The organism is Enterobacter sp. ECC_219_Taxon_10 (genome assembly GCF_058354905.1).
This window is the reverse complement of sequence record NZ_CM178005.1, coordinates 2107482-2164015: the sequence shown is the minus strand read 5'-3', so window position 1 is coordinate 2164015 and position 56534 is coordinate 2107482. Positions and strand designations below refer to the sequence as shown.

The following is a 56534-nucleotide window of genomic DNA, read 5'->3' as shown; positions in this document are numbered from 1 at the left end:
TCCATAATTAACATTCCTACATTCTTTTCTTAAAGCCTCACCGGGCCGGCTATAAACCCACACCTTTTCAGCACATTTCTCCCATAAAATCTTGAAATGAGGATTTAAGCCCATGAACTATGTATAGCTACCACGAAGTCGAAGCCATCAAAACCAATCTTGAATGGATTGTTAATCAGGCTGCGCTTAGCCATTCCTCCCTCTCACGCGCCGATCAAAAAGCGCTCATTGATCTCCTTGAACTCATCCAGTTTTACGAAATTCTTCTGGATTTAATTAACGAATTTGGGACCGCCGTGATTGAACCGCACATTGCGGAAGGCCTGGCCGTAACGGAAACACTCATCGCCAGGTTAAAAAACAGCGCGAAAGCCATGTAACACGCTTCACAGACATGAAAATATCGACGGGTTTTCATGTATATTCTGCACAAAGCGTTTTTTCGGTGAGATCCAATGAAAAAGCTGTTTGTGCAGTTTTATCTTTTGCTGTTTGTCTGCTTCCTGGTGATGACCATGCTGGTCGGGCTGGTCTATAAGTTCACCGCCGAACGTGCGGGCAGGCAGTCGCTGGACGATCTGATGAAAAGCTCGCTGTATCTGATGCGCAGCGAGCTGAGAGAGATCCCGCCGCACGACTGGGCAAAAACCCTCAAAGAGCTCGATCTGAACCTGTCATTTGATTTACGCATCGAGCCGTTAAAAGATTTCGATTTGGATACACCCGCGATGCAGCGCCTGCGCGACGGGGATATCGTCGCGCTGGATGAGAAATACACCTTTATCCAGCGCATCCCGCGCAGCCATTACGTGCTGGCCGTCGGGCCGGTGCCCTATCTCTATTATCTGCACCAGATGCGTCTGCTGGATATGGCGCTGATGGCCTTTATCGCCATTTCACTCGCGTTTCCGGTCTTTATCTGGATGCGCCCCCACTGGCAGGACATGCTGAAGCTGGAGTCCGCCGCGCAGCGTTTTGGCGAGGGGCATTTTACCGAGCGCATTCACTTCGACAGCGGTTCCAGCTTTGAGCGTCTTGGCGTGGCCTTTAACCAGATGGCTGATAACATCAATGCCCTGATCGCCAGTAAAAAGCAGCTGATCGACGGAATTGCGCACGAGCTGCGCACGCCGCTGGTTCGCCTGCGCTACCGTCTGGAGATGAGCGAAAATCTGACGGAAGCGGAGTCTCAGGCCCTGAACCGCGACATTGGCCAGCTTGAAGCGCTGATTGAGGAGCTTCTGACCTACGCGCGTCTCGATCGTCCGCAGAACGAGCTAAACCTCAGCACGCCGGACCTGCCCGCCTGGCTGCAAACCCACATTGATGATGTTCAGAGCGTAAACCCGCAGCGCACGCTGTTGACGCGCGTCACGCCGGGTGATTACGGCGCGCTCGATATGCGCCTGATGGAGCGCGTGCTGGACAACCTGATGAACAACGCCATGCGCTACAGCGAGAGTACGCTCCAGATTGGCCTGGATTTGCAGGGCAACCGGGCCAGCCTGACGGTGGAGGACGACGGACCGGGAATTGCCCCGGAAGCGCGAGAAACCGTGTTTGAACCGTTTGTCCGCCTCGACCCCAGCCGCGATCGCGCCACCGGTGGATGCGGCCTGGGGCTGGCAATTGTTTACTCAATCGCGCAGGCGATGGGGGGCACGGTGCATTGCGAGGAGAGCGAGCTCGGCGGCGCGCGCTTCTGTTTTAGCTGGCCGGTGTACCATAACATCGCCCTTCCCGTTCCTGCCTGACCTCACCAGCACGCTGGCCTGACCCGGCGTGCTGTGCTATATGATAAGTATGTTGTAACTAATGAGGGTATTTATGGCAACTTACGATCTCATCGAACGGCTGAACAGCACGTTTCGGGAAATAGAACATGAGCTACTGACCCTGACCGAGCGCTTGCAGGCCTGCCGTCTGCTGGCCGCGCGCGTCTTTACCCTGCCCGATGTGGCTAAAGGGGCCGAGCACGATCCGCTGGATGCCATCGAGGTCGAACAGCACATCTGCAATGCCGCTCTTGAACGGGCACTGAAGCACTATCGTCGCCTGTTTATCCAGCAGCAGTCAGAAAACCGCAGCAGTAAGGCCGCCGTGCGCCTGCCGGGCGTCATCTGTCTGCAAACCGATGCGATAACGCGTGAAGCGCTGGAAAGCCAGATTACGCATATCAACACCCTAAAAGCGGCCTTTGAAAAGATCATCACCGAAGAGTCCGGCCTCGCGCCTGCCGCGCGGTTTGAGTGGGTGCACCGCCAGCTTCCGGGGCTGATTACTCTGAATGCCTACCGAACCCTGACGGTACTGCGTCACCCCGCCACGCTGCGCTTCGGCTGGGCGAATAAACACATCATTAAAAACTTCACCCGGGATGAGATTCTGGCGCAGCTGGAAAAAAGCCTGAAGACGCCGCGCACCGTCGCGCCGTGGTCGCGTGAACAGTGGATTGAGCGCCTGGAGCAGGAGTACCACAGCATCGCCTCGCTTCCGGCGGATACGCGCCTCAAGATAAAGCGGCCGGTGAAGGTGCAGCCTATCGCCCGAGTCTGGTATTCCGGTCAGCAAAAGCAGGTGCAGTATGCCTGCCCGACGCCGCTGATTGCGCTTTACGATGCCGACCAGGGCGCGGTGGTGCCCGATATTGGGGAACTGCTGAATTACGATGCTGAAAATGTTCAGCACCGTTACAGACCTCAGGCGCAGCCGCTACAGCTGATTATTCCGCGGCTGCACCTGTACGTGGCGGGATGATTATTTCAGGCTGCCGACCATCGCTTCCGGACGAACCCAGGCGTCAAACTCCGCCTCCGTGAGATAGCCCAGCGCCAGGGCGGAGGCTTTCAGCGTCAGCCCCTCTTTATGCGCTTTTTTAGCGATCTCCGCGGCTTTGTCATAGCCGATATGGGTATTGAGTGCAGTCACCAGCATCAGGGATTCATTGAGCAACTGGCTGATACGTTCGCGGTTAGGCTCAATCCCTACCGCACAGTGTTCGTTAAAGCTCTCCATCCCGTCCGCCAGCAGACGAACAGATTGCAGCACGTTGTGGATCACCATCGGGCGATAGACGTTCAGCTCAAAGTTGCCGGACGCTCCGCCCATGTTGACGGCCACGTCGTTGCCCATCACCTGACAACAGAGCATGGTCATGGCTTCGCACTGGGTCGGGTTCACTTTACCCGGCATGATAGAGCTGCCCGGCTCGTTTTCCGGAATGCTGATTTCGCCGATGCCGCAGCGCGGACCGGAAGCCAGCCAGCGCACGTCGTTGGCAATTTTCATCAGCGAGGCCGCCAGCCCCTTCAGCGCGCCGTGGGTATGGACCAGCGCATCGCAGGTCGCCAGCGCTTCGAACTTGTTGGGCGCCGTGACGAACGGCTGTCCGGTAATGCTTGCCAGCTCTTCCGCCACGCGTACCGCGTATTCGGGGTGGGTATTTAACCCGGTGCCGACCGCCGTCCCGCCGAGCGCCAGCTCCGCCAGGTGCGGCAGGCTGTTCTCGATATGCTTCAGATTGTGCTCCAGCATCGCCACCCAGCCGGAAATCTCCTGGCCGAGGGTCAGCGGCGTGGCGTCCTGCAGGTGCGTACGGCCAATTTTGACGATGTCGCGGAAGGCCTGCGCTTTCTCGTTAAGCGTGGATTTCAGCACGTTGAGCTGCGGGATCAGCTGCTCGCGAATGGCGATTACCGCCGCCACGTGCATCGCCGTCGGGAAGACGTCGTTAGAGCTCTGGCTTTTGTTGACGTCATCGTTCGGGTGGACCTTACGCTCCATGCCGCGCACGCCCCCCAGCAGTTCGCTGGCCCGGTTCGCCAGCACTTCGTTCATGTTCATGTTGCTCTGGGTGCCGGAACCGGTCTGCCAGATAGCGAGGGGGAATTCGTCGGGATGCTTGCCCGCCAGCACTTCGTCGGCGGCGTTGATGATAGCGGTGGCTTTATCGGCGTCCAGCAGGCCCAAATCCTGGTTCACTCTCGCGGCGGCGCGTTTGGTGAGCGCCAGCGCCTGAATCAGCGAGACGGGCATTTTTTCGGTCGAAATACGGAAGTGCTCCAGCGAACGCTGGGTTTGCGCGCCCCACAGCTTGTCGGCCGGAACCGCGATTGCGCCCATAGAATCTTTCTCATGGCGTACCGTTGTCATTACTTTCTCCTTGATAACAAAAGAGGGATTGCTCACATGCTTAAGGGATAAGTATTGATGACTTCTGGGAAACGATATGGCGCTTTGTGCGCTCTTTTTGGTGTCGGGTGGCGCTGGCGCCACCCGACAATTTACAGAATTACTTCACGCACGCCGAACACTGGGAGGACTGGATCTGCTTGAAGAAGTCGTTACCTTTGTCATCCACGAGGATAAACGCCGGGAAGTCTTCTACTTCGATTTTCCAGATCGCTTCCATACCCAGCTCAGGGTACTCCACACACTCCAGGCTCTTGATGCTGCCCTGGGCCAGTACCGCCGCCGGGCCGCCGATGCTGCCGAGGTAGAAGCCGCCGTGCTTGTGGCAGGCGTCCGTCACCTGCTGGCTGCGGTTGCCTTTCGCCAGCATGATCATGCTGCCGCCGTTGGCCTGCAGCTGGTCAACGTACGAGTCCATACGCCCTGCCGTGGTCGGGCCTAACGAGCCAGAGGCGTAGCCTTCAGGCGTTTTCGCCGGGCCCGCGTAGTAGATCGGGTGATCTTTAATGTACTGCGGCAGCCCTTCACCGTTGTCCAGACGCTCTTTGAGCTTCGCGTGCGCGATGTCGCGGCCCACGATAATCGTGCCGTTCAGGGAGAGGCGGGTCGAGACCGGGTACTGCGAAAGCTGCGCCAGAATCTCTTTCATCGGACGGTTCAGGTCAACGCGAACCGCTTCACCCTCACCCGCTTTACGCAGCTCTTCCGGGATGTATTTGCCCGGGTTGTTTTCCAGTTTTTCGATCCACACGCCTTCGCGGTTGATCTTGGCCTTGATGTTGCGATCTGCAGAACAGGAGACGCCCATCCCGACCGGACAGGATGCGCCGTGACGCGGCAAACGGATCACGCGTACGTCGTGGGCAAAGTATTTGCCGCCAAACTGCGCGCCGAGGCCCAGATTACGCGCCTCTTCCAGCAGCTCCTGCTCAAGCTGCACGTCGCGGAATGCCTGGCCGTGCTCGTTACCTTCGGTAGGCAGGCCGTCATAGTATTTGGTTGAGGCCAGCTTGACGGTTTTCAGCGTGCTTTCCGCCGAGGTACCGCCGATCACGAAGGCAATATGGTACGGCGGGCACGCCGCGGTGCCGAGGGTGCGCATCTTCTCAACCAGGTAGTTCTTCAGCTTGCCCGGGGTGAGCAGCGCTTTGGTTTCCTGGTAGAGATAGGTTTTGTTGGCTGAGCCGCCGCCTTTGGCGATACAGAGAAATTTGTACTCGTCACCGTCGACGCTGTAGAGATCGATCTGCGCGGGCAGGTTGGTGCCGGTGTTGACCTCTTTGTACATATCCAGCGCCGCGTTTTGCGAATAGCGCAGGTTGTCTTCGGTGTAGGTGTTGTAGACGCCATGCGCCAGCGCCGCTTCATCACCGCCGCCGGTCCAGACGCGCTGGCCTTTTTTACCGACGATGATCGCCGTGCCGGTGTCCTGGCAGGTTGGCAGAATGCCTTTCGCCGCGATGTCTGAGTTACGAAGGAACTGCAGGGCAACGTATTTATCGTTCTCGCTGGCCTGCGGGTCGCTCAGGATATCGGCAACCTGCTGCTGGTGCGCAGGACGGAGCATAAACGAGGCGTCGTGGAAAGCATGCTGCGCCAGCAGCGTCAGCGCCTGCGGATCCACCTTGAGGATCTCTTGTCCTTCAAACTCAGAGACGGAGACGTGATCGCGGGTTAACAGGTAATACTCGGTCTGATCCTTGCTGAGGGGGAAAGGATCCTGATAATGGAAGGGTTTATTCGACATTGTTCTCTCACTTACTGCTTCGGTCTGTTTATTCAGGGCAGATGTTCCGCTGCCCGGCTTAAAAGCGAGTCAGCTTATCCTACACAATTTTTTAACAAAAACTGAGACTAGTACGACTTTTTACATCCACAGGTTACTTCCACGTGGTTTATTGCTTTAATACCCGGAGTTAATTCCACATTTGAATCAGGGCTTGATAATGCAAAAACTCATTAACTCAGTGCAAAACTACGCCTGGGGAAGTAAAACTGCGTTAACGGATCTCTACGGTATCGCGAACCCGAACAACCTGCCGATGGCGGAACTGTGGATGGGGGCGCACCCGAAGAGCAGCTCAAAAATTGAAGACGCCAGCGGCCAGGTTCGCAGCCTGCGTGACGTGATTGATGCCGATAAAGCCGCGCTGCTGGGCGACAAGGTGGCTCAACGCTTCGGCGAATTGCCGTTCCTGTTTAAGGTGCTGTGCGCCGACCAGCCGCTCTCGATCCAGGTTCACCCGAACAAGAAAGCCTCTGAAATTGGCTTCGCGAAAGAGAACGCGGCGGGTATCCCGTTAGACGCCGCAGAGCGTAACTACAAAGATCCTAACCACAAGCCGGAGCTGGTGTTTGCGCTGACCCCGTTCCTGGCGATGAACGCGTTCCGCGAGTTTTCAGAGATTATCTCCCTGCTGCAGCCGGTCGCGGGTGCCAACAAGGCTATCGCCCACTTCCTCGAAAACCCGAACGCAGACGCGCTGAGCCAGCTGTTCGCCAGCCTGCTGAATATGCAGGGTGAAGAGAAATCTCACGCGCTGGCGGTGCTGAAAGCGGCCCTGGACAGCCAGCAGGGTGAGCCGTGGGAGACCATCCGCTTGATTTCCGAATTCTACCCGGACGACAGCGGCCTGTTCTCCCCTCTGCTGCTGAACGTGGTGAAGCTGAACCCGGGCGAAGCGATGTTCCTGTTCGCCGAAACCCCGCACGCCTATCTGCAGGGCGTGGCACTGGAGGTGATGGCCAACTCCGACAACGTGCTGCGCGCGGGTCTGACGCCGAAATACATCGACATCCCTGAGCTGGTTGCCAACGTGAAGTTTGTGGCGAAGCCTGCCGCGGAGCTGCTGACTCAGCCGGTGAAAAACGGCGCAGAGCTGGACTTCCCGATTCCGGTTGAGGATTTTGCGTTTTCTCTGCACGACCTGAGCCAGGCCGAAACCGCCATTGCGCAGGAGAGCGCGGCGATCCTGTTCTGCGTGGAGGGCGAAGCGACGCTGCATAAAGGCGAACAGCGTCTGGTGCTTAAGCCCGGTGAGTCAGCATTCGTTGCAGCCAATGAGTCTCCGGTTAGCGTAAGCGGCGCCGGTCGCCTGGCGCGCGTTTTTAATAAGCTTTAAGCACTTACTGAATTTTTTAACAACTCTTGCTAAGCTAGTTGCAGGCTTAATATCTCCGGGCGGTTTTTACCGCCTGGTTTCATTTTAGGGATAGTCGCAATGAAAAAATCGGTCGTAGCGGTTGGAGTGATTGTAGCGTTAGGCGTGGTCTGGACGGGTGCCTCCTGGTTTACCGGGAAACAGCTGGAAAGCCGTCTGGCTGAGATGGTGGCGCAGGCTAACGGAGAAATTAAGCGCAGCGCGCCGGAGGCGGGTCTGGAGCTGAGCTATCAGAACTATCAGCGCGGCGTGTTTACCAGCCGTATGCAGCTGATGGTGAAGCCGGTGGCCGGTGCGGCAAACGGCTGGCTGAAGCCGGGCCAGAGCGTGGTGCTGGATGAAGTGGTAAGCCACGGTCCGCTGCCGCTGGCGCAGCTGAAGTCGTTTAACCTGATCCCGTCCATGGCGTCCGTTCATACCGTGCTGGTGAATAACGACGTCACTAAACCGCTGTTTGACCTGGCAAAGAATGAGTCACCTTTCGACATTAATACCCGTATTAGCTACTCCGGTGATACCAGCTCTGATATCGCGCTGAAAGCGCTGAACTACGAGAAAGAGAACGAGAAAGTCGCCTTCAGCGGCGGTCATTTCAAACTTGATGCAGATCGGGATGGCAACGTCTTCTCCATGACGGGTGAAGCGGAAAGTGGCCTGGTCAACGCCGTGAACGAATATAATCAGAAGGTTCAGCTCACCTTCAACAACCTGAAAGCCGACGGCAACAGCCGTATGACCGACTTTAAAGAGCGTATCGGCGACCAGAAGCTCTCCGTTGATAAGATTGCTATCGCAATTGAAGGGAAAGAGATGGCCGTGCTGGAAGGCATGGACGTTAACGGTAAATCCGACGTATCTAAAGACGGTAAGAGCATCAACACCCAGCTGGATTACACCCTGAAGAGCCTGAAAGTGCAGAATCAGGATCTGGGCACCGGCAAGCTGTCGCTGAAGATCGGCAATATCGACGGTCAGGCGTGGCACGAGTTTAGCCAGAAATACAGCAAAGAGAGCCAGGCGCTGCTGACCGACGCCGCGCTGCAGCAGAACCCTGAGGTGTACCAGCAGCAGGCGATGGCGGTGCTGTTCAATAACCTGCCGATCCTGCTGAAAGGCGAGCCGGTGGTCACCGTTGCGCCGCTGAGCTGGAAAAACAGCAAAGGCGAAACCAGCTTTAACCTGTCGCTGTTCCTGAAAGATCCTGCAGCCGCAACGGGTGAACCGCAGACGCTGGCGCAGGAAGTGGATCGTAGCGTGAAGTCGCTCGACAGCAAGCTAACCATCCCGATGGATATGGCGACCGAGTTTATGACCCAGATTGCGAAGCTGGAAGGCTACGGCGATGAAGATGCCGGCAAGCTGGCGAACCAGCAGGTGAAAGGTCTGGCGGCTATGGGCCAGATGTTCCGCATCACGAAGGTGGATAACAACACGATTTCTACCAGCCTGCAGTACGCCAACGGCCAGGTCACGCTCAATGGCGACAAAATGCCACTGGAAGAGTTTGTCGGCATGTTTGGTATGCCGACGCTGGGGATGCCGGAACCGGCTGAACCGGCTGAACCGGCTGAACCGGCAGCGCCAGCCGACCCGGCGGCACCGCAGCAGTAAACAACAAAACCCCTCGCATGAGGGGTTTTTTTATTACCGTTATCCCTTCCATCCCTGCAGGAAATCCAACAGCAGTGCGTTAACTTTCTCAGGCTGTTCCTCCTGAGGCAGATGGCCGCACTCGTCGATACCGTACGCCCGGAGGTTATCCGCCATTTCAGCCCAGACGCTTTGCATATCGAAGAGCTTGCCGACCGCATGAAAATCATTGCCCCACAGCGACATTACCGGACACGCGATTTTCACGTCAGCGTCGGCAAGATCCTGCGCCACATCTTCTGCGTTGGCGCGATAGTCAGCCATCGCGCCTCGCACAGCTCCGGGCGCCTGATACGCCCGAACATAGGTGTCAAACGCCTCGCCGCTGATGGTTGACGGATCGTAGGTCCAGTCCGAGAAAAAGTGGCGCAGCCAGATATTTTCTCGACCCGCAATCAGCGCTTCCGGGAGATCGGGCACGAGATGGAACAGGAAGAACCAGTATGCGCGGGCGATGGACGCATTCAAATCGCGCGCCACAATGCGCGTTGGCACGTTATCCATCACCACCAGACGATCCACCAGCTCAGGGTAATCTTTTGCGAACCGCGTCGCGACGCGCGCGCCGCGATCGTGCCCCACCAGCACCACCTTCTGTAAATCCAGCGCACGCATCAGCTCCCGGATGTCCCGCGCCATGTTCCGTTTATCATAGCCAGAAGCCGGTTTATCCGTTTCGCCATATCCTCGTAAATCCGGCGCGATTACGCGGTAGTGCCGGGACAATACCGGTATTTGGAAGCGCCAGGCATAGTTTGTTTCAGGAAAACCGTGCAGGAGAATAACCGGCGCGCCTTCACCCTCTTCAACCACAAACTGGCGGATGCCGTTTGCCGTTACGGTGTAACTTTTCATGGTCGTAACCTCACTTTATTTCAGCAGAGGCACGTTGGCCGCACGTTGATAAGGACCGTAATTTACAGGGTTCCAGCTATATCCCTGCTGCCAGGCGGTGATATGCCCAATACCGGGGAAAGGCAGATGCGCTGCAGCCATCCACTCACCGTCTTTCGCCAGCGCGTTAAACTCCTGCGCCCGGGACGAGATGGCTTTTTTCGAATCGACATCAAAGCGAATAGATACTTCAGGATGCGGGAACTGGACGGCAGGCGCATGGATCAGATCCCCAATGAAGTTAATAGCCGTTCCCTGGGACGCAAAGCGATAAACGGTACTGCCAGGCGTATGACCAACGGCATAGGCCGTCTGGACTTCCGGGATAGGCGAAGCTGGCGGAACGAAGGTTTTAAGGTGTCCTGACGCTTTATACTCAGATAACGCTTTTCGGGCGATAGCGAAATACTCCTTCGCATTAGCCGGAGCGCTCGCTTCTTTTGCCGGATCGAGCCAGTAATCGGCCTCCCCCTGCGGTACGTAGACGGTCGCATTGGGGAACAACGCTTTACCGTCCGCGTCGCTCAGGCCACAAACATGATCAAGATGAAGATGCGTCAGGAAAATGGTATCAACCTGCTCAGGGCGATAGCCTGATGCTTTCATATTGTTGACCAGCTGGCCGGCCGTTTGCGGCACGCAGTGTCCCGCTCCGCTGTCAATCATGACCAGATGTTTCCCGGTATTAACCAGGAAAGCGTTAAACGCGGTCGGCATGCGTTCAGCATCAATTTTATTCTGATCCAGCAGCTTACGAACCTTGTCGCCTGAAAGCCCGTGTAGTAATGACGGCGAAAGGTCATTATAGCCGTCGAACAGCGCCGTGACCTCGTATTCCCCTACCGCCAGACGATAATAGCCGGGGACCTGCTGTTTCACCTGCGCAGGTGCATCAGCCCAGGCGGCACTTACCAGGAACAGGCTGCTGAATGCCAGAACCGTTTTCAACTTTTTCATCTTCACTCCAGATTCATGTTTTCAGGATGTGAAGAGACTATGGCAGCACAACGATAAATACTGTAGATATGTACTTTGATAAGGCAGCGTAACGAAAAACGATATAATGAAGCTTGAAGACGTTGAAGTGTTTGTAGAAGCCATTAAGGCAGGTAGCCTGGCGGGCGCCGCGCGTCGGCTCTCAATGAGCGCCATGGCGGCGTCACGGTCTCTTAATAATCTTGAGGCTGAGCTGGGCGTCAGGCTGGTGCATCGCACCACGCGCTCCCTCTCACCCACGAGCGATGGGGAGGTTTTTTTGCCTCATGCACAGGCGTTGCTGGAAGATAAAAATAACGCGCTTGCCGATCTGTTTCCCGATGGTACGCACCTGTCCGGACGCCTTCGCATTACCGCCTCAGCGGCGTTTGGGCGCAAGATCGTCGCGCCAATGCTGCCGCTGTTTATGCAGCAACATCCGGCCCTGCAGGTCGACCTGCTGGCAACCGATGATCAGATTGATATTGTCGGGAAAGGCATAGACGTCGCGTTACGCATTGCCCCGCTGCGCGATAACCGGTTGGTTGCACACCGCATCTGTGATAATCCCCGCGAGCTTTGCGCCAGCGCGGAGTATCTGGCTGCGTACGGTTCACCGAAATTACTTAACGATCTGGCTGGACATAGCTGCCTGACCACCTCAGATACGACACACTGGTCATTTGAAAAGGGTGAACAGCGCTACAAGCAAAAGGTGTCAGGCCGATTCTCGGCTAACTCGATTGAGGCAATTTTCGAGGCTTGCCAGGGGGGACTCGGCATCGCAAATTTATCTCGCTGGTACGTAGAGCCTGCAATTACAGAGGGTAAACTCGTGCGGATCGTCCTTGAAGATGCTCAGCCGGAATCGCTGGCCATTTGGGCTGTTTACCCGACTTCTCGCCTGATCCCAGCAAAAGTGCGAAAATTTATAGAGGCACTGGAGACACAGCTGACGCTCAACCCGCTTACGCGGCAGAGCTGATTTACTTCACCGTCACCAGCCGTGCCGCCACAATCTGGTGCCCGGCCTGGACATCCGTATTGTCGATGCGCTGCATGATCCTGTCCGCCAGGGTATAGCCCATCTCCCGCGCTGGGGTCGTGGCCCAGACGATCGGCAGATCGTCCAGCGCGTTCTCACCAACATCGGCGAACGCCCCCAGCGCCACCTGGTGGCCGAAGAAGGTTTCAACGCCCCCTTCACCGCTCTGACGCCCGGCGCGGATCAGGCCAAACCACGCCCCCATGGCAATCACATCGTTGTAGCAAATTACGGCGCTGATCGTCGGGCTGCTTCGCAGCAGTGCCCCAATCGCTTCCGCCGCTTTCTTCTGGCTGGATTCGCACTCCACGACCCATTCACTGTGGAACGGCAGGCCGTATTTAATCAGCGTCGCGCAGTAGCCGCCGACCCGTTCGGCGCGCGTCAGGGACGAGCTTTTGCCGCCCAGCCAGGCAATGCGCTGATGGCCGCGACGAATAAGATGCTCGGTCAGCATTTGCGCAGCCTGCATGTTATCCGGGCGCAGCGTATCGGCTTCATCAAGGTAGCTGGCGCGTGAAGCAAACACCAGCGGCACGCCTTTTTCAGCGGCACGCTCGCACAGCTCGCTGCCCACGCCCGACGCCCCGGCGACGATCACCCCGTCCACTCCCTGATTCAGCAGCATATCGAGCCGGGAGAGAAGCTGCCCGGCCTCGCGCCCGCCGTGCAGCAGAAAGACCATCCGCCCCTGCGCTTCAAGGGCCTCGGTTAAGCCGGCGGTCAGCTCCGCATAGAACGGTGACGTCAGGTCACGGACAATCAGGCCAATCACCCCGCTTTGCCCGCCGCGCAGCGCCGACGCCTGGCGGTTTCGCACAAAGCCCAACTGCTCAACCGCCTCGTTCACCCGCTGACCGGTCGCGGGAGAGATGCGCCCTTTTCCGCTCAGTACCAGAGAAACGGTGCTGACGGAAACCCCCGCCGCCAGCGCGACATCGTTGATGGTGACTTTTTTCGCTACAGCCATGTGTCGGCGTGACTCCCTGAAATGAGATCGGTAAAACGTTTTATCAATACGTTATCTTTATACTACCAGTCAAAGCCTGAGAATGTGATTCAGCGCGCACTAAACTTTGATAAAACGTTTTATCTTCTCGCAGCATTGAAGCAGATAAACTGATTTTAACAATAAAGGAGTCGTTTTATGACGGCGAAAGCGGCACAAAAAATATCGCTGTGGGAGTTTTTCCAGCAACTGGGTAAAACCTTTATGCTCCCCGTGGCACTCCTCTCATTCTGCGGGATCATGCTCGGGATCGGCAGTTCGCTAAGCAGTAAAGACGTCATCACGCTGATCCCGTTCCTCGGTACCCCTGTGCTGCAGGCGATCTTTATCTGGATGAGTAAGGTCGGCTCCTTCGCGTTTAGCTTCCTGCCCGTGATGTTCTGCATCGCCATCCCGCTGGGCCTGGCCCGCGAGAACAAAGGCGTCGCGGCGTTTGCCGGGTTTGTGGGTTACGCCGTGATGAACCTGGCGGTTAACTTCTGGCTGACCGCGAAAGGCATTCTGCCGACCACCGACGCTGCCGTGCTGAAGGCTAACAACATCCAGAGCGTGATTGGTATCCAGTCTATTGATACCGGGATCCTCGGGGCGGTGATCGCGGGGGTCATTATCTGGATGCTGCACGAGCGCTTCCACAATATCCGCCTGCCGGATGCCCTGGCCTTCTTCGGCGGTACCCGCTTCGTGCCGATTGTCACTCTGGTGGTCATGGGTCTGTTCGGCCTGATCATTCCGCTGATCTGGCCGGTCTTTGCGATGGGCATCAACGGCATTGGCCGCATCATCAACGGCGCGGGCGATTTTGGTCCGATGATCTTTGGCACCGGCGAACGTCTGCTGCTGCCGTTTGGCCTGCAGCATATCCTGGTGGCCCTGATTCGCTTCACCGAAGCGGGCGGCACCATGGAAGTGTGCGGTCACGACGTGAGCGGTGCGCTGACCATCTTCCAGGCGCAGCTGAGCTGCCCGACCACCCACGGCTTCTCCGAAAGCGCCACCCGCTTCCTGTCTCAGGGCAAAATGCCGGCCTTCCTCGGCGGCCTGCCGGGTGCCGCGCTGGCGATGTACCACTGTGCGCGCCCGGAAAACCGTCATAAAATTAAAGGGCTGCTGATTTCCGGCGTGATTGCCTGCGTCGTCGGCGGCACCACCGAGCCTATCGAATTCCTGTTCCTGTTTGTTGCGCCGGTGCTGTATCTCATTCACGCGCTGCTGACCGGTCTGGGCTTCACCGTGATGGCGGTGCTGGGCGTCACCATCGGCAACACCGACGGTAACGTGATTGACTTCGTGGTGTTCGGGATCCTGCACGGTCTGTCCACCAAGTGGTATCTGGTGCCGGTCGTGGCGGCTATCTGGTTCGCGGTATACTACGGTATCTTCCGCTTCGCCATCACCCGCTTTAACCTGAAAACGCCGGGCCGCGATACCGATACGGCCACCAGCGTTGAGCAGGCGGTTACCGGTACCGTGGGCAAATCCGGGTATAACACCCCAGCCATTCTGGCGGCGCTGGGCGGTGCGGATAACATCACCTCACTGGACAACTGCATTACCCGCCTGCGCCTGTCGGTGGCGGATATGGCAAAAGTGGATACCAACGCCCTGAAGGCCAACCGGGCCATCGGCGTGGTACAATTAAACCAGCACAATTTGCAGGTAGTTATCGGCCCGCAGGTTCAGTCAGTGAAGGATGAGCTGGCCACCCTGATGCGAACAGTAGAAGCCTGATGCCTCAACCCCCTCTCATGAGGGGGTTTTACTTTAAGGATTTACGTCATGTTTGATTTTTCTACCGTCGTGGATCGACACGGCACCTGGTGTACGCAGTGGGACTACGTCGCCGACCGCTTTGGCGCGGCAGATCTGCTGCCCTTCACCATCTCAGATATGGATTTCGCCACCGCCCCCTGCATAACCGACGCGCTGCATCAGCGCATTAACCACGGCGTGCTGGGCTACAGCCGCTGGAAGAACGACGAGTTTCTCGCCTCCGTCGCGCACTGGTTCCGACAGCGCTTCAACAGCCCGATTGATACGGAAACCGTCGTTTATGGACCTTCCGTCATCTACATGGTGTCAGAGCTGATTCGCCTCTGGTCAAAGCCCGGTGACGGCGTGGTGGTTCACACCCCGGCGTACGATGCGTTTTTTAAGGCCATTGAGGGCAATGCGCGCCTTGTGGTGCCCGTTGAGATGGAGAAACAGGCGGCAGGCTGGCAGGGCAATATGGCGGCGCTTGAAGCGGCGCTGGCGAAATCGGAAAACAAAATTTTGCTACTGTGCAGCCCGCAAAACCCAACCGGAAAAGTATGGACGCGGGAAGAATTGACCCATATGGCGGAGCTTTGCGCACGCTATGACGTGGCGGTTATCAGCGATGAAATTCATATGGACATGGTGTGGGGCGCGCATCGCCACACCCCGTGGAACGCGGTGGCGCGCGGCAAATGGGCGCTTCTCACCTCCGGCTCGAAAAGCTTTAATATTCCGGCGCTGACGGGCGCATATGGCCTGATTGGCGATGAAGAGAGCCGCGACGGCTATCTCAGCGCGCTAAAAGGCCGGGATGGACTCTCTTCTCCTTCCGTACTGGCGCTGACGGCCCATATTGCCGCCTACCAGCAGGGAGAGCCGTGGCTGGATGCCTTACGGCGTTATCTGGAGGAGAATCTTCTGTACGTCGCGCATGAAGTAAACAGTGCTTTTCCGAAACTGAACTGGCAGCCGCCGGAAGCAACCTATCTGGCCTGGATCGACCTGCGCCCGCTGAACATTGACGACAGAGCGCTGCAAAAAGTGCTGATCGAGCAGCAAAAGGTCGCCATCATGCCGGGATACACGTACGGAAACGAAGGTAACGGCTTCGTACGGCTAAACGCCGGCTGTCCGCGCAGCAAGCTGGAACAAGGGGTTCAGCGCCTCATCGCCGGGATCAACACGCTGCTGTAATTTGTTTGCGCAACGGAATTTTCCCTTGCGCAAATAGCTTTTTACCCCGTTTTGTTTTTATAATATGGCGCACTTTAACCAGAAAAGAGTGCGACCATGATTGATACACGCCTGCCTTTAACTGATATTCATCGTCACCTTGACGGTAACATTCGTGCCCAAACCATCCTCGATCTTGGCCGCCAGTTCAATTTAACGCTTCCTGCGCAGACGCTTGAGTCGCTGATCCCTCACGTACAGGTGACCTCCAATGAACCGGATCTGGTCAGCTTCCTGAGCAAGCTCGACTGGGGCGTGAAGATGCTGGCCTCGCTGGATGCCTGTCGCCGCGTGGCGTTTGAGAACATTGAAGATGCGGCACGTAACGGCCTGCATTACGTCGAGCTGCGCTTCTCGCCGGGCTACATGGCGATGACCCACAGCCTGCCCGTTGCAGGCGTGGTGGAAGCCGTCATTGAAGGCGTCCGCGAAGGGTGTAAAACCTTCGACGTTCAGGCCCGTCTTATCGGTATTATGAGCCGTACGTTCGGTGAAGCCGCCTGCCTGCAGGAGCTGGAAGCGCTGCTGGCCCATCGCGATGCCATCACCGCCGTCGACCTCGCCGGTGACGAGCTGGGCTTCCCCGGCAGCCTGTTCCTCTCCCACTTCAACCGCGCGCGCGATGCCGGCTGGCACATTACCGTGCATGCGGGGGAAGCAGCGGGCCCGGAAAGCATCTGGCAGGCCATCCGCGAGCTGGGCGCCGAGCGTATCGGCCACGGCGTGAAGGCGGTAGAAGATCGCGCCCTGATGGATTTCCTGGCGGAGCAGCGTATCGGGATTGAGTCATGCCTGACGTCCAACATTCAGACCAGCACCGTGGCAACGCTGGCGCAGCATCCGCTGAAAACGTTCCTTGAGCACGGCGTGCTGGCCTCGCTAAACACGGACGATCCGGCGGTCCAGGGCGTGGATATCATCCACGAGTACAACATTGCGGCACCGCAGGCAGGTCTGACCCGCGAGCAGATCCGTCAGGCGCAGGTTAATGGGCTGGAAATAGCCTTCCTGACGCCTGCAGAGAAGCAGGCGCTGCGAGATAAAGTGGCGCGCGGTTAACGCGCTGCCGGGTAGCGCTGGCGCTTACCCGGCTTACAAAAATTATGCCAGACAAAGCGTTGCGCGATGTTTGGCAGATTCAATCCCCAGCTCAATCAGTTCCATAATCTGAATCGCCTGGCTGGCCGGAACCGGGTTTTCCCCCGTTCCGTTCAGCGCATCGCGGATGGCTGCATAATAAGCCGGATAGTTACCCGGTATCGTCAGCAGCGTTTCTTCGACCCGTTCCTCACCTTCTGCCCGCGTCACGACGCCGTCGCGCATATCATAACCCCAGTCTTCCTGCGGCAGACGTTCACCGTTTTTAAGCCGGTCTTCCTGCGGATCGAGGCCGAACTTCACGTAGCTCCCGCGCGTGCCGTGAATGATATAGCGGGCAGATTCCGCAGCCGCGACCATCGTGCCGTGCAGCACAACCCGGCGCTGCGGGTAACTGAGCACCGCGTGGAAGTAATCGGTTGTCTGTGCCCCTGGCCTGAGCTGGGCCAGATCGACCGTCATGCTCACCGGCAGACCAAACAGATTAACGGCCTGGTCCAGCAGATGCGGGGCTAAATCGTACCAGATGCCGCTGCCCGGACCGGCCTGCTCGCGCCAGCGGTTTCTTACCTGCGGGCGAAAGCGGTCAAAGTGCGATTCAAAAAAAACGATCTCCCCTAACGTACCCTCACCGAGAAGCGTTTTTACCGTCAGAAAATCGCTGTCCCAGCGGCGGTTATGGAAAACGGACAGCACCCTTCCCAGGCTTTTTGCCAGCGCCTCCAGTTCACGCGCCTGTGACAACGTCACGGTGAAGGGTTTATCAACAATGACGTGCTTTCCCGCTTCCAGCGCGGCTTTCGCCAGCGGGAAGTGCGTGTCGTTAGGCGTGGGGATAACAATTAAATCGATATTCGGATCGTTGAAGAGATGTTTTGGCTCAGAGACAACCGGCACAGAGGGCCAGTCAGCGTGGACTTTAGCAGCGTCGCTGCTGGATACCGCAGCCAGCGCCATCCCCGGCGTCCCGGCTATCAGAGGCGCATGAAACGTTTTGCTCGCGTACCCGTAGCCTATAAGCCCGACGCGGATGTTATCACTCATCGTGTTGTCCTCTTTTTGCGTTTCTTATTTCATACTGGCCTGTCTGGCATTGCCCTCATTAATAATGAGCCATGGCGCTTAAAATAGCAGGCTGTAGCGGTTATTTTTGTTACATAGTATTAACCTTCTGATTTTGTTTAAGGGAATCGTTCCCAAAGCGCTTGCCGTCAGAGAAACAGCGCTGTAACATTTGCGCCCTGTATTTATGGATAAATTACAACAGCAAATCATGGCATCAATTATTAATCGAATCATTGAATTAGCGGGATGGATTGTTCTTGGGGTTTCGGTCATTTTGCTCGGCGTAGCCAGCCATATTGATAACTACCAGCCGCCGGAGCCTGCTGCCGTCACCCATCCTAAGTAACCGGTTGCTGCGATAAAGAGTGACATAATATGTCAGTTTCATATTGCCAGCCCTGGTGAACGCGGTTAACCTTCTCTTCCAGGCATCGCCTTCGGTGCCTGAATTTCAGCAAAGAAAACTCCTAATTTCGTCGCGTTACCTGAGTGGGCTGTTTACGTCTTTATTAATCCGTTTATTATTCGACCGAATTACCTTAACTGGTATTACTCACTTTTATATGGAAACTTATTAATATGACAGTTCAGGACTATTTATTAAAATTTCGCAAGATCAATTCGCTTGAGAGCCTGGAAAAACTGTTTGACCATCTGAACTACACCCTGTCGGATAATCAGGACATTATCAATATGTATCGCGCCGCTGACCACCGCCGTGCGGAGCTGGTCTCCGGCGGACGCTTGTTCAACGTCGGCGAGGTGCCGAAGTCCGTATGGCGCTACGTTTTATAAGAAAGTAGCCATCCGCGCGAAATGTTATATACTCTCCGCCCTGCAAACTGGCTGTACAACATTTCGCGCAGATAATGGGAGAGTTCATGACCGCAACGCCTGGAGAACGCATCGGAGGCTGGTTAATCGCCCCACTGGCATGGCTGCTGGTTGCCTTATTAAGCGCATCGCTTGCGCTGCTGCTTTATACCACCGCATTGATTACCCCTCACGCCATCCAGACCCTGATGTCGCAAAGCGTGCTGAATATAGCTATGTGGTTTGTGTCGTTCGTTTTCGCGATTGGGATGTGGTACTACACCCTGTGGCTGACCATCGCCTTCTTTAAGCGCCGCAAGAGCGTGCCTAAGCACTATATTATCTGGCTGCTCATTTCGGTTCTGCTGGCGGTTAAAGCGTTTGCTTTCTCGCCCGTGTCTGACGCGCTTGCTGTCCGCCAGCTGCTTTTCCCGTTACTGGCTGCGGCGCTGCTGGTGCCCTATTTCAAGCGTTCAACGCGTGTGAAAAACACCTTCGTGAACCCGTAATAACCTTACAGATAACCTGTTGTCGCCTGACCCGGTTTGTCCGATAATAGGCGGCTTTTTTATTTCAGGCTAAATAATGACCGATTACTTACTGCTCTTTGTCGGCACCGTGCTGGTTAACAACTTCGTTCTGGTGAAGTTCCTTGGCCTGTGTCCGTTTATGGGCGTGTCCAAGAAGCTGGAAACGGCGATGGGCATGGGGCTGGCGACGACCTTTGTCATGACGATGGCGTCTATCTGCGCGTGGTTGATTGACACCTGGATCCTTATCCCGCTGGGGTTAATCTATCTCCGTACGCTGGCATTTATTCTGGTCATTGCGGTTGTGGTGCAATTTACTGAAATGGTGGTGCGTAAAACCAGCCCGGCGCTCTATCGCCTGCTGGGTATCTTCCTGCCGTTGATCACCACCAACTGCGCGGTACTCGGCGTGGCGCTGCTGAACATCAACCTTGGGCATAACTTTATGCAGTCGGCGCTGTACGGTTTTTCCGCCGCCGTCGGTTTCTCCTTTGTTATGGTTCTGTTCGCGTCGATTCGCGAACGTCTGGCGGCAGCGGACATCCCTGCGCCATTTCGCGGTAATGCCATTGCGCTGGTCACCGCGGGTTTAATGTCTCTGGCCTTTATGGGCTTTAGTGGTCTGGTGAAGTTGTAATGAATGCTATCTGGATTGCCATCGCCTCTATCAGCGTCCTGGGGTTGGTGTTTGGCCTTATCCTGGGCTACGCCTCCCGCCGTTTCGCGGTAGAGGACGATCCTGTTGTTGAAAAAATTGATGAGCTTTTGCCGCAAAGTCAGTGCGGGCAGTGCGGCTACCCGGGCTGCCGCCCTTACGCTGAAGCGGTAGGGATTCAGGGTGAAAAAATTAACCGCTGTGCGCCCGGCGGCGAAGCGGTAATGCTGAAAATTGCCGCCCTGCTTAACGTAGATCCGCAGCCCGTAGATGGCGATGCGGAGGTGCAGGAGCCGGTTCGCGCCCTCGCCGTGATCGACGAAGCAAACTGCATCGGCTGCACCAAATGTATTCAGGCCTGCCCGGTTGACGCCATTGTCGGCGCGACCCGCGCCATGCACACCGTTGTGGCGGATCTGTGCACCGGCTGTAACCTCTGCGTGGCCCCCTGCCCGACGCAATGTATTGAGCTGCGCCCGGTTGAAACGACTACCGAAAGCTGGAAGTGGGATCTTCAAACCATTCCGGTTCGCAATATTCCTGTGGAACAACATGCTTAAGTTATTTTCTGCTTTCAGAAAAGAGAAGATTTGGGACTTTGACGGCGGGATCCATCCGCCGGAGATGAAAACCCAGTCCAACGGCACGCCGCTGCGTCAAATTCCGCTGGCTACCCGTTTCGTCATGCCGCTCAAGCAGCATATTGGCGCTGAGGGCGAGCTGTGCGTGAAAGAAGGCGATACGGTCCTGCGCGGTCAGCCGCTGACCTTTGGCCGTGGACGTATGCTGCCGATTCACGCCCCAACATCCGGTAAAGTGGTGGCGATTGCCCCTCATACGGTGGCGCATCCGTCCGCGCTGTCGGAACTGAGCGTGATTATTGAAGCCGACGGCGAAGATCGCTGGATTGACCGTGACGGCTGGAGCGACTACCGCAGCCAGAGTCGCGAAGCGCTTATCGAGCGTATTCATCAGTACGGCGTCGCGGGGCTCGGCGGCGCGGGCTTCCCGACCGGCGTCAAGCTGCGCGGCGGCGGCGATAACATTCAGACATTGATTATCAATGCCGCCGAGTGCGAGCCGTATATCACCGCTGACGATCGTCTGATGCAGGATTGCGCCGCCCAGGTGGTGGAAGGCATCCGCATCCTCGCGCACATCTTACAGCCGCGAGAAGTGTTGATTGGTATTGAAGACAATAAACCGCAGGCTATCTCAATGCTGCGCGCCGTGCTGGCCGGTAGCCATGATATCGCCCTGCGCGTCATTCCGACCAAGTACCCTTCTGGCGGCGCAAAACAGCTGACGCAAATCCTCACCGGAAAGCAGGTGCCGCATGGCGGACGCTCGTCGGATATCGGCGTACTGATGCAAAACGTCGGAACCGCTTACGCCGTGAAGCGCGCGGTGATTGACGGCGAGCCGTTGACCGAACGCGTGGTGACGCTGACCGGAGAGTCGGTCTCTCGTCCGGGCAACGTCTGGGCACGTCTTGGTACGCCGGTGCGCCACCTGCTGGAACAGGCTGAATTTTGCCCGGCCAGCGACCAGATGGTGATCATGGGCGGCCCGCTGATGGGCTTTACCCTGCCGTGGCTCGATGTCCCGGTAGTGAAAATCACCAACTGTCTGCTTGCCCCTTCCCCGACTGAGATGGGCGAGGAGCAGGAAGAGAAAGGCTGCATCCGCTGCAGCGCCTGTGCCGATGCCTGCCCGGCGGATCTGCTCCCGCAGCAGCTGTACTGGTACAGCAAAGGCCAGCTGCACGATAAAGCCAAAGCCCATAACCTGGCCGACTGCATCGAATGCGGCGCCTGCGCCTGGGTCTGTCCAAGCAACATTCCGCTGGTGCAGTACTTCCGCCAGGAGAAGGCCGAGATTTATGCCATCTCCATGGAAGAAAAACGCGCCGCGGAAGCCAGGGCTCGCTTCGAAGCGCGCCAGGCGCGTCTCGAACGTGAGAAGATGGCTCGTCAGGAGCGACATAAGCAGGCCGCCGTTCAGCCTGCCGAAAAAGATCAGGATGCGATTAACGCCGCCCTGGCACGCGTTCGCGAGAAAAAAGCCAATGCCGCCCAGACGCTGGTGATCCAGGCCGGTGAAAAACCGGATAACAGCGAAGCGATTGCCGCCCGCGAAGCACGTAAGGCTGCGGCCCGCGCCCGCCAGGCGGAAAAAGCGCAAACGGCGCAGCCGGAAACTGAAGTCGATCCACGCAAAGCTGCCGTTGAAGCGGCCATTGCCCGCGCCAAAGCCCGCAAGGCCGGGGAGCAGCAGGTAGTGGTTGAACAGGAAGCGGTCGATCCGCGTAAAGCCGCCGTTGAAGCCGCAATTGCCCGCGCCAAAGCGCGCAAAGCGGCGCAGCAGGCGCCTGCCGCAGAACCCGAAGCTCTGGTCGACCCGCGTAAAGCCGCCGTTGAAGCCGCGATTGCTCGCGCCAAAGCGCGTAAAGCGGCACAGCAGGAAGAGCAGCCGCAGGCCGCAAACGACGACCCGCGCAAGGCCGCCGTCGCGGCCGCGATCGCGCGCGTTCAGGCGAAGAAAGCCGCACAGCAAGCCGTAAACGAGGATTAAATGGTTTTCAGAATCGCAAGTTCCCCTTACACCCACAACCAGCGTCAGACCTCGCGCATCATGATGCTGGTCTGCCTGGCCGCGCTGCCGGGCATTGCCGTTCAGTGCTGGTTTTTCGGCTGGGGAACCCTGTTCCAGATAGCCCTGGGCTGTTCCAGCGCCATAGCAGCAGAGGCTCTCGTGCTGAAGCTGCGCAAGATGGCCGTTTCACGCATCCTGGCCGACAACTCCGCGCTGCTGACTGGCCTGCTGCTGGCCATCAGTATTCCGCCGTTTGCCCCGTGGTGGATGGTGGTACTTGGTACCGTGTTTGCCGTAATTATTGCTAAACAGCTGTATGGCGGGCTGGGCCATAACCCGTTTAATCCGGCGATGATTGGCTACGTGGTGCTGCTGATCTCTTTCCCGGTGCAGATGACCAGCTGGCTCCCTCCGCACGAGATTGCGGCCACGGTTCCGGGCTTTATGGATGCCCTGCACGTGATCTTTACCGGCCATACGGCGCTGGGGGCTGATATGAATGCGCTGCGTATGGGCGTGGACGGCATCAGCCAGGCGACGCCTCTCGATACCTTCAAAACGTCCCTGCATGCCGGGCACAGCATTGAGCAGACCATGAAATCCGCTATCTACAGCGGCATGCTGGCGGGCGCGGGCTGGCAGTGGGTCAACCTGGCGTATCTGCTGGGCGGCCTGTTCCTGCTGCAGCAGAAAGCCATTCGCTGGCATATTCCGGTGAGCTTCCTCGTGACGCTGGCGGTCTGCGCCACGCTGGGCTGGCTCTTCTCTCCTGAATTACTGGCCAGCCCGCAGATGCATTTGCTTTCCGGTGCGACCATGCTGGGTGCCTTCTTTATCCTGACGGATCCGGTTACGGCATCTACGACTAACCGCGGCCGTCTGATCTTCGGCGCGCTGGCCGGGCTGCTGGTGTGGCTTATTCGCAGCTTTGGCGGATACCCGGACGGCGTGGCGTTTGCCGTGCTGCTTGCCAACATTACCGTTCCGCTCATCGACTATTACACGCGCCCCCGCGTGTACGGCCATCGCTAAGGGTTTCGCCATGCTAAAAACGATGCAAAAACACGGCGTTACGCTGGCAGTCTTCGCCGCGGTCCTGACCGGGCTGACGGCACTGGTCAATGCGCTGACCAAAACGACCATTGAAGAACAGGCGCTGAAGCAGCAAAAGGCGCTGTTCGATCAGGTGATCCCATCCGATTTCTACGATAATGACCTGCAAAAAAGCTGCTTTGTGGTAGACGCGACGCAGCTTGGAAAAGGCACGCACCGTGTCTTTATCGCCCGCAAAGGAGATAAACCCGTAGGCGCAGTGATGGAAGCGACGGCGCCCGATGGCTATTCTGGCTCCATTCAACTGCTTGTCGGCAGCGATTTCACCGGAACCATACTGGGCACCCGCGTGACGGAACACCATGAAACGCCGGGCCTGGGCGATAAAATTGAAACCCGGCTGAGCGACTGGATTTTGCACTTTGCCGGTAAAGTAATCCATGGCGAAGGTGACACCGCGTTTGCGGTGAAGAAAGACGGCGGTGAGTTTGACCAGTTCACCGGCGCAACCATCACGCCGCGCGCCGTGGTGAACGCCGTAAAACGAGCCGGGCTATATGCTGAAACGCTGCCCGCGCAAATCAACAATCTTCCGGCCTGTGGGGAGTCATCATGAGCCAGGTTAAAGAGGTTATTGTCCAGGGGCTGTGGAAGAACAACTCCGCGCTGGTACAGCTTCTGGGACTCTGTCCGCTGCTGGCGGTGACATCTACCGCTACCAACGCGCTCGGGCTGGGCCTGGCGACCACGCTGGTGCTGACCCTGACCAACTTCTCTATTTCTGTTTTGCGCCGCTGGACGCCGTCGGAGATCCGTATTCCGATTTACGTGATGATCATTGCGTCGGTGGTGAGCGTCGTGCAGATGCTTATCAACGCTTACGCGTTTGGCCTGTACCAGTCGCTCGGGATTTTTATTCCGCTTATCGTGACCAACTGCATCGTCGTTGGCCGCGCTGAGGCTTTCGCGGTAAAAAACAACCCGGCCATTTCCGCTCTGGATGGGTTTTCCATCGGCATGGGCGCGACTGCCGCCATGTTCGTCCTCGGGTCCATGCGTGAAATTCTCGGCAACGGGACGCTCTTCGACGGTGCCGATGCCCTGCTGGGCGGCTGGGCCAAGGTGCTGCGCATAGAAGTGTTCCACACCGACACGCCATTCCTGCTGGCGATGCTGCCGCCTGGCGCGTTCATTGGCCTTGGCATGATGCTGGCGGTAAAATACCTGATTGATGAAAAACGTAAGCGCCGCGCGGCAGAGCGCAGCGTTCTGGAAGGGACACCCGAGAAGGCTTCATGAATAAAGAAAAGCGCATTGCGATCCTGACTCGTCTGCGGGACGAGAACCCGCACCCGACGACGGAGCTGAATTTTACCTCCCCGTTTGAGCTGCTGATCGCGGTGCTGCTCTCTGCGCAGGCGACCGATGTGAGCGTCAACAAAGCCACTGCCCTGCTCTATCCGGTCGCCAATACGCCAAAAGCGATGCTGGAGCTGGGCGTGGAGGGCGTTAAGTCTTATATCAAAACCATCGGCCTGTTTAACAGCAAGGCGGAGAACGTCATTAAGACCTGCCGGATCCTGCTGGAACAGCACGGAGGCGAGGTGCCGGAAGACCGCGCGGCTTTGGAGGCCTTACCGGGGGTGGGACGTAAAACCGCGAACGTTGTACTCAATACCGCGTTTGGCTGGCCGACGATAGCCGTTGATACCCATATATTCCGCGTCTCAAACCGGACCAACTTCGCCCCAGGGAAAAATGTCGAGCAGGTAGAAGAGAAGCTATTAAAAGTGGTCCCTGCCGAATTCAAGGTTGACTGCCATCACTGGCTGATTTTGCACGGTCGTTATACCTGCATAGCCCGAAAGCCGCGCTGCGGCTCCTGTATTATTGAAGATCTCTGCGAATATAAAGAAAAAGTGTATCCCTGACTTTTATCCGCAATCACAATCCCACACCAGGAGAGGGCCTTCCAGAAACCCTTCTCCTGACCCTAAATCATCCGCCTTCTTTATCCTCCAGCCTGTCACTTCTTCCGCGCTATAACGCTCAAACAGGTTAATAGTTTTTTCATAGCCAAAAATTTCTATACATCTGTGATCGCGATCACTCTGATAACGTCATGTTGATTTTTTGTAGTCAAAGTCATCGCAAACCCTTTGCCGGGCAAGATATAACTGTGCTTACCCGGAAGATAAGACCAGCTATTTTTCAGAATATGGGCTATATCACTGCAACAGACGGCAAATAGCAGAACATATCGCCAAAAGCCCATCACACAGGGTGTATACCAGTCGAAAAAACTACCTTTAGTTATCGTATAAAATTTAACGCTGAATAACATTTGCAGAAACCGACGATTATACCGCTCCAGATATATGTAACAGAGTATTACAAACGTATTGCCAGACGGGTCAGGATAGTGAACATTACCCGCCGTTTCTCCTCCCAATATAACTATAAGGCGGATGGGCTACGGCCATCACGCTATGAACACCCCCGTTAATATGGGATGTAAAAAAAGAGGTATATGTGTCGACTGCAAACAATAAACCAACAGATGAAAGCGTGAGTCTGAACGCTTTTAAACAACCGAAAGCGTTTTATCTCATCTTCTCTATCGAGTTATGGGAGCGTTTTGGTTACTACGGCCTGCAAGGGATCATGGCGGTTTACCTGGTTAAACAGCTGGGTATGTCCGAAGCCGATTCCATCACGCTGTTCTCCTCCTTCAGTGCCCTCGTCTACGGTCTGGTTGCCATTGGCGGCTGGCTGGGTGATAAAGTTCTTGGTACTAAGCGCGTCATTATGCTGGGCGCTATTGTTCTGGCTATTGGCTATGGTCTGGTTGCATGGTCTGGACATGATGCGGCTGTGGTCTATATGGGCATGGCAACCATCGCCGTGGGTAACGGTCTGTTCAAAGCGAACCCGTCTTCCCTGCTCTCAACCTGCTACAGCAAAGATGACCCACGTCTGGACGGTGCATTTACCATGTACTACATGTCCATCAACATTGGTTCCTTCTTCTCCATGCTGGCAACCCCATGGCTGGCCGCGAAATTTGGCTGGAGCGTGGCGTTTGCGCTGAGCTTCGTGGGTATGCTGATCACTGTGGTGAACTTCCTGTTCTGCCGCAGCTGGGTAAAAGACTACGGTTCAAAACCTGACTTCGAGCCAGTACACATGGGTAAACTGCTGGCGACTATCGTGGGCGTTGTCGTCCTGGCGGCGATCGCCACCTGGCTGCTGCACAACCAGGGTATCGCTCGTGCCGTTCTGGGCGTGGTTGCGCTGGGTATCGTGGTCATCTTCGCGAAAGAAGCGTTCGCTATGCAGGGTGCTGCGCGCCGTAAGATGATTGTGGCGTTCATTCTGATGCTGGAAGCGATTATCTTCTTCGTGCTGTACAGCCAGATGCCAACCTCTCTGAACTTCTTCGCGATTCGTAACGTTGAGCACTCTATCCTGGGCATCGCGTTCGAGCCGGAGCAGTATCAGGCGCTGAACCCATTCTGGATCATGATTGGTAGCCCGATTCTGGCCGCTATCTATAACAAGATGGGCGACCGCCTGCCGATGCCGCACAAGTTCGCCATCGGAATGGTGCTGTGCTCCGGTGCGTTCCTGGTGCTGCCGCTGGGTACCAGGTTTGCGACTGACGCAGGTATCGTGTCCGTGAACTGGCTGATCCTGAGCTACGCGCTGCAGTCTATCGGCGAACTGATGATCTCCGGTCTGGGTCTGGCGATGGTTGCACAGCTGGTGCCACAGCGTCTGATGGGCTTCATTATGGGTAGCTGGTTCCTGACCACTGCCGGTGCAGCAATCATCGCCGGTAAGATCGCGAACCTGATGGCGGTGCCGGAAAACGTGACCGATCCACTGGTCTCCCTGAACGTCTACGGTACCGTGTTCATGCAGATTGGTATCGCTACGGCGGTTATCGCGGCGCTGATGCTGCTGACCGCGCCGAAACTGAATCGAATGACTCAGGACGACGACAAGACGGCTGAAGCGACCAAAACCGCTACCGCGTAATATCTGAGAGAAACGACTGAACAGAAGCCGCTAAGAGATTAGCGGCTTTTTTTTTGTCCCTTCGCGCACTAACATAGCTGAAACCTCAGCAAAAAGGAGTTACCGATGAAACTGTTCTACAAACCGGGCGCGTGCTCTCTTGCTTCCCATATCACCCTGCGCGAGAGCGGCAAAGATTTCACGCTGGATGGCGTTGATCTGATGAAAAAGCGCCTGGAAAACGGGGATGACTTTTTTGCGATTAACCCAAAAGGGCAGGTTCCGGCCCTGCTGCTGGATGACGGTACTCTGCTGACCGAAGGCGTGGCGATTATGCAATTCCTGGCGGACAACGTACCGGATCGCCAGCTCCTTGCCCCTACCGGCAGCGTCGCACGTTATAAGACGCTGGAGTGGTTAAACTATATCGCCACCGAGCTGCACAAAGGCTTTACCCCCCTGTTCCGCCCGGATACGCCGGAAGAGTACAAACCAACCGTGCGAGCTCTGCTGGAGAAAAAGCTGCAGTTTGTGAATGAAGCGCTGAAAGACGATCAGTGGATTTGTGGTTCACGTTTCACCATTGCCGACGCGTACCTGTTTACCGTCCTGCGCTGGGCGCGTGCGGTTAAGCTGAACCTGGAGGGGTTGGACCACATCGCATCGTATATGGCGCGCGTGGCGGAGCGTCCAGCGGTGGCTGCGGCGCTAAAAGCGGAAGGTCTTAACTAATATCGCCCGGCGGCGCTGCGCTTGCACGGGCCTACGGATTAAGTAGGCCAGGTAAGCGCAGCGCCACCCGGCATCGTTTAAAGCTGCGTTGCGCTGAAATAATGCTCCGGCTTAGCGATTCGATCCTGTGCCGCGACCACCTGCAGTTCATATTCCTGCATATCTTTCGTCGCAATCATAATTTCATACACCGCTGCCGTAACGTGCTCCAGCGCGTCTCTCACCGTTGCGCCCTGCAACAGTTTCACCAGCAGCAGCCCGCTGGTCACATCCCCCACTCCTACCGGCTGACGCGTGCCGAAATCCACCAGCGGGCGGCTGATATGCCATGCGTCATCTTTCGTCACCAGCAGCATCTCAAAACGCTCCTGGGTCAGTCCTGCGCGGGCGAGATGTTTTACCAGCACAATTTCAGGCCCCTGGGCTATCAGCTCGCGAGACGCGCGTACCGCCTCTTCTACGCTATTAACCGAATGCTCGCAGAGGATCTCCAGCTCAATCAGGTTGGGCGCAATGATATCGCTGGCGGGCAACGCATGACGAACGTGAAACTCCGCTACGCCAGGCGCCACGATGCAGCCTTTCTCCGGGTGTCCCATGACGGGGTCGCAGAAGTATTTTGCCGCCGGGTTTGCCGCTTTAACCTGACGCACGATACCGAGGATATGTTCCCCCTGCTCCGCTGAGCCGAGGTAGCCGCTCAGCACGGCGTCACAGCGTTTGAGCTGGTCGATATCGGCAATACCCTGCACAACCTCGGTGAGGTGTGAAGGCGGCATCACGCAGCCGGTCCATTTGCCGTATTGCGTATGGTTAGAGAACTGCACGGTATTAAGGGGCCAGACGTTGGCTCCGAGGCGGCGCATCGGGAACTCCGCTGCGCTATTGCCAGCATGTCCAAATACAACGTGGGACTGAATGGCGAGGATGTTCTTCATCTTTTACTTACCAAACCCAAAAAAAACAAAAAGGGCGTGGTTTCCCACGCCCCTGAAGACTTTTAATTATTTCCAGCAGACCAGACAGTAGTTTTTCTTACCGCGGCGCAGCAGCGTGTAGCGGCCATACAGACGATCGCCGTCAACGAAGGTGTATTCCGGGTCAGCCTGCTTTTCACCGTTGATGGTGATAGCGTTGGACGCGATGGTTTTACGCGCCTGACCGCGGGAAGGCTGGAGCTCAGAGTCCACCAGCGCCTGCATCAGGTCAGCCCCTTTTTCCATTTCGACCATCGGCACACCGTCCTGCGCCAGCTGCTCGAAGTCCGCTTCGCTCAGATCGCTCAGGGTACCGTTGAACAGGCTTGCAGTAATGCGTTTTGCCGCGGCCAGACCTTCTTCACCGTGAACCAGTTTGGTCACTTCATCCGCCAGCACATACTGGGCACGCGGTGCTTTACCGCTGTTCTTATCTTCCTCTTCCAGCGCGTTGATCTCTGCAATGTCCATGAAGGTGAAGAACTTCAGGAAGCGGTAAACATCGGCGTCCGCCGTGTTGATCCAGAACTGGTAGAATTTGTACGGACTGGTTTTCTTCGGATCCAGCCACACCGCGCCGCCTTCGGTTTTACCGAATTTGGTGCCGTCCGCTTTGGTAATCAATGGAACGGTCAGGCCAAACACCTGGTTCTGATGCAGACGACGGGTCAGGTCGATACCGGAGGTGATGTTCCCCCACTGGTCAGAACCGCCGATCTGCAGAGAAACGCCGTGCAGCTTGTTCAGGCAGGCAAAGTCATAGCCCTGCAGCAGGTTGTAGGAGAACTCGGTAAAGGAGATACCCTGATCGTCACGGTTCAGACGCTGCTTCACGGCTTCTTTATTAATCATCTGGTTAACAGAGAAGTGCTTGCCGATGTCTCGCAGGAAGGTCAGCACGTTCATGCTGCCAAACCAGTCGTAGTTGTTGGCGGCAATGGCAGAGTTATCACCACAGTTGAAGTCGAGGAACGGTGCAACCTGCTTGCGGATCTTATCCACCCACTCCTGCACGGTATCTTCGGTGTTCAGCTTACGCTCCGCGGCTTTAAAGCTTGGGTCACCAATCAGACCGGTCGCGCCGCCCACCAGGGCAACAGGCTTATGGCCCGCCATCTGGAAGCGTTTCAGGCATAACAATGGAACAAGATGCCCCAAATGCAAGCTGTCAGCGGTGGGATCGAAGCCGCAATAGAGCGCGATCGGGCCTTGCGCCAGTCGCTCTGCTAACGCTTCCTCGTCCGTCACCTGGGCCACGAGGCCCCGCTCTTGCAATTGTTTAATCAAGTTACTGCTTGCCATCAAATTCTCCATGTATAAACGACTGCACCTTTGCCGGTACACGACTTTTCGCCTGATGCGAAAGGACAATAGAATAAAGCGCAAGCGCGGTGTGCGCTAGCGCTTAAATCAACAAATTTCGGGGATTACGGTGCCAGTCTGTCGATTTTCCAGCCGCCATTCTCGCGCTGGTATAAAAAGCGGTCGTGCAGGCGATGCTCACCGCCCTGCCAGAACTCCATCTGCTCAATCGGAATACGGAAGCCGCCCCAGAAGCTTGGCAGGGGAATTTCCCCCTGCTGGAACTTCTGTTTCAACTCCAGGAACTTACTTTCCAGCACGCCGCGGGCAGAGATCCGGCTGGACTGTTTTGACACCCAGGCGCCAATCTGGCTGTCGCGCGGACGGCTGTGGAAATACTTCACCACCTCCAGCGTCGAAAGACGTTCCGCCTTGCCGGTGACCATCACCTGACGTTCCAGCATGTGCCAGGGGAACAGCAGGCTGATGCGGGGATTATTTTCCAGATGGTGCGCCTTGCGGCTGCCCAGGTTGGTATAGAACACCAGCCCTTTCTCGTCGTAATGCTTGAGCAAGACGATGCGCTGATACGGTTGACCGTTTTCATCTACCGTCGCGACGACCATGGCCGTTGGGTCAGCCAGCTTCGCATCGCAGGCCTGTTTCAGCCAGCGTTCAAAGAGCACGAGGGGTTCAGCGGGAAGATCCTGGCGGCGCAGGCCGCCTTTGGTGTATTCACGGCGCAGATGCGCAATTTGCTGCAGTTCATCGTTATCTGACATGGCGTTAGCTGATCTTGAGATTGGGTGGCGCTATTGTGCGCCGCCCCTGTAAAAATCTCAACGCTTCGGATTTTCAAGCTGGCAGTTGTTCAGCACAATGCGGTCGCGTTTGTAGACCGTAGCGCTGTCGCCTTTTGACCAGAACACATAGATACCGTCAGAATAACGTGCCCCGGAGGCCGAGATCCCCTGTTTAAGGGTCAGCAGCTTATTGTCGTAAACGAAGCTGGCTTCCTGGCGTGGGTTATTCAACTTCACGGTCAGCGGTTTTTCATCGCAGCGATACTCCAGCGTATCGGTCTGCATGCGCTCAAGGAACTGGTTATAGACGCTGCACCCTGACAGCAATAAAGGCGCGACAATAAGAAGAACTTTTTTCATGGGCGTATTCCGAAGACTTTCCTGGTCCTGGAGGGCATGACCGCCCTCCTGTTTTACTCCATTCTAACGACGAGACGACGCGCTGAATTTCAGTTAACTCTGATTATGACGCGGATTTGCCGGGAAAATCGCCCCGAGGACACTGGCCTCGCGCGCGCCGGTTACCGACGGCAAATTGCCCGGTAGCCCGGCGATGGTGCGCCAGGCAAGCCAGGCGAAAGCCAGCGCTTCCATATCATCACCGCTGATGCCGGCCTCGTCCGTCGTCGTCACTTCTGTACCCGGCAGCAGCCCGGCAAGGCGTGCCATCACCAACGGGTTTCGGCTTCCGCCGCCGCACACCAGCAGGCGTTCGCAGCCGCCGCTGAGCAGCACTTGCTCAGAGATAGACACGGCCGTTAATTCGGCAAGCGTCGCCTGAATATCCTGCGGGGCCAGTGCCGGGAACAGCGCCAGCTGGCGCTCAAGCCAGCCAAAGTTGAAGTATTCACGCCCCGTGCTTTTCGGCGCCGGCAAGGCAAAATATGGGTCGCTGAGCATAGACTGCAGCAGCGGGAGGATCACTTTACCCTCGCTCGCCCACTCGGCGTTTTTATCATACGGTTGACCGCACTGCCGCCAGATCCAGGCATCCATTAACATATTCCCGGGGCCGGTATCGTAGCCGCGAACGGGCTGCCCCGGAATAAGCATCGAGAGGTTAGCAATCCCGCCAATGTTGAGCACCATGCGACGCTCTGAAGGATGCGCCAACAGCGCCTGATGGAAAGCGGGCACCAGCGGTGCGCCCTGCCCGCCAAGGGCAATATCGCGACGACGGAAATCCCCGACGACCGTCACGCCCGTCTTTGCCACTATCTGGTTGTTATCGCCGATTTGCAACGTATGCGGCGCCTCGCCAATCGGCTCATGCCAGACGGTTTGTCCATGGCACCCGATGGCGACCACATCCTGAGGTCGAAGATGTTCTTTTTGCATTAACGCCTGCACCGCATCCGCAAACAGCGCCCCCAGGCGAACATCAAGTTGACCAAGCTGGGAGAGAGTCAGCTGCTGCCCCTGACAGATACTCAGAATATCCTCTTTCAGCGAAATGGGGATTGGCCAGGTCAGGCTCGCCTGCTGTGCTACCATATGTTCGTCAATGGCGGCCAGAACGACATCTACCCCATCCAGACTGGTGCCCGACATCACACCAATGTAGCGACCCGATTTCATGCGCTTTCCTTACGTTGCGTGGGCTAAGGATATCCACTCAACCATAAACGACGCTGCTTTGCCATCCGACGATAATATTTTTTAACAATGTCATGCCGGTAACGCGAGCGGATCCTGTTTATGTCTCGTTAAGTCAAATTCAAGTACAATTTTCTTATTGTTAGTGCAAAGATATGAACTATGGCCCTTTATGCCATATAATTTAGCCATAACGGATGCCTCCAAATGGGCGTTTTTGGTGAACAGGAGATTCAAATGATTGTACGTGTACTGGGCGTTTCGCTGATTGGTTTAACCCTGGCTGGCTGTGTGAACGACAGCTCACTGTCTGGCGACGTTTACAGCGCTTCTGAAGCTAAACAGGTTCAGAGCGTGACTTACGGTACCGTTGTTAACGCCCGTCCTGTACAAATTCAGGGTGGTGATGAAAACAACGTCATGGGCGCAATCGGTGGTGCTGTTCTGGGTGGTTTCCTGGGTAACACTGTTGGCGGTGGCACAGGCCGCTCTCTGGCAACCGCAGCGGGCGCCGTTGCCGGTGGCGTGGCAGGCCAGGGCGTCCAGGGTGCGATGAACAAAACGCAGGGCGTAGAGCTGGAAATTCGTAAAGACGACGGCAGCACCATTATGGTTGTTCAGAAACAGGGCAATACCCGCTTCTCAGCAGGTCAGCGCGTTGTGCTGGCAAGCAACGGAAGCCAGGTTACCGTGTCCCCACGTTAATTAAAAATGGATGTGGCCGTCGGGCCACATCCATTTACAATATATATCACTTGAACGAATATATTTACAAAATCCATTCACCCCACCAATAATTAACCTCACCGTATATTGTTTCTGCGCAAAGTATTTATTGCATTAATTGATTAGACTCTTCGCAATTACCTCTTCATAAATTATTTTTCATTTTGTAAAAATTTATATGCTTGCGAATAGTCTTTGTCTAAAAGGTCGTTATATCTCGTTCTGTTTCGGGTGCCTTGTCGTTATCGGAATACTACAAGCCCTCTTTTCAAAACTGGTTGAATGGGTACCATCCTTCTCGCCTCTTGTGTTCCCTACGCTCACCATTTTTTTACTCGTGTTTCACCTGTTTATTGCCTGTTTTATGGCTATGAAATACTGGTGTGATAAGAGGCGGCTCTATCTGATTGCGATCGCCTTTGCCTTTGCCGGTTCGGCACTGCTGATGGTCGGAACGCTGTCCAGCTTTCCAGCGTGGCTTGACCTCTATCAGTTTAACGTCGTTAACTACAACGATGCGATGATCTACTATATGTTCCGCCATCTCTTAATGGCTGTGCTGATGATCGCTTCGGCATTACTCTATCCCACTCGGAATCAGTCCTTTTCCCGTGCGGCCCATATCGCCATCGTCAGCGGTATATTTCTGTTTACCGCCTGCGGCGTACTGTTAGCCTGGATATATTCCAGCCATTCTGCGTTTTTATCCATCGACCTGGTTGATAATGAAACGCGGCAGTTTATGGTTCTGTGGAGCCACTGCATCAATATTTCATTAATTGTTCTCTGGGTTGTAACATTAGCAAGCCTGATGTTTATTACGCGGGTGCATAATCTGTTCTGGGTGGGCGGTAATTTTCTGTGCGTGTGCTATATCGTTACGCTCGTAATGCTGTTAGTGGGCGGACATGCTGAAGATATATCGTGGTATCGCGCCCGGCTATTTGAAACCGTCGCTACGCTGATGATTATTTTTGTTCTGCTTTACGACGTTTTCATGCTGTACCGTGATTCCCATTTAAAATATCAGCAGTCGTATCAGAATTCGATTCGCGATCCGCTCACGCGCCTTTATAACCGCAGCTATTTTTATGAATCGTTAAACCAGGCGCTGGAGATCGCCAAATCCAGCCGGCCCGTTTCGGTTATCGTCAGCGATCTCGATCGCTTCAAGCGCATCAACGATAACTATGGTCACCTTCAGGGAGACAAAGTCCTGCAGTTTGTCGCCAATCTGCTGATGGATTCCGTGCGCCCGCAGGACATCGCGGCGCGAATCGGTGGCGAAGAATTTGTCCTGATGCTGGCAAACACCTCCTCTGAGGCAGCATGTCAGGTGGCGGAACGTATACGGTTAAAGCTAAGCAGCTTTGATAAAGCCAGCAGCGGGGGACAGTTACCGGAGCCGATTACCATCAGCATGGGGGTATTCACGGCAACCTCATCATCGATAACCGCTGAAACGTGCGTGGAAAGTGCCGACAAGGCGATGTATGAAGCGAAAGAGACCGGCCGTAATCGGGTGGTCGTCTTTAAGTAATTAAAAGGCCTTGCTGCTGCAAGGCCTGGTGTTTGTCAGTCGCGAGACTGCAGCTCATGGATGTTTTGCTCAAGGCGTGCAATCAGGCTGATGAGCATTTCCAGCTCCGCCGGTGAAACCCCTGAAAGGATTTCACCGCGCGTTTTGGTAATTACGGCTTCCATTTCAGTGATGATAGGAGCCGCTTTCTCGGTCAGCTTAATCCGTTTGGCGCGACGATCGCTGGCGCAGGTTTGTCGGGAGATCAGTCCCTTCTCTTCCAGCTGGTCAAGCGTGCGCACCAGCGACGGTTGCTCAATGCCTATCGCTTTAGCCAGTTGAATTTGCGACTGGTCCGGCGGCAGCTGATGAATGTTGTGCAACGTGACCCAATGCGTCTGTGTCAGTTCCAGAGGTTTCAGGCGATGGTCAATCAGAGCACGCCAGACGCGTACCAACCTTGCCAGATCAGAACCTAATGGCGATTCCAATTTCATCTCCTTATAATTAGCTTGCTAAGTTATTATACTGATTTTAGAATAGTGTGCAGCATTTGTATTGGCAAAACAAATGCAATACTGCATTCATCTATCTCAAAAGTATGACTTACACTGAATCGTGATGCTTCTTCATACTCAGACAAGCCAACGCGGCATTCTGTTCACTGCAAAGGATCTCTGCTCGTGACCTTTTTTCATCGCTCAGAGGGTTTACCCCTCCAGGACCTGATCTTCGGTGCGTCAGTCTACTTTCCCCCTCTGTTTAAAGCCGTGCTGGTGGGCTTTATTCTTTGGCTCATCGCGCATCGCCTGCTTCGCGACTGGATGTATTCCGGCGAAATCTGGCATCCCATGCTGATGGATCTCTCCCTGTTTGCCCTCTCCGTGTGCCTGGGCCTTGCTGTTTTGATCGTGTGGTGAATATGCCTCTGAAAACGCTGAAGTACTTTTCCACCCTGTTTGTGCTGGTCCTCGCCCTGGTCGCTGGCTGGTGGTTGTGGAATTTCTATATGCAGTCCCCCTGGACCCGTGACGGTAAAATTCGCGCTGAGCAGGTCAGCATCACCCCGCAGGTGTCAGGAAGCATTACGTCGCTGCTGATTAAGGATAACCAGTACGTTAAAAAGGGAGATGTGTTATTCCGCATCGACGACACCCCGTACCATATTGCGATTTTGAACGCCCAGGCACAGCTGGCGAAAGCCCAGTCCGATCTGGCAAAGGCCAACAACGAGGCCAACCGCCGCCGTCATCTGTCGAAAAACTACATCTCTGCGGAAGATTTAGATACCGCTAACATCAACGTTAAGGCGATGCAGGCGAGCGTTAACGCGGCAGAGGCGACGCTGAAGCAAGCGCAGTGGGAGCTGACTCAAACCGTGATTACCGCCCCCGTCGACGGATGGGTGACCAACCTCTCCGCCCGCGTGGGGAATTATGCCACCACCGGCCAGCCGATTTTTGCCCTCGTCGACAGCCACTCCTTCTACGTAGTGGGCTATTTCGAAGAGACCAAGCTTCGGCACATCCGTGAAGGCGCACCCGCCGCCATAACGCTTTACAGCGGCTCGCAGAAGTTACGGGGTCACGTTTCCAGCATTGGCCGCGCCATTTACGATCAAAGCGTTGAAACCGATTCCGGGCTGGTGCCGGACATCAAACCGAATGTACCGTGGGTGCGCCTGGCTCAACGCGTGCCTGTGCGCGTGGAGTTTGACCATTTACCCGGGGACATCACGCTGGTATCCGGCACCACCTGCACTGTCTCCATCGGAACCCGTTAATGAAGCTGCAGGCGCTCTCCTGGCAAAACACGCCGTGGATGAAAGCGACGCGTCCCCAGTGGCGCTACGCGCTGCGTAACGGCATAGCCATGTGCCTGGCGCTGACCGTCGCCTATTACCTGAACCTGGACGAACCCTACTGGGCGATGACCTCCGCGGCGGTGGTGAGTTTCCCGACCGTTGGCGGAGTGATCAGCAAAAGCCTTGGCCGTATCGCAGGCAGCCTGCTGGGTGCCACCGCGGCGTTAATTATCGCGGGCCACACGCTGAACGATCCGTGGTTGTTCCTGCTGAGCATGGCGGCATGGCTGGGATGCTGTACATGGGCCTGCGCCCATTTCACCAATAACGTCGCCTACGCTTTTCAGCTGGCGGGCTATACGGCCGCCATTATCGCCTTCCCGGTCGTCAACGTGCTCGACACTACCGAGCTGTGGGATATCGCTCAGGCGCGCGTCTGCGAAGTGATTGTCGGGATCCTCTGCGGCGGATTTATGATGATGGTCCTGCCCAGCACCTCCGACGGGACCGCGCTTATCACAGCGCTGAAAACCATGCATACCCGGCTGCTGGAACACGCGAGCCTGCTGTGGCAACCGGATACCAGCGATGACATCCGCCTCGCGCATGAAAAGGTTATCGGGCAGATCCTGACCATGAATCTGTTGCGGATTCAGGCTTTCTGGAGCCATTACCGTTTTCGCCGTCAGAACACCCTGCTTAACTATTTGCTGCACCAGCAGCTGCGCATGACCAGCGCCATCTCCAGCCTGCGCCGGATGCTGCTCAACTGGCCAACGCCGCCGGAAAACACGCGCGCCGTGATCGAAACGCTGCTCGCGGCGCTTGCCCGGCCGGATGCAGATATCTACACAGTTGCGAAGATCATTGCCCCGCTCGCCCCGGTGGATGAATATGATTACCGCCATCGCGCCTTCTGGCAGCGTCTGAATTATTTTTGCCGTCTATACCTGCGCAGCAGCCGCTGGATTAAGGCGGTAGAGAATGCCCCCCCGGTCACGGAGTTCACCGTTCCCGGCAGCCCGGCTCTCGCGCGGCACACCGATTATCTGGAAGCGCTGTGGAGCGGTTTTCGCACCTTCTGCGCGCTGATGCTGGTGGGGGCATGGAGCATCACCACGCAGTGGGAGTCCGGTTCGGCGGCCCTGACGCTGGCCGCCATCAGCTGCGTGCTATACTCCGTCGCGGCCTCGCCGTTTAACTCCCTTACGCTGCTGCTGCGAACGCTGGTGTTGCTGTCACTGTTCAGTTTTGTGGTGAAGTTTGGCCTGATGGTGCAGATAAGCGATCTCTGGCAGTTTCTGCTGTTCCTGTTTCCGCTGTTAACCACCATGCAGCTACTTAAGCTGCAAATGCCGAAACTGGCGGGCCTCTGGGGACAGCTGATTGTCTTTATGGGCTCGTTTATCTCCGTGACGAATCCGCCGGTTTACGATTACGCCGACTTTCTCAATGACAACCTGGCGAAAATACTGGGCGTGGGGCTGGCGTGGCTGGCCTTCGCGGTGTTGCGTCCCGGCTCTGACGCGCGCAAAAGCCGCAGGCATATTCGGGAGTTGCGCAGAGGGTTTGTCGACCAGCTCAGCCGCAAACCGCATCTGCGTGAAAGCGAGTATGAATCGCTGGTGTATCACCACGTCAGCCAGTTAAATAACAGCCAGGACGCGCTGTCCCGCCGCTGGCTGCTGCGCTGGGGCGTGGTGCTGTTGAACTGTTCACATGTAGTCTGGCAGCTTCGCGCGTGGGAAACGCGTTCCGATCCGCTGTCGCAGGTGCGTGACGTTTGCATTTCCCTGCTGCGCGATGTCATGAGCGAGCGCGGGGTTCAGCAGCGTCCGCTGGAGGCCACGCTTGCTGAACTGCAGCGCATCTGCGATACCCTTGCACGGCATCACCTGACCGCAGCCCGCGATTTGGCCTCGATTATCTGGCGCCTGCACTGCTCGCTGTCGCAGCTCGAGCAGGCGCCACCGCCGGGCACGATTGGAGATCAGATTACGCCGCAGGCATAGCGTGCCCCACCGCCGCCAAGCGGTTTAGGCTGATCGGACATGTTATCCCCGCCCACATGGATCATCAGCGCTTTGCCTTTGACCTCATCCAGCTTTTTAAGCCGCGGGGCCACGACCGGATCCGTGGCTTTACCGTCATTGTTTACCACCAGCACCGGCAAGTCGCCCAGGTGCCCCATTCCGTCAGGCCCTTCATGTTTACCTGAATTCTGCGGGTCGAGGTGGCCCCCTGCTGCTTCCGCCGCCGACGGTTTACCCTCTTTCATGGCTGGCTGACAGCTCCCTTTGGCATGAACGTGAAAGCCGTGTTCGCCCGGCGGGAGTGCTTTAAGATCGGGTGCGAATTCCAGCCCTTTATCGGTCTCAGTGATTTTCACCGTCCCGATTGACTGACCCACCCCCTGTGAGGTGACGAGATTCATTTCTACTTCGTCGCTGGCTGCCTGCGCCCCTGCGCAAACAACCAGCGCGACCATTGCCAGAGAAAAACGCTTCATAATGACCTCCGCGGGTTATTTTTTGCCCCTTAAGTGTATACCAGGGGCACAGATTTCACCGGAAAGTCACCTTCTGGCGGTTTATGGCACGTCGTAACCCAGCGCGGCCTTGCGGATGCGGAACCACTGCTGGCGGGTCATCTGCAGCTCTTCGGCGGCCAGAGCGGAACGGACGCGTTCAATTTTTCCGGAGCCAATAATCGGCAGCGGTTTTGACGGGAGACGCAGGATCCAGGCATAAACCACCTGTTCGATACTCTCCGCGTTCAGCTCGCGGGCGATGGTTTCCAGCTCATTGCGCAGCGGTTGGAACGCCTCGTCATTAAACAGGCGTCCACCGCCCAGGCAGGACCAGGCCATCGGGCGAATGCGCAGCTGCTGCAGCTGATCGAGCGTACCGTCCAGCAGCAGCGGCTGGTGTACCGGGGAGATCTCAACCTGGTTAGTGGCCAGGGTAAACGGCAGACGAGACTGAAGCAGCGCAAACTGGGCCGGGGTAAAGTTGGAGACGCCGAAGTGTCGCACTTTCCCGCTCTGATGCAGGCTCAGGAAGGCTTCCGCCACCTCATCGGCATCCATCAGCGGGTCAGGACGGTGAATCAGCAGCAGGTCGATACGATCGGTTGCCAGATTGACCAGAGACTGCTCGGCGCTCTTGATGATATGCGCGCTGTCGGTGATGTAATGACCGAGGGCATGTTCAGGTTTTGCCGTGGTGGCAATCCCACATTTTGTGACGATCTCCATGCGATCGCGCAGCGCCGGAACCAGCTTGAGCGCCTCGCCAAAGGCGGCCTCGCACTGATAGCCTCCGTAAATATCCGCATGATCGACCGTGGTGATGCCTAAATCGAGGTGCTCTTCAATAAAGCTTGCCAGCTGGAGGGGGGACATATTCCAGTCCATCAGGCGCCAGTAGCCCATCACAAAACGGGAGAATTCTGGCCCCTGGGGGGCAAGGGTAATTCGCTGAACCATAACATTTTCCTCAAGGACGTGATGTCATGAGTATACGCAATTACCGCATTAAAACAGTGAAGGTTGCTGGGGTTCTTCGGCCTCGCTGGCTTTGTTTGCGCGGATTTTGCGCAGAAGTCGCTGCCGGCAGAGGCGGAGCACCTCCTGCTTTTGCGTGTCGCTGAAGTTTTGCCAGTTAAAACGCTCGTCACGGGTACGCATGCATCCGCGGCAATAACCGCGCTCATCTACCTGACAAATCCCCCGGCACGGGCTCTGGATGGGGAAAAACTCCAGTTGCTCTGCCACACTCACCTCCGGTTAACCACTCTCACCTACAGTGAAGACGCTAACAGCGCCGCGTGCAAGGGCTTTACCACAGTTTTATGGCATTAAGGTTTCACTAATCTTCACTCTCTATACTCGCCGCATCAATACAATGACAGGTTTTGCGATCGATGTGGTTAAGTAAAAAGTTACAGTGTAACGACATTAAATTCACTCTGGGCTGTGCACTCTTCTTTACGCTGCTAAACGGGCTGTTTATTCAGCGCAGCTGGGCCATTATTGCCCCTGCTCATCTACACGACATTCTCTTTGCCGCGTCCGTACCGGTGGTGCTGTTTTGTGGCTGGGTGATTGTTTTTAGCCTGCTCAATATTCCGTATATCCGCAAGCCACTGCTGATCGTCTTAACCGTCGGATGCGCTGCGGCAACTTATTTTATGTTTACCTACGGCGCGGTCATCGATCAAAACATGATTGTGAACGTGTTCGAAACTAACTCCCAGGAAGCCACCGCCCTGGTGACCCCGCAGATGATTCTGTGGATTGTCATAGCCGGTCTTGTTCCATCCCTGGTGCTGGCGCTGACCCGTATTCGTACCGGAAAATGGTGGTACGCCCTGCTGACGCGCGTTGCTGCGATGCTCGGTGCCCTGCTGGTGATTATTCTAATCGCCGCTGTGTTTTATAAAGATTACGCATCGCTGTTCCGCAATAATAAAAGCATCGTCAAAATGGTCACCCCGGCGAACTACGTCAGCGCCGTGGTGAAATACAGCAAAATGCGCTGGTTTGCCGGCGATCAAACGCTGGTGCGGATTGGCGAAGATGCGCACAAAGGCGCGCTGATTTCGGGTCAGCATAAGAAAACCGTTCTGGTGCTGGTCATCGGCGAAGCGTCGCGCGCGGCGAACTACTCCCTGAATGGCTACGGGCGTGAAACCAACCCCGAACTGAAAAAGCAGGATGTGATCAACTTCCCCCAGGCCTCGTCGTGCGGCACTGAAACCGCCGTATCCGTTCCCTGCATGTTCTCCGGTATGACGCGCAGCAAATACGATGCCGACCTGGCGCACCATCAGGAAGGGCTGCTCGACGTGCTCAAGCATGCGGGTTTCAACCTCCTGTGGCGCGACAACGACGGTGGCTGTAAAGGCGCGTGCGATCGTATTCCCCATACCGACATGACGCAGTGGAAGCTGGATCAGTTCTGCAAAGACCAATCCTGTATTGATGACGTGAACTTCTACCGCCTGGACAACGTGCTGGACGGTCTGAAGCAGGACACGGTGCTGGTTATCCACCTGATGGGCAGCCATGGCCCGGCGTACTATCGCCGTTACCCGGATAACTTCCGTAAATTCACCCCCACCTGCGATACCAATGAGATTCAGGATTGCGATCATCAGGCGCTGATGAACACCTATGACAATACCATTCTGTATACCGACAGCATGGTCAGCAAAACCATTGACGCGCTGAAAGCCCGTCAGGCGAACATGAACACCGCGCTGATTTACCTCTCGGATCACGGGGAATCGCTCGGTGAGAGCGGTATTTATCTGCACGGCACGCCGTACATGCTGGCGCCGGAGCAGCAGACGCACATTCCGTTTATGTTCTGGCTGTCCCCGGACTATGCGAAAAACTTTGGCATCAACGAGCAGTGTTTACGCGACCACGCAGCAAAAAATGCGGTTTCGCAGGACAATTTATTCTCGACGGTGCTGGGCATGATGGACGTTAAATCAAGCGTTTATCAGCAACAGCTGGACATTCTGAACGCGTGTCGCCAGTAACAGAGCTTGCATTAGACCGAACGGTCTATTAGAGTGAATCCATGAGCAGAAATACTGAACACGATACCCGAGAACATCTCCTGGCGACCGGTGAGCGGCTGTGCATGCACCGCGGCTTTACCGGTATGGGGCTGAGCGAGCTATTAAAAACCGCTGAGGTACCGAAAGGGTCGTTCTATCACTACTTCCGGTCCAAAGAGGCCTTTGGCGTGGCGATGCTGGAGCGGCACTATGCTGCCTACCACCAGCGCCTCGCGACCCACTTCGCGACGGGGAAAGGTAACTATCGGGATCGTGTTCTGAACTACTATCAGGAAACGCTGAACCAGTTCTGTCAGCAGGGCATTATCAGCGGATGCCTGACGGTTAAACTCTCTGCCGAAGTGTGCGATCTCTCAGAAGATATGCGCACGGCAATGGATAAAGGCGCCAGCGGCGTTATCGCCCTGCTGGCACAGGCGCTGGCGAAGGGGCGCGAAGAAAATACGCTAGCCTTCCCCGGCGATCCCTTAACGCAGGCTCAGGTGCTCTACTCTCTCTGGTTAGGGGCCAACCTGCAGGCTAAAATTTCTCGCAGTGCCGTGCCGCTCGAAAGCGCGCTGGCGCATGTGAAAAGTACGATTACTGCGCCTGGCGCTTAGCAGGCGTTTTTATTTCCATTATTACTAGTCGACTGGTCTACTCAGGAGTCTTTATGTCAGCTGAAAAATTATTTACCCCTTTAAAAGTGGGTGCCGTCACTGCGCCAAACCGCGTGTTTATGGCTCCGCTTACCCGTCTGCGCAGCATTGAGCCGGGTGACATCCCAACCCCACTGATGGGTGAATACTATCGTCAGCGCGCCAGCTCTGGCCTGATAATCACCGAAGCCACGCAGATTTCTGCTCAGGCCAAGGGATATGCGGGTGCTCCGGGGCTGCACAGCCCGGAGCAGATCGCCGCATGGCAGAAAATCACCGCGGGTGTTCACGCTGAAGAGGGTCGCATTGCGGTCCAGCTGTGGCATACCGGTCGTATCTCCCACAGCAGCATTCAGCCTGGCGGTCAGGCACCGGTTTCAGCCTCTGCCCTGAATGCGAATACCCGTACCTCGCTGCGCGATGAAAACGGCAACGCGATCCGCGTCGATACCTCTACGCCACGCGCGCTTGAGCTGGACGAGATCCCGGGTATCGTGAACGATTTCCGCCAGGCCGTAGCCAACGCCCGTGAAGCCGGTTTTGACCTGATTGAGCTGCACTCCGCGCACGGTTACCTGCTGCACCAGTTCCTGTCACCGTCGTCTAACCATCGCACCGACCAGTACGGCGGTAGTGTCGAAAACCGCGCTCGCCTGGTGCTGGAAGTGGTTGACGCCGTCTGCCAGGAGTGGAGCCCGGACCGTATCGGGATCCGCGTCTCCCCAATCGGTTCTTTCCAGAATGTCGACAACGGTCCGAACGAAGAAGCCGATGCCCTGTACCTGATCGAAGAACTGGCTAAACGTGGCATCGCTTATCTGCACATGTCCGAGCCGGACTGGGCCGGCGGTAAGCCTTACACGGAAGCCTTCCGTCAGAAAGTGCGCGAGCGCTTCCACGGGGTGATCATCGGTGCGGGTGCTTATACCCCAGAGAAAGCCGAAGACCTGATTAATAAAGGGCTGATCGACGCCGTGGCATTTGGCCGCGACTATATTGCCAACCCGGATCTGGTAGCCCGTCTGCAGCAGAAAGCGGCCCTGAACCCGCAGCGTCCTGAGAGCTTCTACGGCGGCGGCGCGGAAGGCTACACCGACTATCCTTCTCTGTAATCTCGCCATTGTTCATTGATAGCGGCGACACTTCGCCGCTATACTAAAACATCGTTTCTGTTCAAAAAAATAGTCTATTCCATTGGTTAATGAGGAAATTATGCGCCTACTTCACACCATGCTGCGCGTTGGCGACCTGCAACGTTCGATCGATTTCTACACTAACGTCCTGGGCATGAAGCTGCTGCGCACCAGCGAAAACCCGGAATACAAATACTCGCTGGCGTTCGTGGGTTACGGCCCGGAAACGGATGAATCGGTCATTGAGCTGACCTACAACTGGGGCGTGGACAGCTATGAACTGGGTACCGCCTATGGCCATATCGCGCTGGAAGTGGACAACGCGGCCGAAGCGTGCGAACGCATTCGCAAAAATGGCGGTAACGTCACGCGCGAAGCGGGCCCGGTAAAAGGTGGCACCACCGTGATTGCGTTTGTCGAAGATCCGGACGGTTACAAGATCGAGCTGATTGAAGCCAAAGACGCGGGCCGCGGTCTGGGCAACTGATCCCTCAGGGCGCAACATGCGCCCGTAGTTTTACTGCATCCCCCCGCAAAATTTGCCATAATGCGCTCTGCTTTTTCCCTGGTAAGAGACCCTGATGTCCGATAACGCTCAATTTAGCGGTCTGTGCGACCGTTTTCGTGGTTTTTATCCCGTTGTCATTGATGTAGAAACAGCCGGATTTAACGCTAAAACCGATGCGCTGCTTGAAATTGCCGCCATCACGCTGAAGATGGATGAACAGGGCTGGCTTACACCGGACACCACGCTGCATTTCCACGTTGAACCTTTCGAAGGGGCAAACTTACAGCCGGAGGCGCTGGCGTTTAACGGTATCGATCCGCATAACCCGCTGCGCGGTGCAGTCAGCGAATATGATGCGCTGCACGCCATTTTTAAAATGGTGCGTAAAGGCATGAAAGAGAGCAACTGCAGCCGCGCCATCATGGTGGCCCATAACGCCACCTTCGATCACAGCTTTACCATGGCTGCAGCCGAGCGCGCGTCGCTCAAGCGCAACCCTTTCCACCCGTTCGTGACCTTCGACACCGCCGCGCTGAGCGGCCTGGCGCTGGGACAAACTGTGTTATCAAAGGCCTGCATTACGGCGGGTATACCGTTTGACGGCACCCAGGCACACTCCGCCTTATACGACACGGAGCGCACCGCAGAGCTGTTCTGTGAGATCGTCAACCGCTGGAAGCGTCTGGGCGGTTGGCCGCTGCCGATGGGCGACAGTGAAGAATAAAAAAAAGCGACCTTATCAGGTCGCTTTTTTATTAACGCAGAAAATTACTCAGCGTCTGGCTCTTCGGTTTTGTACTTCGCCGCCGTCTCTTTGATCAGCTGCTGCAGTTCGCCGCGCTGGTACATCTCAATCAGGATATCGCAGCCGCCAACCAGTTCGCCGTCAACCCACAGCTGCGGGAAAGTCGGCCAGTTAGCGTATTTTGGCAGCTCTGCGCGGATGTCCGGGTTCTGCAGGATATCAACGTAAGCAAAACGCTCACCACAGGCTGACAGCGCCTGAACCGCTTGCGCGGAAAAGCCGCAGCTTGGCAGCTTCGGAGAACCTTTCATATACAGCAGAATCGGGTTTTCAGCGATCTGGCGCTGGATTTTTTCAATAGTGGTGCTCATGTCTTGCTTCCTTTAACTTCTGTTACGGCAATAGTCTGACATTGTAGCGGGTCAGGCTGGCATCGGAAAATAACATTTTCGTCACGTTTATATATTTTACCGCGACTCTACAAAAGTTGCATTGCAAATGGTGTTTACCCCTGCGACCGTCAGGGTTTTGCTCAGGGAGTGAACAATTGTGCGGCAGAACGATGATTTTTTTTGCACTTGCTAACGAAACAGGTTTTTAGATTGAAAAATGCTATTAACTTCTCGGGTTTTTATGGATTAGAATCGACGGGCTTTGTAAATCACACGCGGGTATTATTGATGACCTGCATATATCAGGGGACTGCCCAGTGGCGCGGATAACTAAAATCTCGATCACGCTCTGTGCTTTACTGTTTACTTCACTCACTTTCACGCCAGCGGCAAACGCCTCTCAGCAGGCGCGGCAATCTGCTGTACAAAAAAGCCATCTGGTAAAAGCCACAGAACGTAAGAAAAAAACCACCACGAAGAACGTCAAGAAAAAAACCACCGCTCAGACTAAACAGACCGCTTCCAGCAAGACGAAAACAAAATCTTCCCGCACTACCCGCACCGCCAAAAATAAAGCTTCGCTGACCGCCGCTAACCTCGTTACAGAAAAATGCATTACCCGTAAAGGGCATAAAGCAAAATGCACGAAGGTGACGAAACTGGCGGATGTGCATAAAGTGCGTGTGCAAAAAGCGCAAAAAACCGCGATGAATAAGCTGATGGGACAGATTGGCAAACCTTATCGCTGGGGCGGCAGCTCGCCGCGCACCGGTTTCGACTGCAGCGGCCTCGTCTATTACGCCTATAAAGATCTGGTTAAATTCCGCATTCCGCGTACCGCCAACGAGATGTATCACCTGCGCGATGCGTCACCAGTTAACCGCGGGGAGCTGGAAAACGGCGATTTGGTCTTCTTCCGTACCCAGGGTCGCGGCACGGCTGACCACGTCGGCGTCTACGTCGGCAACGGGAAATTCATCCAGTCACCGCGCAGCGGCCAGGATATTCAGATCACCTCGCTCAGTGAAGACTACTGGATGCGCCACTACGTCGGCGCGCGTCGCGTGATGACGCCAAAAACCATTCGCTAATCCCTGCCCTGCCACATCCGTGGCAGGGTAAGTTCCTCTTTTGCATACCCTTTCAATTTGCTATCCTTTCCCTGTTGTCTGTGTGGTTATTGGCAACGCAAAATACAATAAGGAGAGAAGCAATGTCGTTCGAATTACCTGCACTACCGTATGCAAAAGACGCCCTGGCACCGCATATTTCAGCGGAAACCCTGGAGTATCATTACGGCAAACATCACCAGACGTACGTCACCAACCTGAACAACCTGATCAAGGGCACCGATTTCGAAGGCAAAACGCTGGAAGAGATCGTTCGCAGCTCAGAGGGTGGCGTTTTTAACAACGCGGCTCAGGTGTGGAACCACACCTTCTACTGGCACTGCCTGGCACCCAATGCCGGTGGCGAACCTGCCGGTGAGCTGGCGGCCGCCATTAACGCCGCTTTTGGCAGCTTCGCCGAGTTTAAGACGAAGTTTACCGATGCAGCCATCAAGAACTTCGGTTCTGGCTGGACGTGGCTGGTAAAAGAGGCGGATGGCAAACTGGCTATCGTGTCCACGTCTAACGCGGGCACTCCGCTGACCACCAGCGCTACGCCGCTGATGACCGTGGACGTGTGGGAACACGCTTACTACATTGATTACCGCAACGCGCGCCCGAACTACCTGGAACACTTCTGGGCGCTGGTTAACTGGGAATTTGTCGCGAAGAATTTCGCCGCGTAAAAGACACGCAGAAGGGTTCGCCCTTCTGCGTTTTTGCTTATTCCGCCGTGCAAACGGCTTCAGGCTGTTTACGGCCGGACATCATTACCAGCAGCAGGCCGAGCGCGGCAATAATGGCCCCCATCACCGGCACAAAACTGTACCCCAGACCACCTGAAATCACGGCGCCTCCGGCGGCTGCGCCCAGCGCATTGCCGAGATTGAACGCCCCGATATTCACGGAAGACGAGAGGCCCGGCGCCTCATGGGCGACACGCATCACGCGCATCTGCAGCGGCGGCACCACGGCAAAGGTTGCGGCCCCCCAGACGACCATCGCAATCGCCGCTCCGAACTCATTACGCGCCAGCCACGGGATAGCAACCATAATGACAATCAGCAGGGTTAAGAAGCCTTTCAGCGTCCCGCTCACGGAACGGTCAGCAAATTTCCCGCCGAGATAGTTGCCGATCGAGAAGCCGACGCCAATCAGCACCAGCATCGCGGTAACGAAAAGAGGCGTTGCGTGGGTGATATCGTGCAGCACCGGTGAAATATAGGTGTAGAGGGTAAACATCGCCCCTGCCCCCAGCACCGTGGTGAGCAGCGCGGAGAGCACCTGCGGGCGCATCAGCACCGCCAGCTCTTTACGCACTTCCGGACGTTCTCCTGCACTGCCTTTCGGCAGAGAGAAGAACAACGCCACCATCGCGACCACGCCCAGCCCGGCCGTCGCCAGGAAGGACATACGCCAGCCGATCGCTTCCCCCAGCCAGGTTGCCGCCGGCACCCCGCCAATGTTGGCAATCGTCAGCCCCATAAACATGGTCGCTACAGCGCTTGCCTGCTTGTGTTTTGGCACTACGCTTGCGGCCACGACCGAGCCCAGCCCAAAGAACGCGCCGTGGTTCAGGCTGGTCAGAATGCGCGACAGCATCAGGGTAGTGTAGTCCGGCGAAATGGCCGAAAGCACGTTGCCCAGAGTGAAAATCGCCATCAGGAAAATCAGCGCATTGCGGCGCGCCCGGTGAGAAAGCAGAAGCGTCATCAGCGGCGCCCCCACCATCACGCCGATGGCGTAGGCGCTGATTAACATGCCTGCCGCAGGGATCGAGACGTCTACGCCCCGGGCAATAACAGGCAGTAACCCCATCGGGGAGAATTCAGTGGTGCCAATCCCAAAAGCGCCAATCGCCAGGGCCAGCAGGGGAAAATTGATTTTCATGCGTCAACTCCGGATGCCGTGTCATGTGGTGACACAGAACAAAGAAGCGGAAAGCATGACATCAATCACAAAAAATGAGAAGTTAACAAAATGGCAAAAGATTTTTGCCAGAGAAGTAACAATCGCGGCGATGGGGAGGGAGAAGGCTCTCCCTCCGCGTAAATCAGTGCAGCGCAGCCGTCAGACCAGCCGCGACAATCAGAGCCAGCACAACAACGGTGGTGAACAGCGAAAACTTCAGATCGGAACTCATCAATTTTTCTCCTTTTAATCCCCCCACGAAAAGTGAGCTTGCTCATTTTTGCACAGATTCCGTCAAAAATCTTCCTGGATTTATACTGATAACCACTTTACCTCTTCCCCTTTTCATCAAGATAGGCCAAAATTCCACGCTAAATTTATTAGCGTACCGGCCATTGACCCCCTCCTGACGTCCCGTGTCGTTTTCCTGGCGTGCCGCAATCCAAAATTGCGTGATAAGGGTGAGAGAAGGCAAACGTTTACCTTCAAGTTTTTCAGGAGTTTAGGATATGGTCTGGAGTGACATTTAATGGCAACAATTAAAGACGTAGCAAAACGCGCAAACGTTTCCACTACAACCGTATCACATGTAATTAACAAAACCCGCTTCGTGGCGGAAGAGACGCGCAACGCGGTCTGGGCAGCGATCAAAGAGCTGCACTATTCGCCAAGCGCGGTTGCGCGCAGCCTCAAGGTCAATCACACCAAGTCCATTGGATTACTGGCGACCAGCAGTGAAGCGGCCTATTTTGCCGAGATCATTGAAGCGGTGGAGAAAAACTGCTTCCAGAAAGGCTATACCCTGATTCTCGGCAACGCATGGAACAGCATTGAAAAACAGCGTGCCTACCTGTCGATGATGGCGCAAAAGCGCGTGGATGGCCTGCTGGTAATGTGTTCCGAGTACCCGGAATCCGTGCTGTCGATGCTGGAAGAGTATCGCCATATTCCGATGGTGGTGATGGACTGGGGCGAAGCGCGCGCGGATTTCACCGATTCGGTTATCGATAACGCCTTTGAGGGCGGCTATATGGCCGGCCGTTATCTGATTGAGCGCGGCCATCGCGAGATTGGCGTGATCCCGGGTCCGCTGGAGCGCAACACCGGCGCGGGCCGTCTGGCCGGCTTTATGAAAGCGATGGAAGAAGCGCTGATTACCGTGCCGGAAAACTGGATCGTGCAGGGCGACTTTGAGCCGGAATCAGGCTACCGCGCGATGCAACAGATCGTCTCCCAGCCGCACCGCCCGACCGCCGTCTTCTGCGGGGGTGACATCATGGCGATGGGCGCCCTCTGTGCGGCCGATGAGCTGGGTCTGCGCGTCCCGCAGGACATCTCCGTGATCGGGTATGACAACGTGCGCAACGCGCGCTTCTTCACGCCAGCGTTGACCACCATTCACCAGCCGAAAGATTCGCTGGGTGAAACCGCCTTCAATATGCTGCTGGACAGGATCGTCAACAAACGTGAAGAGTCGCAGTCCATTGAAGTTCACCCTCGCCTTATCGAACGCCGTTCCGTCGCGGATGGCCCGTTCCGCGACTACCGTCGTTAATCTCATTGCGGAGCCAGTCAGGCTGGCTCCCTCAGCCATTCCCGGTTAAGCGTTTCGCTGTCCCCCAGATAATCCAGAAGCCAGGCCATCGCCGGGGAAACATCATTTTGTTGCCAGGTGAGGCAGCAGGCCGCATCCGGGAATGGATTCTCCAGGGCCAGCTCAACCCACTCACCGGTGTCGATTCGTGGTCGCGCAAAATGAACGGGTACCATCGCGACGCAGAGCCCGGCGCTAAGGCACGTCGCCGACGATTCCCAGTCAGGGGCCACCACCCGCCGCTGGTTGTCCAAAAGCCATGTGATACGCTTGGGCAGCGAGCGGGAGGTATCCTCCAGCACCAGCGACGGCCAGCCGCGCAGCGTATCATCGCTCAGCGGCCCTTCCATCTTCGCCAGCGGATGATCGCTTGCCACCACGCATTTCCAGCTCAGCATCCCCATATCGCGAAAGGCGTAACGCCCCCCGACCGGGATCGCCTGAGTGGCCCCAATGGCCATCTCTGCCCTGCCGTCCGCCAGCGCATCCCAGACGCCGTTGAACACCTCCTGCGAAACCCGCAGTTCGACGTCAGAAAAATGACGGTAGAAATCGACAATCATCTGCCGGGTGCGCTCGGGCTTAACGATGTTATCCACCGCAATGGAAAGGTGTCCCCGCCAGCCGTTCGCGATCTGCTGGCACTGTTCGCGGGTGATCTGCATTTTTTTGATAACAGAACGCCCTTCCTTCAAAAACCACGCCCCTGCAGGCGTTAATTCCACATCACGATGTCGCCGTTCAAACAGCGGTACCGCCAGCCAATCCTCAAGCTGACGTACGGTATAGCTGATAGCCGAAGGGACGCGGTGTAGCTCCTGCGCCGCCCCGCTAAAGCTGCCGTTACGCGCGACAGCATCGACCACTTCAAGAGAATAATCTGACCACATTTTCTGCCTGCAAAAAATTTGAATGCACCCGCCAAATATTAGCGTTTCACAAGCGGCTTTGCATTCCCTACACTCAGCGCCAACGTATACCTGCCTCCTCAGGAGAATAAAACAGTGCAACCCAGGAAAGGTTTTTTAGTCTGGCTCGGCGGCTTAAGCGTGCTGGGCTTTTTGGCCACCGATATGTACCTGCCGGCTTTCGCCGCCATGCAGGAAGATTTGCAAACCCCTGCTGCCGCCATCAGCGCCAGCCTGAGCCTGTTCCTTGCCGGTTTTGCCTTCGCGCAGCTGCTCTGGGGACCGCTTTCGGATCGCTTTGGCCGTAAACCGGTACTGCTGCTGGGTCTGGCCATTTTTGCCGTGGGCTGCCTGGGAATGCTATGGGTGCGCGATGCCACCTGGCTGCTGGTACTGCGGTTTGTTCAGGCGGTCGGCGTCTGTGCCGCTGCCGTGACCTGGCAGGCGCTGGTCACCGACTACTATCCGGCAAACCGCACCAACCGTATTTTCGCCACCATTATGCCGCTGGTAGGGCTTTCTCCTGCCCTCGCCCCTCTGTTGGGCAGCTGGATCCTCGCGCACTTTGACTGGCAGGCCATCTTTGCCACGCTGTTTGCCATCACGCTGGTGCTGATGCTGCCGGCATTCGCCCTCAAGCCCGCGCATAAAAAAGAGGTGCACGCAGACGCGAAGCCGATCACCTTCACCTCCCTGCTCAGCACCAAAGCGTATCGCGGCAACGTTCTGATCTATGCCGCCTGCTCGGCAAGCTTCTTCGCGTGGCTCACCGGTTCGCCGTTCATTCTGCACGATATGGGCTACAGCCCTGCAGCCATCGGCCTGAGCTATGTTCCACAGACTATCGCGTTCCTGGTGGGCGGGTATGGTTGCCGCGCGGCGCTGCAAAAGTGGGAAGGTCAGCAGATGCTGCCATGGCTGCTGGTGCTGTATGCGCTGAGCGTCATCGGGACCTGGGCCGTTGGCTTTATTCCGGGTGCCGGTCTGGCCGAAATTTTGATTCCATTCTGCGTGATGGCCGTCGCGAACGGGGCGATCTACCCTATCGTGGTGGCGCAGGCGCTGCGTCCGTTCCCGCAGGCGACAGGCCGCGCGGCCGCGCTGCAGAACACCCTGCAACTGGGGCTGTGCTTCCTGGCAAGTCTGGTAGTCTCAGCGCTGATTGCCACGCCGCTACTGACGACAACCAGCGTAATGCTGGCTACCGTTGCGCTGGCCGTCATAGGCTATCGCATGCAGGCTGCCGCGCAGGATGAGAGTACGCAGGTTGAAACCTCGCACGCCTGATCGCACCAGGAACTATGTTAATTTTCAGTGATTAGGTTGCTAAGAATTTTCTATTGAATCACCAAATTTTGAGGCCTATACTAAATTTGGTTCGATTAAATACGATAAATATTAAGTGTTAACGGGAGCCGGAGTGCTCCCGTTTTACCATGGAAGGCATTTCGGCAAGGGTTATCTCCCTTCCTCTGTTCTACGTCGGATACTAGCCTCGCGGTATTTACCGTGAGATTTCTCACAAACCAAAAAAGCGTCTACGCTGTTTTAAGGTTCTGATCACAGTAGGGTGATGGAGAAGCTATGAGTTCATCGTGTATAGAAGAAGTCAGCGTTCCGGACGATAACTGGTCCCGGATCGTCAGTGAACTGTTAGGTCGGGCAGGCATCACTATCAATGGATCATCGCCATCCGATCCTCAGGTTAAACATCCCGATTTTTATAAACGCGTGTTGCGGGAGGGATCGTTAGGTCTGGGAGAAAGCTATATGGACGGCTGGTGGGAGTGCGAACGGCTGGATACCTTTTTCGCCAGCGTGCTGCGTGCCGGCCTTGAAAAACAGCTCCCTCGCAATCTGAAAGACACCCTGCGTGTCGCCTCTGCCCGCCTGTTTAATCTGCAAAGTAAAAAACGTGCGTGGATCGTCGGCAAAGAGCATTACGATCTCGGCAACGATCTGTTCAGCCGCATGCTGGACCCCTTCATGCAATACTCCTGCGCCTACTGGAAAGAGGCGTCGACGCTTGAAGAGGCTCAACAGGCCAAACTGCGCCTGATTAGCGAGAAATTGCAGCTACAGCCCGGCATGCGCGTGCTGGATATCGGCTGCGGCTGGGGCGGGCTGGCGTATTTTATGGCGAAGCACTACGGCGTCAGCGTGGTCGGCGTGACGATCTCAGCAGAACAGCAAAAAATGGCGCGAGAGCGCTGTCAGGATCTTGATGTGGATATTCGGCTGCAGGACTACCGTGACCTGAATGAGCAGTTTGACCGGATCGTTTCCGTCGGCATGTTCGAGCACGTGGGGCCAAAAAACTACGACACCTACTTTGAGGTGGTGGACCGTAATCTGAAACCGGACGGCATCTTCCTGCTGCATACCATCGGCTCGAAGCGGACCGACAATAACGTCGACCCGTGGATCAACAAATACATCTTTCCGAATGGCTGTTTACCGTCCGTTCGCCAGATTGCCAACGCCAGCGAATCCCATTTCGTCATGGAAGACTGGCATAACTTCGGCGCGGATTACGACACCACGTTAATGGCCTGGCATGCGCGTTTTCAGGAAGCCTGGCCTGAAATTGCGGACAACTATTCTGAACGATTCAAGCGGATGTTTAGCTATTATCTGAATGCCTGCGCGGGGGCGTTTCGCGCGCGCGATATTCAGCTCTGGCAGGTTGTTTTCAGCCGAGGGATTGAACACGGCTTGCGGGTCGCACGCTAGAAAAATACCCCCGGCAAGCCGGGGGTATTTTTTATTCTTCTTCTACAGCTTTAATTATTGCGGCTTCTTTTGCGGCCAGCACGCGCTCAACGGTATCTACAACCGCCTGGGTTTGCGGATCGATTTCGATATTCACGCGATGCCCCAGTTTTTTCGAACCCAGCGTGGTGCGCTGCAGCGTCTCGGGAATTAAATGCACGCAAAAACGCGTCGGAGTAACTTCTCCTACCGTCAGACTAATCCCATCAATGCCAATAAACCCTTTATAGAGGATGTATTTCATTAATGACGGGTCCTGCACTTTAAACCAGATTTGACGGTTATTTTCTGATGTAACGATTTTCGCCACTTCGGCGGTGGTCATGATGTGCCCGGACATCAGGTGGCCGCCAATCTCGTCGCTGAACTTCGCCGCGCGCTCAACGTTGACGGTGTCCCCCACCACCAGCTCGCCCAGGTTGGTAATACGCAGCGTCTCTTTCATTAAATCAAAGCTAATCTGGTTGCCATTAATTTCGGTGACGGTCAGGCAGCAGCCGTTATGGGCAACCGAGGCGCCGGTTTCGATGCCGTCGAGCATATATTCCGGCAGCTCTACAACATGAGTACGAAAATTAGGTTTTTCATCAATGGACACCACTTTGGCGGTGCCCTGCACAATACCAGTAAACATGCTTACAACTCCTGTTCTTTCCGGACGGTGGTGACACCGTTTAATCCCACCACAATAACAGTTGGAAAAAGAGGTTGCCAGCGGAGCGCATTTTCTGGCGATTTTTTCACTAGATAAATAGCTAAAGCCCGCTACAATAGCTGGCATCCCCCTGCATTTTCTTCTTGCTGCCCGTTTCGGCGGCTTTTTTAGTCTCTCATATAACTACAAAATAAAGGTGTTCACGTGCAGAAGTACATGAATGAAGCGCGCCAGCTATTGGCACTGGCTATACCAGTGATCGTCGCGCAGGTGGCCCAGACCGCAATGGGATTTGTGGATACGGTAATGGCGGGCGGCTACAGCGCCACCGATATGGCGGCCGTTGCCATCGGTACGTCAATCTGGCTTCCGGCCATCCTGTTCGGCCACGGTCTGCTGCTCGCGCTCACGCCGGTTATCGCTCAGCTCAATGGCTCGGGTCGTCGCGAGCGTATTGCCCATCAGGTCCGCCAAGGTTTCTGGCTGGCAGGGTTTGTCTCCGTGCTGATTATGGTCGTGCTCTGGAACGCGGGCCATATCATTCGTGCCATGCACAATATTGACCCGGCGCTGGCAGACAAAGCCGTGGGCTATCTGCGCGCCCTGCTCTGGGGAGCGCCTGGTTACCTCTTTTTCCAGGTAGCACGTAACCAGTGTGAAGGGCTGGCGAAAACCAAGCCCGGCATGGTGATGGGCTTTATCGGCCTGCTGGTGAATATTCCGGTGAACTATGTCTTTATTTACGGGCATTTCGGCATGCCGGAGCTGGGCGGCGTCGGCTGCGGCGTGGCGACGGCGGCCGTTTACTGGGTTATGTTCTTCAGTATGATCGCCTATGTGAAACACGCCCGTTCAATGCGCGATATTCGTAACGCAAAGAGCTTCAGCACGCCGGACTGGAGCATCATGACGCGTCTGGTACAGCTAGGCTTGCCGATTGCGCTGGCCCTGTTCTTTGAGGTGACGCTCTTTGCCGTGGTCGCCCTGCTGGTCTCCCCGCTGGGGATTGTTAACGTGGCCGGGCACCAGATTGCCCTCAACTTCAGCTCTCTGATGTTCGTCCTGCCGATGTCGCTGGCGGCGGCGGTGACGATTCGCGTTGGCTTCCGCCTGGGCCAGGGCTCGACGCTGGATGCGCAAACGGCCGCGCGTACCGGGCTGGGCGTCGGCGTCTGTATGGCCATCTGTACGGCGCTGTTCACGGTGGCACTGCGTGAGCAGATCGCCCTGCTCTACAATGACAACCCGGACGTGGTGACGCTGGCCTCACACCTGATGCTGCTGGCTGCGGTGTATCAGATTTCTGACTCCATCCAGGTGATTGGCAGCGGCGTATTGCGCGGATATAAAGACACGCGTTCGATCTTCTTTAT

The 56534-nt window shown here is 56.1% G+C and carries 57 protein-coding genes (1 of these 57 only partly in view); 37 read left to right on the top strand and 20 right to left on the bottom strand.

Annotated elements, in window-relative coordinates:
* Positions 1-119: 119 nt before the first annotated feature.
* From AC4ICF_RS10380 to tus, 3 genes are all read left to right on the top strand, one after another.
* Entirely contained in the window at positions 120-380 is a 261-nt protein-coding gene (locus AC4ICF_RS10380; RefSeq protein WP_316378998.1) for a hypothetical protein, read from the top strand.
* A 75-nt stretch (positions 381-455) separates the two neighbouring features.
* Positions 456-1754 (top strand): two-component system sensor histidine kinase RstB, encoded by a 1299-nt coding sequence (gene rstB, locus AC4ICF_RS10375; protein ID WP_316378997.1) that lies wholly within the window; start codon positions 456-458, stop codon positions 1752-1754.
* A 73-nt stretch (positions 1755-1827) separates the two neighbouring features.
* Positions 1828-2757, top strand: a complete 930-nt coding sequence (gene tus / locus AC4ICF_RS10370; RefSeq protein WP_316378996.1) for a DNA replication terminus site-binding protein — start codon at positions 1828-1830, stop codon at positions 2755-2757.
* Here the strand turns inward: tus and fumC are convergent, their stop codons facing one another.
* Together fumC and fumA are read right to left on the bottom strand one after the other, a co-directional pair.
* The gene (gene fumC / locus AC4ICF_RS10365; RefSeq protein WP_316378995.1) at positions 2758-4152 is read right to left on the bottom strand and encodes a class II fumarate hydratase; all 1395 of its coding nucleotides are present in this window, start codon (positions 4150-4152) and stop codon (positions 2758-2760) included.
* A gap of 139 nt (positions 4153-4291) precedes the next feature.
* Entirely contained in the window at positions 4292-5938 is a 1647-nt protein-coding gene (fumA, locus tag AC4ICF_RS10360) for a class I fumarate hydratase FumA (RefSeq protein WP_061715401.1), read from the bottom strand.
* Positions 5939-6137: 199 nt separating this feature from the next.
* On the opposite strand from fumA, the gene manA reads away from it, so the two are divergent.
* Together manA and AC4ICF_RS10350 are read left to right on the top strand one after the other, a co-directional pair.
* Positions 6138-7313, top strand: coding sequence for a mannose-6-phosphate isomerase (gene manA, locus AC4ICF_RS10355; RefSeq protein ID WP_316378994.1), 1176 nt, complete (start codon positions 6138-6140; stop codon positions 7311-7313).
* 99 nt (positions 7314-7412) lie between these two features.
* Positions 7413-8963: a YdgA family protein gene (locus AC4ICF_RS10350; protein WP_316378993.1), complete on the top strand. Its 1551-nt coding sequence runs from the start codon at positions 7413-7415 to the stop codon at positions 8961-8963.
* A gap of 39 nt (positions 8964-9002) precedes the next feature.
* Here AC4ICF_RS10350 and AC4ICF_RS10345 read toward each other — a convergent pair whose 3' ends face one another.
* Entirely contained in the window at positions 9003-9857 is an 855-nt protein-coding gene (locus tag AC4ICF_RS10345; protein ID WP_192981499.1) for an alpha/beta fold hydrolase, read from the bottom strand.
* 15 nt (positions 9858-9872) lie between these two features.
* Positions 9873-10853, bottom strand: a complete 981-nt coding sequence (locus AC4ICF_RS10340; protein ID WP_316378992.1) for an MBL fold metallo-hydrolase — start codon at positions 10851-10853, stop codon at positions 9873-9875.
* A 106-nt stretch (positions 10854-10959) separates the two neighbouring features.
* On the opposite strand from AC4ICF_RS10340, the gene AC4ICF_RS10335 reads away from it, so the two are divergent.
* Positions 10960-11856, top strand: coding sequence for a LysR family transcriptional regulator (locus AC4ICF_RS10335; protein ID WP_316378991.1), 897 nt, complete (start codon positions 10960-10962; stop codon positions 11854-11856).
* Between the two features lies 1 nt (position 11857).
* On the opposite strand, the gene AC4ICF_RS10330 is transcribed toward AC4ICF_RS10335, so the two are convergent.
* Positions 11858-12886: a Mal regulon transcriptional regulator MalI gene (locus AC4ICF_RS10330; protein ID WP_116340342.1), complete on the bottom strand. Its 1029-nt coding sequence runs from the start codon at positions 12884-12886 to the stop codon at positions 11858-11860.
* 177 nt (positions 12887-13063) lie between these two features.
* Between AC4ICF_RS10330 and malX the strand changes: the two genes are divergently transcribed.
* From malX to add, 3 genes are all read left to right on the top strand, one after another.
* Positions 13064-14656: a maltose/glucose-specific PTS transporter subunit IIBC gene (gene malX, locus AC4ICF_RS10325; protein WP_116340344.1), complete on the top strand. Its 1593-nt coding sequence runs from the start codon at positions 13064-13066 to the stop codon at positions 14654-14656.
* A gap of 48 nt (positions 14657-14704) precedes the next feature.
* A complete protein-coding gene (locus AC4ICF_RS10320; RefSeq protein WP_316378990.1) occupies positions 14705-15877 on the top strand; it encodes a MalY/PatB family protein in 1173 nt (390 codons plus the stop codon).
* Positions 15878-15973: 96 nt separating this feature from the next.
* Positions 15974-16975: an adenosine deaminase gene (gene add, locus AC4ICF_RS10315; RefSeq protein WP_316378989.1), complete on the top strand. Its 1002-nt coding sequence runs from the start codon at positions 15974-15976 to the stop codon at positions 16973-16975.
* A 42-nt stretch (positions 16976-17017) separates the two neighbouring features.
* On the opposite strand, the gene AC4ICF_RS10310 is transcribed toward add, so the two are convergent.
* A complete protein-coding gene (locus tag AC4ICF_RS10310) occupies positions 17018-18058 on the bottom strand; it encodes an oxidoreductase (protein WP_316378988.1) in 1041 nt (346 codons plus the stop codon).
* A gap of 241 nt (positions 18059-18299) precedes the next feature.
* On the opposite strand from AC4ICF_RS10310, the gene blr reads away from it, so the two are divergent.
* The 12 genes from blr to gstA all read left to right on the top strand — a co-directional run bounded on the left by blr (position 18300) and on the right by gstA (position 28477).
* Positions 18300-18425, top strand: a complete 126-nt coding sequence (gene blr / locus AC4ICF_RS10305) for a division septum protein Blr (protein ID WP_168733269.1) — start codon at positions 18300-18302, stop codon at positions 18423-18425.
* Positions 18426-18658: 233 nt separating this feature from the next.
* A complete protein-coding gene (gene ydgT / locus AC4ICF_RS10300; RefSeq protein ID WP_013096896.1) occupies positions 18659-18874 on the top strand; it encodes a transcription modulator YdgT in 216 nt (71 codons plus the stop codon).
* A gap of 86 nt (positions 18875-18960) precedes the next feature.
* On the top strand, positions 18961-19401 hold the full coding sequence (locus tag AC4ICF_RS10295) for a DUF2569 domain-containing protein (RefSeq protein ID WP_023311379.1): 441 nt from the start codon (positions 18961-18963) through the stop codon (positions 19399-19401).
* A gap of 76 nt (positions 19402-19477) precedes the next feature.
* Positions 19478-20059 (top strand): electron transport complex subunit RsxA, encoded by a 582-nt coding sequence (gene rsxA / locus AC4ICF_RS10290; RefSeq protein ID WP_014883581.1) that lies wholly within the window; start codon positions 19478-19480, stop codon positions 20057-20059.
* Positions 20059-20637 (top strand): electron transport complex subunit RsxB, encoded by a 579-nt coding sequence (gene rsxB / locus AC4ICF_RS10285; protein WP_028012918.1) that lies wholly within the window; start codon positions 20059-20061, stop codon positions 20635-20637. The genes rsxA and rsxB overlap by 1 nt, the downstream gene beginning before the upstream one ends.
* A complete protein-coding gene (gene rsxC / locus AC4ICF_RS10280) occupies positions 20630-22651 on the top strand; it encodes an electron transport complex subunit RsxC (protein ID WP_474482730.1) in 2022 nt (673 codons plus the stop codon). Before rsxB ends, rsxC begins: the two co-directional genes overlap by 8 nt.
* Positions 22652-23704: an electron transport complex subunit RsxD gene (rsxD, locus tag AC4ICF_RS10275; RefSeq protein ID WP_316378986.1), complete on the top strand. Its 1053-nt coding sequence runs from the start codon at positions 22652-22654 to the stop codon at positions 23702-23704.
* Between the two features lie 10 nt (positions 23705-23714).
* Positions 23715-24341 (top strand): electron transport complex subunit RsxG, encoded by a 627-nt coding sequence (rsxG, locus tag AC4ICF_RS10270; RefSeq protein WP_116340359.1) that lies wholly within the window; start codon positions 23715-23717, stop codon positions 24339-24341.
* Positions 24338-25024 carry an electron transport complex subunit E gene (locus tag AC4ICF_RS10265; RefSeq protein WP_163329042.1) on the top strand — a complete coding sequence of 229 codons (687 nt, stop codon included), beginning with the start codon at positions 24338-24340 and terminating at the stop codon, positions 25022-25024. Before rsxG ends, AC4ICF_RS10265 begins: the two co-directional genes overlap by 4 nt.
* Complete coding sequence (gene nth, locus AC4ICF_RS10260) at positions 25021-25656, top strand: endonuclease III (protein WP_008500570.1); 636 nt, start codon at positions 25021-25023, stop codon at positions 25654-25656. Before AC4ICF_RS10265 ends, nth begins: the two co-directional genes overlap by 4 nt.
* Positions 25657-26257: 601 nt before the next feature.
* Positions 26258-27766 carry a dipeptide/tripeptide permease DtpA gene (gene dtpA, locus AC4ICF_RS10255; RefSeq protein WP_192981514.1) on the top strand — a complete coding sequence of 503 codons (1509 nt, stop codon included), beginning with the start codon at positions 26258-26260 and terminating at the stop codon, positions 27764-27766.
* Between the two features lie 105 nt (positions 27767-27871).
* Positions 27872-28477 (top strand): glutathione transferase GstA, encoded by a 606-nt coding sequence (gene gstA, locus AC4ICF_RS10250; protein ID WP_116340365.1) that lies wholly within the window; start codon positions 27872-27874, stop codon positions 28475-28477.
* A gap of 77 nt (positions 28478-28554) precedes the next feature.
* Here the strand turns inward: gstA and pdxY are convergent, their stop codons facing one another.
* The 5 genes from pdxY to anmK form a co-directional block, all read right to left on the bottom strand.
* On the bottom strand, positions 28555-29415 hold the full coding sequence (pdxY, locus tag AC4ICF_RS10245; protein ID WP_116340367.1) for a pyridoxal kinase PdxY: 861 nt from the start codon (positions 29413-29415) through the stop codon (positions 28555-28557).
* Positions 29416-29481: 66 nt separating this feature from the next.
* Positions 29482-30756: a tyrosine--tRNA ligase gene (gene tyrS, locus AC4ICF_RS10240; protein WP_023311370.1), complete on the bottom strand. Its 1275-nt coding sequence runs from the start codon at positions 30754-30756 to the stop codon at positions 29482-29484.
* Between the two features lie 125 nt (positions 30757-30881).
* A complete protein-coding gene (gene pdxH / locus AC4ICF_RS10235) occupies positions 30882-31538 on the bottom strand; it encodes a pyridoxamine 5'-phosphate oxidase (RefSeq protein WP_028012909.1) in 657 nt (218 codons plus the stop codon).
* A gap of 57 nt (positions 31539-31595) precedes the next feature.
* Complete coding sequence (mliC, locus tag AC4ICF_RS10230) at positions 31596-31919, bottom strand: C-type lysozyme inhibitor (protein ID WP_116340370.1); 324 nt, start codon at positions 31917-31919, stop codon at positions 31596-31598.
* Positions 31920-32012: 93 nt separating this feature from the next.
* Positions 32013-33137, bottom strand: a complete 1125-nt coding sequence (anmK, locus tag AC4ICF_RS10225) for an anhydro-N-acetylmuramic acid kinase (protein ID WP_316378985.1) — start codon at positions 33135-33137, stop codon at positions 32013-32015.
* A 255-nt stretch (positions 33138-33392) separates the two neighbouring features.
* Here anmK and slyB point away from each other — a divergent pair, with 255 nt between their 5' ends.
* Together slyB and AC4ICF_RS10215 are read left to right on the top strand one after the other, a co-directional pair.
* Positions 33393-33860 (top strand): outer membrane lipoprotein SlyB, encoded by a 468-nt coding sequence (gene slyB / locus AC4ICF_RS10220; protein ID WP_028012906.1) that lies wholly within the window; start codon positions 33393-33395, stop codon positions 33858-33860.
* A gap of 199 nt (positions 33861-34059) precedes the next feature.
* On the top strand, positions 34060-35421 hold the full coding sequence (locus tag AC4ICF_RS10215; RefSeq protein ID WP_439209892.1) for an MASE4 domain-containing protein: 1362 nt from the start codon (positions 34060-34062) through the stop codon (positions 35419-35421).
* 35 nt (positions 35422-35456) lie between these two features.
* Here the strand turns inward: AC4ICF_RS10215 and slyA are convergent, their stop codons facing one another.
* Positions 35457-35897, bottom strand: a complete 441-nt coding sequence (gene slyA / locus AC4ICF_RS10210) for a transcriptional regulator SlyA (RefSeq protein ID WP_021241135.1) — start codon at positions 35895-35897, stop codon at positions 35457-35459.
* A 186-nt stretch (positions 35898-36083) separates the two neighbouring features.
* Here slyA and AC4ICF_RS10205 point away from each other — a divergent pair, with 186 nt between their 5' ends.
* The 3 genes from AC4ICF_RS10205 to AC4ICF_RS10195 are packed head-to-tail and all read left to right on the top strand — an operon-like array spanning position 36084 to position 39216.
* Entirely contained in the window at positions 36084-36320 is a 237-nt protein-coding gene (locus AC4ICF_RS10205) for a DUF1656 domain-containing protein (protein WP_039266199.1), read from the top strand.
* Positions 36321-36322: 2 nt separating this feature from the next.
* A complete protein-coding gene (locus tag AC4ICF_RS10200; RefSeq protein ID WP_316378983.1) occupies positions 36323-37183 on the top strand; it encodes an HlyD family secretion protein in 861 nt (286 codons plus the stop codon).
* Positions 37183-39216: an FUSC family protein gene (locus AC4ICF_RS10195; protein WP_316378982.1), complete on the top strand. Its 2034-nt coding sequence runs from the start codon at positions 37183-37185 to the stop codon at positions 39214-39216. Before AC4ICF_RS10200 ends, AC4ICF_RS10195 begins: the two co-directional genes overlap by 1 nt.
* Here the strand turns inward: AC4ICF_RS10195 and sodC are convergent.
* The 3 genes from sodC to AC4ICF_RS10180 form a co-directional block, all read right to left on the bottom strand.
* Positions 39195-39713, bottom strand: coding sequence for a superoxide dismutase [Cu-Zn] SodC (gene sodC, locus AC4ICF_RS10190; protein WP_316378981.1), 519 nt, complete (start codon positions 39711-39713; stop codon positions 39195-39197). The genes AC4ICF_RS10195 and sodC overlap by 22 nt on opposite strands.
* Positions 39714-39794: 81 nt before the next feature.
* Positions 39795-40691, bottom strand: a complete 897-nt coding sequence (locus AC4ICF_RS10185) for an aldo/keto reductase (RefSeq protein ID WP_116340382.1) — start codon at positions 40689-40691, stop codon at positions 39795-39797.
* A 48-nt stretch (positions 40692-40739) separates the two neighbouring features.
* The gene (locus AC4ICF_RS10180; RefSeq protein ID WP_116340384.1) at positions 40740-40979 is read right to left on the bottom strand and encodes a DUF1289 domain-containing protein; all 240 of its coding nucleotides are present in this window, start codon (positions 40977-40979) and stop codon (positions 40740-40742) included.
* A gap of 149 nt (positions 40980-41128) precedes the next feature.
* On the opposite strand from AC4ICF_RS10180, the gene eptA reads away from it, so the two are divergent.
* The 5 genes from eptA to rnt all read left to right on the top strand — a co-directional run bounded on the left by eptA (position 41129) and on the right by rnt (position 45799).
* On the top strand, positions 41129-42754 hold the full coding sequence (gene eptA, locus AC4ICF_RS10175) for a phosphoethanolamine transferase EptA (RefSeq protein WP_163329032.1): 1626 nt from the start codon (positions 41129-41131) through the stop codon (positions 42752-42754).
* 41 nt (positions 42755-42795) lie between these two features.
* Entirely contained in the window at positions 42796-43395 is a 600-nt protein-coding gene (locus AC4ICF_RS10170) for a TetR/AcrR family transcriptional regulator (protein WP_163329030.1), read from the top strand.
* A 53-nt stretch (positions 43396-43448) separates the two neighbouring features.
* The gene (locus tag AC4ICF_RS10165; RefSeq protein WP_116340390.1) at positions 43449-44546 is read left to right on the top strand and encodes an alkene reductase; all 1098 of its coding nucleotides are present in this window, start codon (positions 43449-43451) and stop codon (positions 44544-44546) included.
* A gap of 100 nt (positions 44547-44646) precedes the next feature.
* Positions 44647-45054 (top strand): lactoylglutathione lyase, encoded by a 408-nt coding sequence (gloA, locus tag AC4ICF_RS10160; protein WP_166710886.1) that lies wholly within the window; start codon positions 44647-44649, stop codon positions 45052-45054.
* Positions 45055-45148: 94 nt separating this feature from the next.
* A complete protein-coding gene (gene rnt / locus AC4ICF_RS10155) occupies positions 45149-45799 on the top strand; it encodes a ribonuclease T (RefSeq protein WP_061098432.1) in 651 nt (216 codons plus the stop codon).
* Between the two features lie 44 nt (positions 45800-45843).
* Here rnt and grxD read toward each other — a convergent pair whose 3' ends face one another.
* Positions 45844-46191, bottom strand: a complete 348-nt coding sequence (grxD, locus tag AC4ICF_RS10150) for a monothiol glutaredoxin 4 (protein WP_003832760.1) — start codon at positions 46189-46191, stop codon at positions 45844-45846.
* A gap of 338 nt (positions 46192-46529) precedes the next feature.
* Between grxD and AC4ICF_RS10145 the strand changes: the two genes are divergently transcribed.
* Both AC4ICF_RS10145 and sodB read left to right on the top strand, forming a co-directional pair.
* Positions 46530-47303 carry a C40 family peptidase gene (locus AC4ICF_RS10145; protein WP_116340392.1) on the top strand — a complete coding sequence of 258 codons (774 nt, stop codon included), beginning with the start codon at positions 46530-46532 and terminating at the stop codon, positions 47301-47303.
* 122 nt (positions 47304-47425) lie between these two features.
* The gene (gene sodB, locus AC4ICF_RS10140; RefSeq protein WP_116340394.1) at positions 47426-48007 is read left to right on the top strand and encodes a superoxide dismutase [Fe]; all 582 of its coding nucleotides are present in this window, start codon (positions 47426-47428) and stop codon (positions 48005-48007) included.
* 37 nt (positions 48008-48044) lie between these two features.
* Here the strand turns inward: sodB and AC4ICF_RS10135 are convergent, their stop codons facing one another.
* Together AC4ICF_RS10135 and cydH are read right to left on the bottom strand one after the other, a co-directional pair.
* Positions 48045-49211 carry an MFS transporter gene (locus AC4ICF_RS10135; RefSeq protein WP_151413258.1) on the bottom strand — a complete coding sequence of 389 codons (1167 nt, stop codon included), beginning with the start codon at positions 49209-49211 and terminating at the stop codon, positions 48045-48047.
* Positions 49212-49374: 163 nt separating this feature from the next.
* On the bottom strand, positions 49375-49464 hold the full coding sequence (gene cydH, locus AC4ICF_RS10130; protein ID WP_008500596.1) for a cytochrome bd-I oxidase subunit CydH: 90 nt from the start codon (positions 49462-49464) through the stop codon (positions 49375-49377).
* Between the two features lie 297 nt (positions 49465-49761).
* On the opposite strand from cydH, the gene purR reads away from it, so the two are divergent.
* Complete coding sequence (gene purR / locus AC4ICF_RS10125; protein ID WP_008500597.1) at positions 49762-50787, top strand: HTH-type transcriptional repressor PurR; 1026 nt, start codon at positions 49762-49764, stop codon at positions 50785-50787.
* Between the two features lie 17 nt (positions 50788-50804).
* On the opposite strand, the gene punR is transcribed toward purR, so the two are convergent.
* The gene (gene punR, locus AC4ICF_RS10120; RefSeq protein ID WP_316378979.1) at positions 50805-51716 is read right to left on the bottom strand and encodes a DNA-binding transcriptional activator PunR; all 912 of its coding nucleotides are present in this window, start codon (positions 51714-51716) and stop codon (positions 50805-50807) included.
* Between the two features lie 114 nt (positions 51717-51830).
* On the opposite strand from punR, the gene punC reads away from it, so the two are divergent.
* Both punC and cfa read left to right on the top strand, forming a co-directional pair.
* Entirely contained in the window at positions 51831-53021 is a 1191-nt protein-coding gene (punC, locus tag AC4ICF_RS10115; protein WP_166710880.1) for a purine nucleoside transporter PunC, read from the top strand.
* Positions 53022-53318: 297 nt separating this feature from the next.
* A complete protein-coding gene (gene cfa, locus AC4ICF_RS10110) occupies positions 53319-54467 on the top strand; it encodes a cyclopropane fatty acyl phospholipid synthase (RefSeq protein WP_116340402.1) in 1149 nt (382 codons plus the stop codon).
* A gap of 31 nt (positions 54468-54498) precedes the next feature.
* On the opposite strand, the gene AC4ICF_RS10105 is transcribed toward cfa, so the two are convergent.
* Positions 54499-55140 (bottom strand): riboflavin synthase, encoded by a 642-nt coding sequence (locus tag AC4ICF_RS10105; RefSeq protein WP_028012887.1) that lies wholly within the window; start codon positions 55138-55140, stop codon positions 54499-54501.
* A gap of 225 nt (positions 55141-55365) precedes the next feature.
* On the opposite strand from AC4ICF_RS10105, the gene mdtK reads away from it, so the two are divergent.
* Positions 55366-56534, top strand: partial view of an MdtK family multidrug efflux MATE transporter gene (gene mdtK / locus AC4ICF_RS10100; protein WP_316378978.1) — the 5' portion only. 205 nt of this gene lie beyond the right edge of the window; 1169 of the gene's 1374 nt are visible here — the first part of the coding sequence; its start codon is at positions 55366-55368; its stop codon lies off the right edge, out of view.

Bases quoted from the DNA above. Each gene is read 5' to 3' on its own strand.
- eptA (WP_163329032.1), top strand. From the start codon at position 41,129: ATGTGGTTAAGTAAAAAGTTACAGTGTAACGACATTAAATTCACTCTG.
- rstB (WP_316378997.1), top strand. From the start codon at position 456: ATGAAAAAGCTGTTTGTGCAGTTTTATCTTTTGCTGTTTGTCTGCTTC.
- cfa (WP_116340402.1), top strand. From the start codon at position 53,319: ATGAGTTCATCGTGTATAGAAGAAGTCAGCGTTCCGGACGATAACTGG.
- add (WP_316378989.1), top strand. From the start codon at position 15,974: ATGATTGATACACGCCTGCCTTTAACTGATATTCATCGTCACCTTGAC.
- AC4ICF_RS10345 (WP_192981499.1), bottom strand. From the start codon at position 9,857: ATGAAAAGTTACACCGTAACGGCAAACGGCATCCGCCAGTTTGTGGTT.
- rsxC (WP_474482730.1), top strand. From the start codon at position 20,630: ATGCTTAAGTTATTTTCTGCTTTCAGAAAAGAGAAGATTTGGGACTTT.
- AC4ICF_RS10320 (WP_316378990.1), top strand. From the start codon at position 14,705: ATGTTTGATTTTTCTACCGTCGTGGATCGACACGGCACCTGGTGTACG.
- rsxB (WP_028012918.1), top strand. From the start codon at position 20,059: ATGAATGCTATCTGGATTGCCATCGCCTCTATCAGCGTCCTGGGGTTG.
- tus (WP_316378996.1), top strand. From the start codon at position 1,828: ATGGCAACTTACGATCTCATCGAACGGCTGAACAGCACGTTTCGGGAA.
- AC4ICF_RS10330 (WP_116340342.1), bottom strand. From the start codon at position 12,886: ATGGCTGTAGCGAAAAAAGTCACCATCAACGATGTCGCGCTGGCGGCG.
- AC4ICF_RS10200 (WP_316378983.1), top strand. From the start codon at position 36,323: ATGCCTCTGAAAACGCTGAAGTACTTTTCCACCCTGTTTGTGCTGGTC.
- AC4ICF_RS10215 (WP_439209892.1), top strand. From the start codon at position 34,060: ATGCTTGCGAATAGTCTTTGTCTAAAAGGTCGTTATATCTCGTTCTGT.
- AC4ICF_RS10185 (WP_116340382.1), bottom strand. From the start codon at position 40,691: ATGGTTCAGCGAATTACCCTTGCCCCCCAGGGGCCAGAATTCTCCCGT.
- fumC (WP_316378995.1), bottom strand. From the start codon at position 4,152: ATGACAACGGTACGCCATGAGAAAGATTCTATGGGCGCAATCGCGGTT.
- AC4ICF_RS10340 (WP_316378992.1), bottom strand. From the start codon at position 10,853: ATGAAAAAGTTGAAAACGGTTCTGGCATTCAGCAGCCTGTTCCTGGTA.
- anmK (WP_316378985.1), bottom strand. From the start codon at position 33,137: ATGAAATCGGGTCGCTACATTGGTGTGATGTCGGGCACCAGTCTGGAT.
- AC4ICF_RS10105 (WP_028012887.1), bottom strand. From the start codon at position 55,140: ATGTTTACTGGTATTGTGCAGGGCACCGCCAAAGTGGTGTCCATTGAT.
- AC4ICF_RS10195 (WP_316378982.1), top strand. From the start codon at position 37,183: ATGAAGCTGCAGGCGCTCTCCTGGCAAAACACGCCGTGGATGAAAGCG.
- mliC (WP_116340370.1), bottom strand. From the start codon at position 31,919: ATGAAAAAAGTTCTTCTTATTGTCGCGCCTTTATTGCTGTCAGGGTGC.
- nth (WP_008500570.1), top strand. From the start codon at position 25,021: ATGAATAAAGAAAAGCGCATTGCGATCCTGACTCGTCTGCGGGACGAG.
- manA (WP_316378994.1), top strand. From the start codon at position 6,138: ATGCAAAAACTCATTAACTCAGTGCAAAACTACGCCTGGGGAAGTAAA.
- AC4ICF_RS10310 (WP_316378988.1), bottom strand. From the start codon at position 18,058: ATGAGTGATAACATCCGCGTCGGGCTTATAGGCTACGGGTACGCGAGC.
- pdxY (WP_116340367.1), bottom strand. From the start codon at position 29,415: ATGAAGAACATCCTCGCCATTCAGTCCCACGTTGTATTTGGACATGCT.
- AC4ICF_RS10135 (WP_151413258.1), bottom strand. From the start codon at position 49,211: ATGAAAATCAATTTTCCCCTGCTGGCCCTGGCGATTGGCGCTTTTGGG.
- AC4ICF_RS10170 (WP_163329030.1), top strand. From the start codon at position 42,796: ATGAGCAGAAATACTGAACACGATACCCGAGAACATCTCCTGGCGACC.
- purR (WP_008500597.1), top strand. From the start codon at position 49,762: ATGGCAACAATTAAAGACGTAGCAAAACGCGCAAACGTTTCCACTACA.
- slyA (WP_021241135.1), bottom strand. From the start codon at position 35,897: ATGAAATTGGAATCGCCATTAGGTTCTGATCTGGCAAGGTTGGTACGC.
- gstA (WP_116340365.1), top strand. From the start codon at position 27,872: ATGAAACTGTTCTACAAACCGGGCGCGTGCTCTCTTGCTTCCCATATC.
- AC4ICF_RS10380 (WP_316378998.1), top strand. From the start codon at position 120: ATGTATAGCTACCACGAAGTCGAAGCCATCAAAACCAATCTTGAATGG.
- sodC (WP_316378981.1), bottom strand. From the start codon at position 39,713: ATGAAGCGTTTTTCTCTGGCAATGGTCGCGCTGGTTGTTTGCGCAGGG.
- pdxH (WP_028012909.1), bottom strand. From the start codon at position 31,538: ATGTCAGATAACGATGAACTGCAGCAAATTGCGCATCTGCGCCGTGAA.
- AC4ICF_RS10350 (WP_316378993.1), top strand. From the start codon at position 7,413: ATGAAAAAATCGGTCGTAGCGGTTGGAGTGATTGTAGCGTTAGGCGTG.
- punR (WP_316378979.1), bottom strand. From the start codon at position 51,716: ATGTGGTCAGATTATTCTCTTGAAGTGGTCGATGCTGTCGCGCGTAAC.
- grxD (WP_003832760.1), bottom strand. From the start codon at position 46,191: ATGAGCACCACTATTGAAAAAATCCAGCGCCAGATCGCTGAAAACCCG.
- slyB (WP_028012906.1), top strand. From the start codon at position 33,393: ATGATTGTACGTGTACTGGGCGTTTCGCTGATTGGTTTAACCCTGGCT.
- cydH (WP_008500596.1), bottom strand. From the start codon at position 49,464: ATGAGTTCCGATCTGAAGTTTTCGCTGTTCACCACCGTTGTTGTGCTG.
- rsxD (WP_316378986.1), top strand. From the start codon at position 22,652: ATGGTTTTCAGAATCGCAAGTTCCCCTTACACCCACAACCAGCGTCAG.
- ydgT (WP_013096896.1), top strand. From the start codon at position 18,659: ATGACAGTTCAGGACTATTTATTAAAATTTCGCAAGATCAATTCGCTT.
- AC4ICF_RS10295 (WP_023311379.1), top strand. From the start codon at position 18,961: ATGACCGCAACGCCTGGAGAACGCATCGGAGGCTGGTTAATCGCCCCA.
- AC4ICF_RS10335 (WP_316378991.1), top strand. From the start codon at position 10,960: ATGAAGCTTGAAGACGTTGAAGTGTTTGTAGAAGCCATTAAGGCAGGT.
- malX (WP_116340344.1), top strand. From the start codon at position 13,064: ATGACGGCGAAAGCGGCACAAAAAATATCGCTGTGGGAGTTTTTCCAG.
- AC4ICF_RS10265 (WP_163329042.1), top strand. From the start codon at position 24,338: ATGAGCCAGGTTAAAGAGGTTATTGTCCAGGGGCTGTGGAAGAACAAC.
- sodB (WP_116340394.1), top strand. From the start codon at position 47,426: ATGTCGTTCGAATTACCTGCACTACCGTATGCAAAAGACGCCCTGGCA.
- rnt (WP_061098432.1), top strand. From the start codon at position 45,149: ATGTCCGATAACGCTCAATTTAGCGGTCTGTGCGACCGTTTTCGTGGT.
- tyrS (WP_023311370.1), bottom strand. From the start codon at position 30,756: ATGGCAAGCAGTAACTTGATTAAACAATTGCAAGAGCGGGGCCTCGTG.
- gloA (WP_166710886.1), top strand. From the start codon at position 44,647: ATGCGCCTACTTCACACCATGCTGCGCGTTGGCGACCTGCAACGTTCG.
- rsxG (WP_116340359.1), top strand. From the start codon at position 23,715: ATGCTAAAAACGATGCAAAAACACGGCGTTACGCTGGCAGTCTTCGCC.
- AC4ICF_RS10165 (WP_116340390.1), top strand. From the start codon at position 43,449: ATGTCAGCTGAAAAATTATTTACCCCTTTAAAAGTGGGTGCCGTCACT.
- fumA (WP_061715401.1), bottom strand. From the start codon at position 5,938: ATGTCGAATAAACCCTTCCATTATCAGGATCCTTTCCCCCTCAGCAAG.
- rsxA (WP_014883581.1), top strand. From the start codon at position 19,478: ATGACCGATTACTTACTGCTCTTTGTCGGCACCGTGCTGGTTAACAAC.